Source organism: Acinetobacter sp. 3657 (genome assembly GCF_031456775.1).
Taxonomy (GTDB): domain Bacteria; phylum Pseudomonadota; class Gammaproteobacteria; order Pseudomonadales; family Moraxellaceae; genus Acinetobacter.
Genome location: NZ_JAVDVH010000007.1, coordinates 57,672 through 115,342 on the forward strand (window position 1 = coordinate 57,672; position 57,671 = coordinate 115,342).

Annotated in this window: 51 protein-coding genes and 3 tRNA genes (1 of these 54 only partly in view); 34 read left to right on the forward strand and 20 right to left on the reverse strand. The window is 40.8% G+C overall.

Annotated features, from left to right (window positions below; genetic code table 11):
* On the reverse strand, positions 1–199 hold the 5' portion of the coding sequence (locus J2Y37_RS09660; RefSeq protein ID WP_004670267.1) for an Lrp/AsnC family transcriptional regulator. The gene continues 224 nt to the left of window position 1, outside the view; 199 of the gene's 423 nt are visible here — the first part of the coding sequence; it begins with the start codon at positions 197–199; the stop codon falls past the left edge of the window.
* 226 nt (positions 200–425) lie between these two features.
* Between J2Y37_RS09660 and J2Y37_RS09665 the strand changes: the two genes are divergently transcribed.
* From J2Y37_RS09665 to J2Y37_RS09710, 10 genes are all read left to right on the forward strand, one after another.
* Positions 426–1,700 (forward strand): Glu/Leu/Phe/Val dehydrogenase, encoded by a 1,275-nt coding sequence (locus tag J2Y37_RS09665; protein ID WP_349032664.1) that lies wholly within the window; start codon positions 426–428, stop codon positions 1,698–1,700.
* Between the two features lie 92 nt (positions 1,701–1,792).
* Positions 1,793–2,998, forward strand: a complete 1,206-nt coding sequence (locus J2Y37_RS09670) for an aspartate aminotransferase family protein (protein WP_349032665.1) — start codon at positions 1,793–1,795, stop codon at positions 2,996–2,998.
* Between the two features lie 21 nt (positions 2,999–3,019).
* A complete protein-coding gene (gene astA, locus J2Y37_RS09675; protein ID WP_349032666.1) occupies positions 3,020–4,066 on the forward strand; it encodes an arginine N-succinyltransferase in 1,047 nt (348 codons plus the stop codon).
* Complete coding sequence (astD, locus tag J2Y37_RS09680; protein WP_349032667.1) at positions 4,063–5,532, forward strand: succinylglutamate-semialdehyde dehydrogenase; 1,470 nt, start codon at positions 4,063–4,065, stop codon at positions 5,530–5,532. The genes astA and astD overlap by 4 nt, the downstream gene beginning before the upstream one ends.
* A gap of 33 nt (positions 5,533–5,565) precedes the next feature.
* Entirely contained in the window at positions 5,566–6,906 is a 1,341-nt protein-coding gene (astB, locus tag J2Y37_RS09685; protein ID WP_005197952.1) for an N-succinylarginine dihydrolase, read from the forward strand.
* A 91-nt stretch (positions 6,907–6,997) separates the two neighbouring features.
* Positions 6,998–7,972 carry a succinylglutamate desuccinylase gene (astE, locus tag J2Y37_RS09690; RefSeq protein ID WP_349032668.1) on the forward strand — a complete coding sequence of 325 codons (975 nt, stop codon included), beginning with the start codon at positions 6,998–7,000 and terminating at the stop codon, positions 7,970–7,972.
* Between the two features lie 177 nt (positions 7,973–8,149).
* Positions 8,150–9,634, forward strand: coding sequence for an amino acid permease (locus tag J2Y37_RS09695; protein ID WP_004670281.1), 1,485 nt, complete (start codon positions 8,150–8,152; stop codon positions 9,632–9,634).
* 242 nt (positions 9,635–9,876) lie between these two features.
* Positions 9,877–11,259 (forward strand): outer membrane protein transport protein, encoded by a 1,383-nt coding sequence (locus tag J2Y37_RS09700; protein ID WP_349032669.1) that lies wholly within the window; start codon positions 9,877–9,879, stop codon positions 11,257–11,259.
* A 43-nt stretch (positions 11,260–11,302) separates the two neighbouring features.
* On the forward strand, positions 11,303–12,199 hold the full coding sequence (locus tag J2Y37_RS09705) for a bile acid:sodium symporter family protein (RefSeq protein ID WP_349032670.1): 897 nt from the start codon (positions 11,303–11,305) through the stop codon (positions 12,197–12,199).
* A gap of 27 nt (positions 12,200–12,226) precedes the next feature.
* Positions 12,227–13,600, forward strand: a complete 1,374-nt coding sequence (locus J2Y37_RS09710) for an amidohydrolase (protein WP_349032671.1) — start codon at positions 12,227–12,229, stop codon at positions 13,598–13,600.
* Positions 13,601–13,662: 62 nt separating this feature from the next.
* Here the strand turns inward: J2Y37_RS09710 and J2Y37_RS09715 are convergent, their stop codons facing one another.
* The gene (locus J2Y37_RS09715) at positions 13,663–14,682 is read right to left on the reverse strand and encodes an AraC family transcriptional regulator (RefSeq protein WP_349032672.1); all 1,020 of its coding nucleotides are present in this window, start codon (positions 14,680–14,682) and stop codon (positions 13,663–13,665) included.
* Between the two features lie 188 nt (positions 14,683–14,870).
* Here J2Y37_RS09715 and J2Y37_RS09720 point away from each other — a divergent pair, with 188 nt between their 5' ends.
* Positions 14,871–15,923: a fatty acid desaturase gene (locus J2Y37_RS09720; protein ID WP_349032673.1), complete on the forward strand. Its 1,053-nt coding sequence runs from the start codon at positions 14,871–14,873 to the stop codon at positions 15,921–15,923.
* A 380-nt stretch (positions 15,924–16,303) separates the two neighbouring features.
* Complete coding sequence (locus J2Y37_RS09725; RefSeq protein WP_004670293.1) at positions 16,304–18,004, forward strand: NAD-dependent malic enzyme; 1,701 nt, start codon at positions 16,304–16,306, stop codon at positions 18,002–18,004.
* Positions 18,005–18,076: 72 nt separating this feature from the next.
* Here J2Y37_RS09725 and J2Y37_RS09730 read toward each other — a convergent pair whose 3' ends face one another.
* Complete coding sequence (locus tag J2Y37_RS09730; protein WP_349032674.1) at positions 18,077–18,892, reverse strand: IclR family transcriptional regulator C-terminal domain-containing protein; 816 nt, start codon at positions 18,890–18,892, stop codon at positions 18,077–18,079.
* Between the two features lie 140 nt (positions 18,893–19,032).
* Between J2Y37_RS09730 and pobA the strand changes: the two genes are divergently transcribed.
* Positions 19,033–20,247, forward strand: coding sequence for a 4-hydroxybenzoate 3-monooxygenase (gene pobA / locus J2Y37_RS09735; RefSeq protein ID WP_349032675.1), 1,215 nt, complete (start codon positions 19,033–19,035; stop codon positions 20,245–20,247).
* Positions 20,248–20,310: 63 nt separating this feature from the next.
* Here the strand turns inward: pobA and J2Y37_RS09740 are convergent, their stop codons facing one another.
* From J2Y37_RS09740 to J2Y37_RS09775, 8 genes are all read right to left on the reverse strand, one after another.
* Entirely contained in the window at positions 20,311–22,065 is a 1,755-nt protein-coding gene (locus tag J2Y37_RS09740; protein WP_349032676.1) for a tannase/feruloyl esterase family alpha/beta hydrolase, read from the reverse strand.
* A gap of 33 nt (positions 22,066–22,098) precedes the next feature.
* Positions 22,099–22,488 (reverse strand): PaaI family thioesterase, encoded by a 390-nt coding sequence (locus tag J2Y37_RS09745; RefSeq protein WP_349032677.1) that lies wholly within the window; start codon positions 22,486–22,488, stop codon positions 22,099–22,101.
* A 40-nt stretch (positions 22,489–22,528) separates the two neighbouring features.
* A complete protein-coding gene (locus J2Y37_RS09750; protein ID WP_349032678.1) occupies positions 22,529–23,065 on the reverse strand; it encodes a DUF3237 domain-containing protein in 537 nt (178 codons plus the stop codon).
* Between the two features lie 58 nt (positions 23,066–23,123).
* On the reverse strand, positions 23,124–24,374 hold the full coding sequence (locus J2Y37_RS09755; RefSeq protein WP_349032679.1) for an OprD family porin: 1,251 nt from the start codon (positions 24,372–24,374) through the stop codon (positions 23,124–23,126).
* An 82-nt stretch (positions 24,375–24,456) separates the two neighbouring features.
* Positions 24,457–25,596: an acyl-CoA dehydrogenase family protein gene (locus J2Y37_RS09760; protein ID WP_349032680.1), complete on the reverse strand. Its 1,140-nt coding sequence runs from the start codon at positions 25,594–25,596 to the stop codon at positions 24,457–24,459.
* 73 nt (positions 25,597–25,669) lie between these two features.
* Positions 25,670–27,547: a feruloyl-CoA synthase gene (locus J2Y37_RS09765; RefSeq protein WP_349032681.1), complete on the reverse strand. Its 1,878-nt coding sequence runs from the start codon at positions 27,545–27,547 to the stop codon at positions 25,670–25,672.
* A 90-nt stretch (positions 27,548–27,637) separates the two neighbouring features.
* Positions 27,638–29,089 carry an aldehyde dehydrogenase gene (locus tag J2Y37_RS09770; RefSeq protein ID WP_349032682.1) on the reverse strand — a complete coding sequence of 484 codons (1,452 nt, stop codon included), beginning with the start codon at positions 29,087–29,089 and terminating at the stop codon, positions 27,638–27,640.
* A gap of 38 nt (positions 29,090–29,127) precedes the next feature.
* Positions 29,128–29,961: a p-hydroxycinnamoyl CoA hydratase/lyase gene (locus tag J2Y37_RS09775; protein ID WP_241322794.1), complete on the reverse strand. Its 834-nt coding sequence runs from the start codon at positions 29,959–29,961 to the stop codon at positions 29,128–29,130.
* Between the two features lie 267 nt (positions 29,962–30,228).
* On the opposite strand from J2Y37_RS09775, the gene mhpT reads away from it, so the two are divergent.
* From mhpT to J2Y37_RS09795, 4 genes are all read left to right on the forward strand, one after another.
* Positions 30,229–31,458: a 3-(3-hydroxy-phenyl)propionate transporter MhpT gene (mhpT, locus tag J2Y37_RS09780; protein WP_349032683.1), complete on the forward strand. Its 1,230-nt coding sequence runs from the start codon at positions 30,229–30,231 to the stop codon at positions 31,456–31,458.
* 79 nt (positions 31,459–31,537) lie between these two features.
* Positions 31,538–32,005 (forward strand): MarR family transcriptional regulator, encoded by a 468-nt coding sequence (locus J2Y37_RS09785; protein WP_241322792.1) that lies wholly within the window; start codon positions 31,538–31,540, stop codon positions 32,003–32,005.
* Positions 32,006–32,307: 302 nt separating this feature from the next.
* Entirely contained in the window at positions 32,308–32,931 is a 624-nt protein-coding gene (locus J2Y37_RS09790; protein WP_004670295.1) for a MarC family protein, read from the forward strand.
* 130 nt (positions 32,932–33,061) lie between these two features.
* Positions 33,062–33,577 carry an acyl-CoA thioesterase gene (locus J2Y37_RS09795; RefSeq protein ID WP_004670298.1) on the forward strand — a complete coding sequence of 172 codons (516 nt, stop codon included), beginning with the start codon at positions 33,062–33,064 and terminating at the stop codon, positions 33,575–33,577.
* 125 nt (positions 33,578–33,702) lie between these two features.
* Here J2Y37_RS09795 and J2Y37_RS09800 read toward each other — a convergent pair whose 3' ends face one another.
* The gene (locus J2Y37_RS09800; RefSeq protein ID WP_004670299.1) at positions 33,703–33,891 is read right to left on the reverse strand and encodes a hypothetical protein; all 189 of its coding nucleotides are present in this window, start codon (positions 33,889–33,891) and stop codon (positions 33,703–33,705) included.
* Positions 33,892–34,362: 471 nt separating this feature from the next.
* Here J2Y37_RS09800 and J2Y37_RS09805 point away from each other — a divergent pair, with 471 nt between their 5' ends.
* From J2Y37_RS09805 to J2Y37_RS09820, 4 genes are all read left to right on the forward strand, one after another.
* Positions 34,363–35,367, forward strand: coding sequence for a GTP-binding protein (locus tag J2Y37_RS09805; protein WP_004670301.1), 1,005 nt, complete (start codon positions 34,363–34,365; stop codon positions 35,365–35,367).
* 68 nt (positions 35,368–35,435) lie between these two features.
* Positions 35,436–35,966, forward strand: coding sequence for a YaeQ family protein (locus J2Y37_RS09810; protein WP_004670303.1), 531 nt, complete (start codon positions 35,436–35,438; stop codon positions 35,964–35,966).
* Between the two features lie 43 nt (positions 35,967–36,009).
* Positions 36,010–36,351 carry an FKBP-type peptidyl-prolyl cis-trans isomerase gene (locus J2Y37_RS09815; protein ID WP_004670305.1) on the forward strand — a complete coding sequence of 114 codons (342 nt, stop codon included), beginning with the start codon at positions 36,010–36,012 and terminating at the stop codon, positions 36,349–36,351.
* A 354-nt stretch (positions 36,352–36,705) separates the two neighbouring features.
* Entirely contained in the window at positions 36,706–37,101 is a 396-nt protein-coding gene (locus tag J2Y37_RS09820) for a hypothetical protein (RefSeq protein WP_004670307.1), read from the forward strand.
* A gap of 75 nt (positions 37,102–37,176) precedes the next feature.
* Here J2Y37_RS09820 and J2Y37_RS09825 read toward each other — a convergent pair.
* Positions 37,177–37,262 (reverse strand) — tRNA-Leu (locus tag J2Y37_RS09825).
* A gap of 208 nt (positions 37,263–37,470) precedes the next feature.
* Here J2Y37_RS09825 and J2Y37_RS09830 point away from each other — a divergent pair.
* Complete coding sequence (locus J2Y37_RS09830) at positions 37,471–39,261, forward strand: alkaline phosphatase D family protein (RefSeq protein ID WP_349032684.1); 1,791 nt, start codon at positions 37,471–37,473, stop codon at positions 39,259–39,261.
* Between the two features lie 119 nt (positions 39,262–39,380).
* Here J2Y37_RS09830 and J2Y37_RS09835 read toward each other — a convergent pair.
* Positions 39,381–39,466: transfer RNA gene (locus J2Y37_RS09835), tRNA-Leu, on the reverse strand.
* Positions 39,467–39,474: 8 nt separating this feature from the next.
* A tRNA-Cys gene (locus J2Y37_RS09840) sits at positions 39,475–39,548 on the reverse strand.
* A gap of 152 nt (positions 39,549–39,700) precedes the next feature.
* Here J2Y37_RS09840 and folD point away from each other — a divergent pair.
* Together folD and J2Y37_RS09850 are read left to right on the forward strand one after the other, a co-directional pair.
* Positions 39,701–40,549: a bifunctional methylenetetrahydrofolate dehydrogenase/methenyltetrahydrofolate cyclohydrolase FolD gene (folD, locus tag J2Y37_RS09845; RefSeq protein ID WP_241322787.1), complete on the forward strand. Its 849-nt coding sequence runs from the start codon at positions 39,701–39,703 to the stop codon at positions 40,547–40,549.
* A gap of 59 nt (positions 40,550–40,608) precedes the next feature.
* Complete coding sequence (locus tag J2Y37_RS09850; RefSeq protein WP_349032685.1) at positions 40,609–41,277, forward strand: 50S ribosomal protein L11 methyltransferase; 669 nt, start codon at positions 40,609–40,611, stop codon at positions 41,275–41,277.
* Between the two features lie 37 nt (positions 41,278–41,314).
* Here the strand turns inward: J2Y37_RS09850 and J2Y37_RS09855 are convergent, their stop codons facing one another.
* The 3 genes from J2Y37_RS09855 to J2Y37_RS09865 form a co-directional block, all read right to left on the reverse strand.
* The gene (locus J2Y37_RS09855; protein WP_349032686.1) at positions 41,315–41,722 is read right to left on the reverse strand and encodes a PIN domain-containing protein; all 408 of its coding nucleotides are present in this window, start codon (positions 41,720–41,722) and stop codon (positions 41,315–41,317) included.
* Complete coding sequence (locus tag J2Y37_RS09860) at positions 41,722–41,961, reverse strand: AbrB/MazE/SpoVT family DNA-binding domain-containing protein (RefSeq protein WP_349032687.1); 240 nt, start codon at positions 41,959–41,961, stop codon at positions 41,722–41,724. The genes J2Y37_RS09855 and J2Y37_RS09860 overlap by 1 nt, the downstream gene beginning before the upstream one ends.
* A 120-nt stretch (positions 41,962–42,081) precedes the next feature.
* Positions 42,082–42,504, reverse strand: a complete 423-nt coding sequence (locus J2Y37_RS09865) for a hypothetical protein (protein WP_121929480.1) — start codon at positions 42,502–42,504, stop codon at positions 42,082–42,084.
* 260 nt (positions 42,505–42,764) lie between these two features.
* On the opposite strand from J2Y37_RS09865, the gene glpK reads away from it, so the two are divergent.
* From glpK to glpD, 3 genes are all read left to right on the forward strand, one after another.
* Entirely contained in the window at positions 42,765–44,279 is a 1,515-nt protein-coding gene (glpK, locus tag J2Y37_RS09870; protein WP_349032688.1) for a glycerol kinase GlpK, read from the forward strand.
* A gap of 52 nt (positions 44,280–44,331) precedes the next feature.
* Positions 44,332–45,090, forward strand: coding sequence for a DeoR family transcriptional regulator (locus J2Y37_RS09875; protein ID WP_004670322.1), 759 nt, complete (start codon positions 44,332–44,334; stop codon positions 45,088–45,090).
* Between the two features lie 259 nt (positions 45,091–45,349).
* A complete protein-coding gene (glpD, locus tag J2Y37_RS09880; RefSeq protein WP_349032689.1) occupies positions 45,350–46,870 on the forward strand; it encodes a glycerol-3-phosphate dehydrogenase in 1,521 nt (506 codons plus the stop codon).
* 46 nt (positions 46,871–46,916) lie between these two features.
* Here the strand turns inward: glpD and J2Y37_RS09885 are convergent, their stop codons facing one another.
* A complete protein-coding gene (locus J2Y37_RS09885; protein WP_349032690.1) occupies positions 46,917–49,094 on the reverse strand; it encodes a TonB-dependent siderophore receptor in 2,178 nt (725 codons plus the stop codon).
* 231 nt (positions 49,095–49,325) lie between these two features.
* Here J2Y37_RS09885 and J2Y37_RS09890 point away from each other — a divergent pair, with 231 nt between their 5' ends.
* The 3 genes from J2Y37_RS09890 to J2Y37_RS09900 all read left to right on the forward strand — a co-directional run bounded on the left by J2Y37_RS09890 (position 49,326) and on the right by J2Y37_RS09900 (position 51,100).
* Positions 49,326–49,568: a hypothetical protein gene (locus J2Y37_RS09890; protein ID WP_349032691.1), complete on the forward strand. Its 243-nt coding sequence runs from the start codon at positions 49,326–49,328 to the stop codon at positions 49,566–49,568.
* Between the two features lie 502 nt (positions 49,569–50,070).
* Complete coding sequence (locus J2Y37_RS09895) at positions 50,071–50,238, forward strand: hypothetical protein (protein ID WP_349032692.1); 168 nt, start codon at positions 50,071–50,073, stop codon at positions 50,236–50,238.
* A 10-nt stretch (positions 50,239–50,248) separates the two neighbouring features.
* Positions 50,249–51,100 carry a DUF6882 domain-containing protein gene (locus J2Y37_RS09900; RefSeq protein ID WP_349032693.1) on the forward strand — a complete coding sequence of 284 codons (852 nt, stop codon included), beginning with the start codon at positions 50,249–50,251 and terminating at the stop codon, positions 51,098–51,100.
* A 156-nt stretch (positions 51,101–51,256) separates the two neighbouring features.
* Here the strand turns inward: J2Y37_RS09900 and J2Y37_RS09905 are convergent, their stop codons facing one another.
* Positions 51,257–53,086 carry a phosphoenolpyruvate carboxykinase (GTP) gene (locus tag J2Y37_RS09905; RefSeq protein WP_349032694.1) on the reverse strand — a complete coding sequence of 610 codons (1,830 nt, stop codon included), beginning with the start codon at positions 53,084–53,086 and terminating at the stop codon, positions 51,257–51,259.
* 396 nt (positions 53,087–53,482) lie between these two features.
* On the opposite strand from J2Y37_RS09905, the gene J2Y37_RS09910 reads away from it, so the two are divergent.
* From J2Y37_RS09910 to groL, 4 genes are all read left to right on the forward strand, one after another.
* Positions 53,483–54,421 (forward strand): diacylglycerol kinase family protein, encoded by a 939-nt coding sequence (locus J2Y37_RS09910; RefSeq protein ID WP_349032695.1) that lies wholly within the window; start codon positions 53,483–53,485, stop codon positions 54,419–54,421.
* Positions 54,402–55,196, forward strand: coding sequence for a metallophosphoesterase (locus J2Y37_RS09915; protein ID WP_349032696.1), 795 nt, complete (start codon positions 54,402–54,404; stop codon positions 55,194–55,196). Before J2Y37_RS09910 ends, J2Y37_RS09915 begins: the two co-directional genes overlap by 20 nt.
* Positions 55,197–55,344: 148 nt before the next feature.
* A complete protein-coding gene (locus tag J2Y37_RS09920) occupies positions 55,345–55,635 on the forward strand; it encodes a co-chaperone GroES (protein ID WP_004670340.1) in 291 nt (96 codons plus the stop codon).
* Positions 55,636–55,693: 58 nt separating this feature from the next.
* Positions 55,694–57,328, forward strand: coding sequence for a chaperonin GroEL (gene groL / locus J2Y37_RS09925; RefSeq protein WP_349032697.1), 1,635 nt, complete (start codon positions 55,694–55,696; stop codon positions 57,326–57,328).
* The last annotated feature ends 343 nt before the right edge of the window (positions 57,329–57,671 follow it).

The following is a 57,671-nucleotide window of genomic DNA, read 5'->3' on the forward strand; positions in this document are numbered from 1 at the left end:
TCCATGCTCGAATGATATTTTTTTCTGCATTTGGGCGGAAACGCACCGTATATCCAGTAATAACACCAGTCGATTCCATGTATTCAATACGCTTCTGTACAGTTGCCCTCGATACGCGTGTCTTGGCAGCCAAATCTGTAATCGACATCCGTGCATTGTCTTTCAGTAATCCTAAGAGAATATGATCAATATTGTTCATTTTGATATTTACTATGAGCAGATTGCTAAAAAATAATTCATTTTAGTCATAAAAACAAATTTTATGAATCATTTTGATTCTTAATAATAATGATTATACGAAGCCCCAAACATTTCACTCAATTTTATGAAGCTGAATGTGGATCAGGGAGGATGGGGTGAAAAGGAGACCCTGAATAAAAAGGGAATCTGTAGATAACAGGGATAATTGATTAATTAAGGAACAGATGATGTCTTTATCATATACGGATCAAAATAGCGGTGCTTGGCAAACTTATCTCACTCAAATTGATCGAGTGACACCATATTTAGATGCAGACCTCAGCAATTTTGTGAATACGCTAAAACGCCCAAAACGTACTTTAATCGTGGATGTTCCAATTGTGATGGATGATGGAAGTATCCGTCATTTTGAGGGTTACCGCGTACAGCACAACTTGTCGCGTGGTCCGGGTAAAGGCGGTATCCGCTATCATCATGATGTTGAATTGAATGAAGTCATGGCATTATCTGCTTGGATGACCATCAAAACTGCCGTACTCAATCTGCCATTTGGTGGTGCCAAAGGTGGTATCCGTGTCAATCCTAAAGAACTTTCATCACGTGAATTAGAGCGTTTAACCCGTCGTTTTACCAGCGAAATCAGCCCAATTATCGGTCCTCAAATTGATATTCCTGCACCAGATGTGGGTACAAATGCCGATATTATGGGTTGGATGATGGATACCTACTCAAGTATCAAAGGTCATACTGTAACCGGCGTAGTAACAGGTAAACCTGTACATTTAGGTGGTTCGTTGGGGCGTGTTCGTGCAACAGGTCGTGGAGTATTCGTTACTGGCTTAGAAGTCGCCAAAAAAATCAATCTGGTTGTCGAAGGCAGTAAAGTTGCGGTTCAGGGTTTTGGTAATGTAGGTAACGAAGCCGCATATTTGTTTAGTCATGCAGGTGCAAAAGTGGTTTGTGTACAAGACCATACAGGCACAATTTTTAATGCTGAAGGGCTAAACGTAAAAGCATTGCAAAACCATGTTACAGAACAGGGTGGCGTGATGGGTTATGCCGATGCCACAGTGATTGCAGATGAAGCATTTTGGGATGTCGATATGGATATTCTGATTCCTGCGGCATTAGAAGGTCAGATTACCGTTGAACGTGCGCAAAAATTAAAGGCCAAAATCGTACTTGAAGGCGCCAATGGCCCTACGTATCCAGAGGCAGACGATGTCTTTATTGATCGAAATATCGTTGTTGTCCCAGATGTAATTTGTAACGCTGGTGGTGTGACCGTCAGTTATTTTGAATGGGTTCAAGATATGGCGAGTTACTTCTGGACAGAAGATGAGATCAATGAACGTCTCGACAAATTAATGATTCAAGCGACGGCAGATGTTTGGGAAATTGCCCAGCATAAAGCATGTAGCCTGCGTACTGCTGCGTATATCTTGGCGTGCGAACGTATTTTAAAAGCGCGTAAAGAACGCGGTATTTTCCCTGGATAAATTTGTATATCAGTTTAAAACTGGGCTGTGAAATATTGAAATAGATTGATATTTAAACAGCCCGACGATCAAACAGGAAGTGAGTAAATAAAATGAGCAATGTCGCGATTACACGTAGCAATTTTAATGATTGGATGGTTCCCGTTTTTGCGCCAGCAAATTTCATTTTAGTGCGTGGTGAAGGCTCTCGTCTGTGGGATCAAAATGAAAAAGAATATATTGATTTTGCAGGTGGAATTGCAGTCAATGCGCTAGGTCATGCCCATCCAGTTGCAGTCAATGCGCTGACAGAACAAGCGCAAAAGCTTTGGCATATTGGTAATGGTTATACCAATGAACCTGTATTGGGTCTTGCCAAGCAATTGGTCGATAGTACTTTTGCAGACAAAGTATTTTTCTGTAACTCTGGTGCAGAAGCCAATGAAGCTGCGTTAAAACTGGCGCGTAAAGTCGGTCTATTAAGCGGCAACCCAAAAAAGAATCATATCGTTGCATTTAAAAATGCCTTTCATGGTCGTACTTTATTTACTGTGACTGCTGGTGGCCAACCGAAATATTCTCAAGATTTTGCGCCACTGCCTGAAGGTATTGAACATACCGCATTCAATGATTTAGAGGCTGCAAAAGCTGTCATCACTGATGATACTTGCGCGGTGATTGTTGAACCGATCCAAGGTGAGGGTGGGGTTGTTCCTGCTGATCTTGAGTTCTTAAAAGGTTTACGCGCGCTGTGTGATGAAAAAGGCGCAGTGCTGATTTTTGATGAAGTACAAACAGGTGTGGGGCGTACAGGTTCGCTCTACGCTTATATGAATACAGGTGTTACACCAGATATTTTGACCACAGCAAAAGCACTCGGAGGTGGTTTCCCTATTGGTGCAATGATCACCACGGATAAATACGCCAACATGTTTGCGGTGGGCGATCATGGCACAACTTATGGTGGCAATCCATTGGCATCTGCGGTAGCCGCAGCGGTATTTGGATTTATCAATACGCCTGAAGTTTTAGATGGGGTCAAACAGCGTCATCAGTACTTTGTTGATGCTTTAAATAAAATCAATGCTGAATTTAATCTGTTCAAAGAAATTCGTGGGCAGGGCTTACTGATTGGTTGTGTACTCAAAGATGAATATGCAGGTAAAGCCAAAAATATCGTCACTTTAGCGGGTGAAGAAGGCCTTTTATCCTTGGTTGCAGGTGCTGACGTGGTGCGTTTTACCCCTTCATTGATTATCCCACAACATGATATTGATGAAGGTCTAAATCGTTTTGCTCGTGCTTTAGCACGCCTCTAAATCTTTAGTGAGCATCTAACCATGATGATTGTTAGACATGCAGCGCATCGGGACTTAGATGATATTTATCGTTTAGCGCAACGAGCAGGAGAGTCTGGCATTGGTCTGACCTCCTTGCCGCAAAATAAAGCGATCTTGGCGGAGCGGATTAGCCGCACCACGCATACTTTAGCGGGTTTAGCCGAAAAGGGCGATGCGAGCTATTTGTTTGTGCTTGAAGACACCAGCATTCACAAAATTGTAGGTGTCAGTGCGATTGAAGTTGCAGTAGGTTTAAATGAACCTTTCTATAATTTTCGTGTTGCTAAACAGGTACATGCCTCTAAAACTTTAAATGTGTATAAAACTTTAGAGACTTTATTTTTAAGTAATGATCATACCGGTTGCAGTGAGCTTTGTACCCTGTTCCTTGATCCTGACTATCGTAAAAATCAAAACGGAAAATTTTTATCTAAGGTTCGTTTTCTATTTATTGCGGCGTTTCGGTCGTATTTTGAAGAAAGATTGATTGCCGAGATGCGTGGCTTTTCAGATCAAAATGGCTATTCACCATTTTGGAATGCATTGGGCTATCACTTTTTTAATATGGATTTTGCTGCTGCTGATTATTTAAGTGGCGTTGGGCAAAAGGTTTTCATTGCTGAGTTGATGCCACGATTCCCTGTCTATGTCGATTTACTTCCACAAGAGGCGCAAACAGTGATTGCTGAAATGCATCCACATACGCTTCCTGCTGCAAAAGTATTGATGTCTGAAGGGCTTAAATATCAAGGTTATGTCGATATTTTCGATGCAGGTCCAACGCTAGAAGCCAATATTGCTGATCTACGTGCAGTCAAACATAGCCGTGTATTGACGGTCAAAATTGCCGAACAGATAGAGACGGCAGATATTCACTATTTGGTCGCAAATGACCAATACCAAGATTATTGCGTGTTGCTCATCAACAACCATATATCCGAAGACGATACTTTGCTGATGACCGCAACACAGGCACAGGCACTCAATGTGCAACAACAAGATCAAGTGCGCGTTTTAGCATTAGAAAATATGGAGAATCAAAAATGACACAAGGTGCATTACTCATTGATGGCGCTTGGGTACAAGGACACGGTAGCACTTTGAGCAAAACGGATCCTGTTACCAATCAAACAATCTGGGCAGGGAACGAAGCCAGCACTGCGGATGTTGAGCAAGCATGTAATGCCGCACGCCAAGCATTTCCAGCATGGGCACGTTTGGCCTTAGAACAACGTATTGCTGTTGTTGAACGTTTTGCAGCTTTACTTGAGCAAAATAAAAATCAATTGGCAGAAGTGATTAGCCAAGAAACCAGTAAACCACTTTGGGAAACCTTGACCGAAGTTCAAGCGATGATTGGCAAAGTGGCGATTTCAATTCGCGCCTATCATCAACGAACTGGTTTTAGCGAAACAGAAATGCCTGATGGCGTTGCTTCATTGCGCCATCGTCCGCATGGCGTTTTGGCAGTATTTGGTCCATATAACTTCCCGGGACACTTGCCTAATGGTCATATCGTTCCTGCATTGATTGCTGGGAATACAGTGGTGTTTAAACCAAGTGAACTTACACCTTGGACAGCAGAAGAAACCGCAAAATTATGGCAACAGGCGGGTCTACCAAAAGGTGTACTTAATGTTGTACAAGGCGGACGTCACACTGGCGAAGCCTTAGCTGCTGCTGAGCAAATTGACGGTTTGCTGTTTACAGGCAGTGCCAACACTGGCTATCACCTACATAAACAAATGGCTGGCGCACCTGAGAAAATCCTTGCTTTGGAAATGGGGGGCAACAATGCCCTCATTATCGATGAAGCAAGTGATATTGATGCAGTAGTTAATTTAGCGATTCAGTCTGCATTTGTCTCCGCGGGTCAACGCTGTACTTGTGCTAGACGTATCATTGTCAAGCAAGGTGCCAATGGTGATGCCTTTATTCAGCGTTTTGTCGAAGTGGCGAAAAACTTGGTGGTGGGTGCATGGAATGCTGAACCGCAACCGTTCATGGGCGGTGTGATTTCTGCTCATGCCGCTGAACAGATGTTAGCAGCGCAAAGCAAATTGATGGCTCTAGGTGCAAAACCACTCTTGGAAATGACACGTCCACAAGCCGAGAACTCATTACTGACAGCAGGTATTTTAGAGGTCAGCGATGTCGCTGACATTCCTGATGATGAATACTTTGGTCCGCTCACCACTATCTATCGTTATCACGATTTTGATGAGGCTTTAAACATTGCCAATAACACTCGTTTTGGTTTGGCTGTAGGTTTGGTCTCACCACAACGTCAGTTATTTGAGCGTGTGCTGATTGAAGCGCGTGCAGGTATCGTGAACTGGAATAAACCACTAACCGGCGCATCAAGTGCAGCACCTTTTGGTGGTGTTGGTGCATCTGGAAACCATCGTGCCAGTGCATTCTATGCCGCTGATTATAGCGCGTGGCCAATGGCATCTATGGAAAGTGGCAGCGTCACACTTCCTTCCAAATTATCACCGGGCATTGTGCTCTAAGTTAAATCGTGCCGTGACGATATGGAGAAAAAAATGTCAGGTTATGAAATCAATTTTGATGGTTTAGTTGGGCCAACTCACCATTATGCAGGTTTATCCTTTGGTAATGTTGCGTCGACTAAAAATCGTAATAATGCCTCAAACCCTAAATTAGCCGCCAAGCAAGGCTTGATGAAAATGAAAGCCCTTGCAGATTTAGGGCTTAAGCAAGGAGTGTTTGCGCCACAAGAACGTCCACATGTACCCACCTTACGCCGTCTCGGTTTTACTGGTAGCGATATTGAGGTTATTACACAGGCGATGCGCACTGCACCTGCGTTATTGTCATCCTTAAGTTCTGCATCATCGATGTGGACCGCAAATGCGTGTACGGTTTCTCCATCTGCGGATAGTGCTGATGGGCGTGTACATTTTACCGCCGCTAATTTAAATAATAAGTTCCATCGATCAATTGAGCATCATACGACCACACGTATCCTTCAAGCGATGTTCAATAATGATGTATATTTCACGCATCATGAAGCATTGCCAGAAGCTGCTTTGTTTGGCGATGAGGGTGCGGCCAACCATAATCGTTTGGGTGGTGGGTATGACCAAAAGGGTGTGCAAGTTTTTGTGTATGGGCAGCAACAATTCGGCGGTGTGGTTGCACCACAAAAATTCCCTGCTCGTCAAACTCGTGAAGCTAGTGAAGCAATCGCGCGTTTACATCGTCTAGATGCAAAACGCACGGTATTCATTCAGCAAAATCCTGAGGTGATTGATAAAGGCGTGTTTCATAACGATGTCATTGCCGTAAGTAATCAACAGGTGCTATTTCATCATGAACAGGCTTTTTTAAATCAAGCCGAAGCATTGAATGCAATTCGTCAAAAAATGGCAGGGATTGAGCAAGCGTTCATTTCGATTGAAGTACCCGAAAATCGTGTCACGGTTGAGGATGCTGTCGCGACTTACTTGTTCAATAGTCAAATTTTGACGCGTGCAGATGGTGGCATGAGTATCGTTGTACCAGAGGAGTCGCGTCAGAACAAAGCAGTGTGGAGCTATTTGAATGACATGATTCAGATGGGTACGCCGATTGATGATCTTAAAGTTTTTGATTTGCGTGAAAGTATGCGCAATGGCGGTGGACCTGCATGTTTACGGTTACGTGTTGCAGTCAATGAGGCTGAGTTAGCTGCCGTGAATCCGAACTTATTTATGAATGATGCTTTGTTTAAAACCCTGAATCAGTGGGTCGATCAGCATTATCGTGATGAGTTGACTCAGGATGACTTGGCAGACCCAAGTTTATTGATCGAGAGCCGTACTGCGTTAGATGAATTGACCAAAATATTAGCATTAGGTTCGGTTTATCACTTTCAAAGATAAATAGAAGTATAGGAATAAAAATCTTTCCTTTGAGTTTTCCCCTCTTTACAAAGAGGGGTAAGGGGAGATTTAGATAAGGAAATGAAAGTACATGCTTGATTTATTGACACTGACCTTAGAACAGCGAACACCTGAGCAAACTCAGGGTGAGACAGCAGGCTTTACATGGCAGTGGCTTGCTGAAGGGCTTTTGCAATGCACACCAAAATCAAGCTATAGCAAGACTATGGTGTTGTCTGCTGGGATTCATGGCAATGAAACTGCACCGATCGAGTTGCTCGCAAACATCATCAAAGACCTATTTACCCAACGCCTCACTTTAGAGGCTCGGGTACTGTTTGTATTGGGCAATCCTGAAGCGATTCGCCAAGGTGTTCGTTATCTTGAAAATGATATGAACCGCATGTTTTGTGGGGAATATCAGCATCTTACACAAGATCAAGAAACGCATCGAGCAGCACAACTAGAGCAGATGACAGCGCAGTTTTTTACTCAAAGTCAGCCTGATGCTGCGCGTTATCATTATGATTTACATACTGCAATTCGTAGTTCTTTATTGCCAGTTTTCGCCTTATTCCCCTATCAACTCCAAGCTTACGATGACTTCTTGATTCAAAGTCTCAATGCGGCTGACCTTGATGCCTTGGTCTATCACAATGCAGCAGGTAAAACCTTTACTCACTTCACCGCTGAAACTTTTCAGGCAGCCAGTAGCACTTTGGAGTTAGGTAAGGCCAAACCCTTTGGTCAAAATGAGCTATCGGAATTTGCCGCGATTGATCAGGTATTACGTGCAGTGCTTTCAGGTCAGGCATTGCCTGTGCGGCAGAAGCCAAGCATCCGCCAATTTAAAGTGGTGGATTCGATTTTAAAGCAAAGTGAAGACTTTCAACTCAAGTTAAATGCAGATGCGCCGAATTTTTCTCGGTTTGAGAAAGGCGAATTGATTGCAATTCAACACGCTGGAAATACGGTGATTCATGACCAACAGGTGTGGATTTTATTTCCAAATCCAAAGGTCAAAACTGGATTGAGGGCGGGGCTGATTTTAAAAGAAATTGAATAGGATTGAGTCCTTAGAAATCGCTTGGATGCTGATAAGGAATGGACGTAAATGGAGTTTGAATATGCACGATCAGTGAAAACAAAATGCAGCAAAGAACATATCCGTTGGATATAGCAGTGTAAGAAATTGAAACAGCAAGGACAGGTTGTCATAAGAATATCGTTGGAGTGATCGTGTATGAGTAACAATAATGAAAAGACATTTCTATCGGGAGATGTCTTGGGTGGGCAGTATGTGCCCGAGCAAGACTCATCCAACCCATCAAATATTTCTTCATCAGAAGTCGTGGTCGGTCAGCCCTTAAAACGTGCCATGACTAAGCGTCATATCGTCATGCTTTCATTGGGTGGTGCGATTGGAACAGGGTTATTTTTAGGTTCGGGAGATGTCATTTCTCAGGCAGGTCCAGTAGGCGCAATTTTAGCTTACTTACTTGGTGGGATGATTGCATACATGGTGATGCTGTGCCTCGGTGAGTTAGCAGTACATATGCCTGTCTCTGGTTCTTTTGGTGAATACGCGAGAACCTATATTGGACCCGGTACAGGTTATATGGTGACATGGTTGTATTGGTTGACATGGACGGCAACACTCGGCACAGAGTTTACTGCTGCTGCATTATTGATGCAGGAGTGGTTTCCTTCGGTTTCGATGTGGACATGGACACTTTTATTTGCGGGCTTAGTTTTTACACTGAATATTAGTTCCACACGGCTTTTTGCTGAGTCAGAGTTCTGGTTGTCGTTGGTAAAAGTTATTGCGATTATCTGTTTTATTGCTGTAGGTGTTGTGGCGATCTTTGGATTTATTCCTTATCAAGGACATGAATCAGCGCCATTATTTAGCAAGCTCACTGAGCACGGTTGGTTTCCGCAAGGAATCTTCCCGATTTTTGCCACCATGTTGATTGTGAACTTTGCCTTCTCAGGCACAGAGCTGATCGGGGTTGCGGCGGGTGAAGCAGAGAATCCAGCAAAAACGGTACCTAAAGCCATTAATGCCGCCATTTGGCGCTTATTGATTTTCTTTGTCGGTACCATTGTGGTGATTTGTGCTTTACTTCCTTATGAAATGGCAGGGCTTAACGCAAGTGGCATCAGTAACAGTCCATTTGTCACGGTGTTTAATTATATTGGTATTCCATACGCAGAAGATATTATCCGTTTTGTGATCATTACTGCATTACTTTCAGCGGCTAACTCAGGGTTGTTTGCAGCCTCTCGAATGATGTGGTCGCTTTCAATCAAAAAACAGTTGCCTAAAGTATTCTCTACCTTGACTGCTTCAGGTACACCGATTATTGCAATTGTAGTGACCATGTTTGGCGCAATTCCGGGATTGTTATCAGAACATTTTGCACCTGAAACCATTTTCAAAAATCTGTTAGGTGTCGCCGCATTTACCATGGTGGTGGTGTGGATTACGATTTGTATTAGTCAGTTCAATTTCCGTCGCCAATGGATTAAATCAGGTAAAACAGTAAAAGATCTTAAGTTTGCTGCACCATTGTTTCCATTGACACCAATTTTAGGTGGCGTGTTTTGTACGATCACGTGTATCAGTATGGTGACTGATCCTTCGATGCAAGTGGGTTTTGTCTGCTGTATCTTATTTATTATCGCGTGTTATGCGAGCTACTATCTTTTTTATAAGAATCAATAATTCAAATTTACTCTAAGCCAACCAACGCAATCTGTGCATGGTTGGCTTTTTTAAGCCTGTTCTATATGTACTTTTGTTATTTCTCGAGTTGCTCCTTTGCCTCCATTTTTATCTCTGCGATATATTGGATTGAATTAAAAGGAGATTGGCATCAGCAGACAACTATTTGGCGTTTGGAGTTAAGCGCTTAGATATAAATATAAATAAAGTAATAGATGAAAAGAAAAATCCAGGATGGATCAATGAATCATATGATGAATAAAAAAGCACTGGCGACCGCCATCGCTTTACTGTGTACCAGTTCACTACATGCCGCAGCTTTTGATCGGACAGGACAATCGATTGCCCCATTTCTTCAAGCAGGCAATTATTATGAAGCTGGCTTTACAGTATCCGATACATCACTGCAAGGTCAGGAAGCTGGATTAAATAAAACTCGTGACGCGATGTCTGATATTGCACATACAGATTATCGTCCATCTACCGCATTAAAATTACAGCTTTCGCCAGAATTTTCTTTTGGCCTGCTCTATGACCAGCCCTTTGGTTCTGATACTGAATATTCAGGCAAAAATAGTTTTGTTGCGTCAGCGAATGATAGCGTGATACCGGGGATGACCACCACCAAATTTACTGAAGCAACGGGTGGCAAGATTCCAACGGGCAACTCTAATGCCAGATTTAATATGCAAAATTTAAGTCTTATCTTTGGTTATCAACCAAATAAAAACTGGAATTTTTATGCAGGTCCGACCTACCAAACCTTTAAAAGTCGTGTTGAGTTAAGGGGCGATGTATATAGCCTTTATAACGGTTATGACGCGCATACCGATATCATTGGCGATTGGGGCTGGCTTGCTGGTTTTGCCTATCAAATTCCAGAAAAAGCCATCAAAACCTCTTTAACCTATCGTTCTGCGATTGTTCATAAAGTCAATGCAACTGAGAATGCGCCCATCATTGATATGTTAAATACAACCCAAGGACGGGATTTTGTTGATCAACATTTAGATCATTTGATATCGATGGGAATGATGACGCAAGAGAAAAAAGCACAATTGAATGAAGCTTTTGATGATTTGCCTGAAACTAAAAACTCAGGCACAACCAAGTTTAGATCCCCAGATTCAGTCAATTTTGATTTCCAAACAGGTTTGCGCCCGGGAACTTTGTTATTTGGTAATGTCCGTTGGGTACATTGGCGTGGTTTTAAGTACCAACCTTATCGTTTTGGAGAGATTTCTAAAGCGATTGGTGTGTTGGCCACCCCAAGTAGCCCTGAAGGTTTTGGTCTAGTGCATTATTTTGAAGATCAATGGTCTGGAAGCCTTGGCATTGGACAGCGCTTGTCTCCAAAATTGTTTGGTTCAGCTTCCGTGGGCTGGGACTCTGGGGCTGGAGAGAAAGTCTCAACAGGTGGGCCGTCTAAGGGATATTACAACATCGGGCTGGGTGCGCAATACAGCCCAACCCCACAGTATTTTATTTCTGGTGGTATGAAGTACTTTTGGTTAGGAGATGCCAAAGGTCAGCTCGGTGCACAGGCGGGCAGTGATTACTATGTTTCAGAATTTAAGGACAATCATTCGATTGGGTATGGCCTCAAGATTGGTTATAAATTTTAAATAAAATGCCTTAACTATTATTTTAATGAATGGAATTTCGCTCATGGATTCAGTATTAATTACCGTATTTTTGCCGATGGCACTTGCCATTGTGATGGTTGGTCTTGGCTTAGAACTTACACCGAATGATTTTAAACGTGTTCGCCAGCACCCGAAGGCTGTATTTATTGCTTTATTCTGCCAATTGATTGTTTTGGTGGGTATCGCATTTATGATTTGTAAAATCTTTGTTTTACCACCGATGATTTCTGTGGGGCTCATGTTGCTTGCTGCATCACCGGGTGGCCCTACAGCAAACTTGTATAGCTATTTATTTAAAGGCGATGTGGCACTCAATGTGACGTTGACTGCGGTAAATTCAATCATTGCTGCCTTTACATTGCCGTTGATTGTAAACTTTACATTGCAACATTTTATGACCAGTTCCCAAGAGGTGGGTTTACAATTTTCCAAGATTGTTCAAGTGTTTGCATTGATCTTGGTGCCTGTCATTATTGGGATGTTTATCCGTCATCTTGCGCCAAACCTCTCAGAGAAACTGCATAAACCCGTGCGTATTTTTGCAATCGTATTTTTACTGTTTATTGTCACCTTGGCGATCGCTAAAGACTATCAAAAGCTGATGACTTATATCGGTCAAGTCGGTGGCGCAACCTTTGTTTTCTGTATTTGTAGTTTAGCAGTGGGCTATTTTGTACCACGTTTGTTTGGTATTAACCGCTTTCAAGCCAAGGCTTGTGCCTTTGAAATCGGTATTCACAACGGGACATTAGCATTAACAATTGCACTTACGGTGATGGCAAGTTCAATGGCTGCGATGCCTGCCGCAATCTACTCAATATTCATGTATATCATGGCCGCTTTATTTGGTATGTTGTTGAATAAACTAGAAAAGAGAGAATTACAACAAAGCGTCAACAACGTTGTGAATCGAGCTTAACGGTATATCTAATAAAGGAATAATTTCATGAAGTGTATAGCCAAACATTTATGTCAATTGGTTGGGTTTTCCGCACTTGCCTTGAGCGGCGTGGTGAACGCTCAAAGTACCGCGAACGCACCACATAGTTTACCTGCTGTCTCAGTCAAAGCTGTCTTACTGATTGATGGGCAAACTGATTGGCTCAGTAAAGTCTATAAAGATATTCATCAACATCCTGAATTGGCTTTTATGGAAACGCGGACAGCAGCCATTGTGGCCAAAGAGCTTAAATCACTGGGCTTTGATGTCAAAACAGGTATTGCAGAGACTGGCGTGGTCGGGGTTCTCAAAAATGGAGAAGGTCCAACCATCATGTACCGCGCAGATATGGATGCCAATGCCGTTGAAGAGGCGACGGGTTTGCCATACGCCAGTAAAGTTCGGGTCAAGTTGAAGGATGGTACAGAAACGCCTGTTGCCCATATGTGTGGTCATGATGCGCATGTGACGTGGATGCTCGGTATGGCACGTACCATGGTGGCGCTCAAAAAAGAGTGGCGTGGCACAATTATTTTGGTCGCACAGCCTGCTGAGGAAGAAGTGACTGGCGCTAAAGCGATGGTCACAGAGGGCTTGTGGAGTAAATATAATCTGCCTAAACCAGATTACTTCTTTGCTGTTCATACTGTTCCTGCACCAGTAGGTGTGGTGATCAATGCGCCGGGGCCACGAATGGCGGGGACAGATCAAGTCGATGTTTTATTTAAAGGCGTTCCAGGGCATGGGTCAATGCCTCACCTCAGCAATAACCCAATCTATATGGCCACCAATGCGATTACTCAATATCAAGGGATTGTGGGCAATGTAGTAAGTGCACAACAGCCAGCCGCTTTATCAGTAGGTTCAATTCAGGCTGGTAGCGTGAATAACGTCGTTCCTTCATCTGCTGTGGTCAAAATGAATCTCCGCTGGTTTGATCCAAAAGCACGTGAGGCTATGGTGAATCGTATTCATGCAGTGAGTGAAGGTGTTGCTCAAATGCAAGGAATGCCAAAAGAGCAGCTTCCTCAGATTACATTGAAAGGTTCAACCACACCTGTAGTGAACAATAAAGCGTTTTCAACACGCTTAAATGCACCATTGAAAGCATTGTTAGGGGATAAAAAAGTATTAACAGACTACCCCGCATTTATGGGTTCAGAAGATGTGCATCATTTATTAGGTGAGCACAACGATGTTCCATTTAATTTCATGTTTGTCGGTGTGGCAGATCCTGTTGTGTTCGCCAATGCGATTAAACAAGGTAAACAAATGCCATATGTTCCGCATAGTTCAGAATTTATGGTGGACTTGAAAGCATTGCCAGTAGGGGTGAAAGTGATCACCGTTTCAATGTTGGAATTATTAAATAAGCAATAATTTATTCATTTAAAAACGGATACATCCAATCAGATGTATCCGTTTTTTTATCTATTTTATTTTTAGTGATTGGACAATGGATTGGAAATATTATTATCACGATATTTTACTGGCGAGGAATTGGTCCAACGTCGAAAAGCGCGAGAGAAACTACTCACATCAGTAAACCCGAGAATATAAGCAATTTCAGTAATACTATAAGCGATATTTTTAATATATGACATCGCCAACTCTTGTCGCGTGCTATCCAATAACTCACTAAATGTGGTTTTCTCCTCAGACAGTTTGCGTTGCAGACTGCGTATGCTTAAACCTAGACTCTTGGCAATTTCTTGTTGGTGTATTTCCCCAGTAGATAAGCGTTCAATGAGTTTTAACTTCACTCGAGCAAGGATATTTTCTTTATCAAAACGGGCGAGATAACGCATGATAATTTCATCATATTCTTGTGTCAGCTCAGGATTTGCACCATCTAAAGGCTGTTCGATGCTAGCTGTTTCAAATACGATCAAGTCTTTTGCTGCATTAAAAATGATAGGTGTTTTTAGAATACTTTGATAAGTCTCAAGATCTGCTGGTTCTGAACGACGCAGTTCGATGCATAGTGGTGAGAAATCAGAACCTTGTAACGCCCGTGAAGCTCGAATGAATACAGAAATAAAAGCGTCGATTGCTTCAGGTTGGACTTGTTCAGGCACATGGATTAAGAAATAGTGATTGCTGCCTTTGCTAAAAAATTCAAGCTCTGGAATATTGGTCACCAAACGGAAATAACGAATGATTCGCCCAAACATTTCTTTTAGAGTCACACTGGTATTCAGTGAGTTACCAAGAACATGAAAGGTATGGTGATTGACCTGACTGGCAACTTTAAGACCAAAGCAGGAGTCCTGCGTGGCTTCAACGGATAAACGCCATAAATGTGCAGTCTGCTCTAGTGAATATCTGGCATTGGGATCATTCAAAACTTGAATGTCCAAGCCTGCTTGCTTCAATAACTCTTGACTATCACAGCCTGCTTTTTCAAGGGCTTTTTGAATTGCTTTCACCCAACTGGTCAGTGCTGTTGCTGTCTGTGACATGTTATATCCTATAACGTATAAATCAGATTCCGATGACAAGTATAAAAGGTTTTACTCCAAGATTTTCTGCTTATTTTTGTGAATAACAATAAGTTGGCGTCAACAGCCAATAGTTTGGCATTTTGAGTTAAGTATATTCAAAGCGATACAAATACAGTAGGGGTATTGGAAAAACCAAGGAAAAGTTTATGAGTTACACTTACCAAGATCCATCAGGTTGGACGGACGCAGAAAAAACGGAATATATTAAAAAAGTAGTAAACGCAGAAGGTGTTGCGTTAAGAAAAAAATATTCTATTTTGAAGCATCAAAATACTATAGGTGCCCTGATTTTGGCTTTTGCTTTAGCGGGTATGGGCGTGACAGCTTACTTTTATATCGTACATCAACTCTCTGTCTGGTGGACCATTCCATTGATTGCTTTTTTTGCTTCTTTAACCCATGAGTTAGAACATGATTTGATTCACTGGATGTATTTCCGTAAAAAACCGTGGGCACATCATTTGATGATGGGATTGGTGTGGTTGGCTCGTCCAAGCACCATTAATCCATGGGCGCGCCGAGAGTTACATTTTAATCATCATAAAATGTCTGGTACCGAGCATGATATTGAAGAAAGAGCTTTAGGTAATGGCGATGTCTGGGGGATCCGCCGTTTCTTTGCGACAGGTGATAATGGGCTAGCCGTGTTATTCCGAGTCATTTCTGCGAATAACTGGACGGTACGCAAAATGATTTTGAAGCGTAGTTTCAAAGCCTATTTCCCATTAGGTATCATTCACTGGTCTCTTTGGTATGTGTTTTTGGGCTACCATGCAGTTAACTTGGTCGCAATGTTGGCAGATACTTCAATTTTATGGTCGACTACCACGTTACAAGTGATGCATGTAGTAAATATCTTAACAGTTGTTTGGATTGCACCGAATGTATTGCGTACTTTCTGCTTACATTTTGTGACCAGTAATATGCATTACTACGGCGATGTCGAGTTGGGCAATGTGATTCAGCAAACTCAAGTCCTCAAGCCATGGTGGATGATGCCATTCCAGTTATTTTGTTTTAATTTTGGTTCTACTCATGCGATTCATCACTTTGTGGTTAAAGAACCGTTTTATCTTCGACAAATGACGGCTCCTGTTGCGCACAAAGTCATGCGTGATATGGGCGTGAGATTTAATGATCTAGGCACGTTTAAACGTGCCAATCGTTGGGAAACGAAGGTCCTTTCTGAGCAAAGTTAAAGCAGTTTCGTATTGAAAAACAGATTAGAAGAGTCCTGAGTTTCTCTTTTAATCTGTATCTATTTATTCAGGTCAATTCAAGCTTTCAACAAGGCTAATGATGACTTCAGTACCATATTTTGCCTGCCGTGTTTGCTTTTGTATCCTTTTTCGATCAAAGCACGATGCTATATTCCGTAGATAACAATTTTATCAAGCGATACAAACGATCTTCGCTAAGCAACCATTTAGATTCTAAATATCATATGGCTTTACATATAACCAGATAAATACAGTTTTAGGTCGCTATTGGTGTAAATTATTGACTATGCCAAAGTTCAGTTTTTCTGAACTTGAGCGAAGAAATTTTTATATTTGACGGATAGGTTGAAGAGCGCGGTATGACAGTGAACCAAATTAAAACCAAAAAACCTTTATATATCCCTTATGCTGGAAACGCACTTTTAGAATTACCTTTGTTAAATAAAGGATCTGCTTTTTCTGAAGAAGAACGAGAAAGATTTAATCTTCATGGTCTCATACCCAACAATATCGAAAATATTGAAGAACAAACCCAACGTTCTTATCAGCAATATCTTTCTTTTGGGAGTGACATGAATAAGCATATTTATTTGCGAAATATTCAAGACACCAATGAAACCCTATTCTATAGTTTATTGAGTCAGCATTTAGATGAAATGCTGCCGATTATTTATACCCCAACGGTGGGAGAGGCTTGTCAGCGCTTCTCAGACATTTATCGTCGTCATCGCGGTATCTTTATTTCTTATGGTGAGCGTGAATATATCGACCAAATCATTCACAACGTCAATAAGAAAAACGTCAAAGTGATCGTGATTACAGATGGTGAGCGCATCCTCGGTCTAGGCGATCAAGGCATTGGTGGCATGGGGATTCCAATTGGGAAATTATCCTTATATACCGCTTGTGGTGGGATTAGTCCTGCGTATACATTGCCAATTACCATTGATGTGGGTACCAATAATCAACAGTTACTCAATGACCCGATCTATATGGGCTTGAAACAGCCTCGGATAACAGGTGAAGAATACTATCAATTTGTTGAGCAGATTATTACCGCTATTCGCCAGCGTTGGCCTGATGTATTGATCCAGTTTGAGGATTTTGCTCAACATAATGCTATGCCTTTACTGACTCAATACCGTGACAAAATTTGCTGTTTTAATGATGATATCCAAGGCACGGCAGCGGTCACTGTTGCGACTTTGATCGCGGCATCACGTGCGCAGGGCAAACAACTCAAAGATCAAACCATTACCTTTGTTGGTGCAGGTTCGGCTGGTTGTGGTATCGCTGAGCATATCGTGAGACAGATGATTGATGAAGGCTTGAGTGATCATGAGGCACGTTCACGTATCTTTATGGTGGATCGCTTTGGTTTAATGACAGACCAACAAGAAAACTTGTTGGATTTTCAGCAAAAATTGGCAACGCCAGTTGCTGCGATTCAGTCATGGGAAGGACAGGGTAAAAACATTGCCTTGTTAGATGTGGTGCAAAACGCCAAACCGAGTATTTTGATTGGCGTGTCAGGGCAGGCGGGATTGTTTAGTGAAGAAGTGATTAAAAGCTTAGCCAAATATTATAAACATCCGATTGTTTTACCGTTGTCGAATCCAACTTCTCAAGTCGAAGCACAGCCAAAAGATATTATCGAATGGACACAAGGTGCGGCGATTGTCGCGACTGGTAGCCCTTTTGCCCCTGTATTTTTCCAAGGCAAAGCGTATCCGATTGCGCAGTGTAATAACTCTTATATTTTTCCGGGTATTGGCTTAGGTGTGATAGCTTGTGGCGCGACACATATCAGTGATTCAATGCTGATGGCGGCAAGCACCGCTTTAGCCGATTGTTCACCACGATTGAAAAATGCAACAGCGGACTTATTGCCAAATATCAATGATATTCAACAGGTTTCTAAGTTTATCGCATTTAAGGTGGCAAAAGCAGCAATGGCAGATGGCTTAGCGATGCCAATGAGTAACGATCTGCTTAAAACCGTAATTGACGATAATTTCTGGACACCAGCCTATCGTCAGTATTCGCGGGTAACCTTCTAAGACGTATCTAAAGGATAAAGAACAGGCCTCCGAAAGGAGGTCTTGTACTTTATGAGCTTATATTCTAAGAATTTAAACCATGCTTCTCAACTCGTTTGCTGTATTACGGAGTAAAGGCAAGACTTGTTGAATCAAATAGTTTTCTTGAACACGATTGGTTTGAGACATACAGTTTAAAGCTGCAACAGCTTGGCCTTGAGCATTTAATACAGGCACCGCAATCGCGATGACACCAAGCTCATGCTCTTCTTTGGATAGACAGTAGTCTAATCCTGAGATTTGTTTTAAACGTTCTAAAAAGGCGGTTTCATCAGTTTCAGTAAATGCAGTTAAACGTTTCAATCCATACTTTTGAACCCAAAGCTGTTGCTGTTGTTTTTCCAATGCAGCCAATAGGACTTTGCCTGTAGAAGTTGCATGTGCTGGCAAGCGATTGCCCAAGTGCATGCCATAAGGACTAACACGGAGGTTATCTTGTTGAGGCAAATAACTCCGTGCAATAGGTACAACCTCATTTTCATCTAAGACCACTATTGAAAAAGTCAGCGTGGTCTGGGCACATAAGAGATTTAAAAAAGATTGTGCGATCTTTGGTAAATGCGCGGAACTTAAATAAGAACTTGAGAAGCGTAATACCCGATGTGTGAGCCAAAAATAATGTTCATCTGTTTCTAAATAGCCAAGATATTTTAATGTCTTTAAATATCGTCTTGCTGCTGTTCGACTGATGCCTGTGCGTTCAGCGACTTGAGTGACATTCAAACGTTGTCGATCTACACCAAAAGCTTCTAATAAACTCAGTCCTTTGCCGAGTCCTGCAATGTAGTCTTCCTGCCGAATCTGTTCGTTTAAATGGGGGTGTTGCAAATAATCATCCTGTCTAGACATCTGAACTTCCTTATCCTAGGTGAGTTTTGTCCGTATATCGGACATACTTAATGATATTCGGTTTATTTCGATTTTCGTATATAGATGCCGTACCACGCAAGCAGTAATTTAAAAGATAAGGAATGTGCAAGGATGTGGTTATGGAAATCGTTAAAACGAGGGTTGCAATTATTGGTTCGGGACCAGCAGGTTTATTACTTGGGCAACTACTTTATAAAGCTGGTATTGAACATATCATCATCGAACAGCGCAGTGCCGAGTATGTAGCTTCACGCATTCGTGCTGGAATTTTAGAGCAAGTATCTGTCGATTTATTAGAACAAGCGGGTGTGGATCAAAATCTAAAAGCGAATGGTTTACCGCACTCTGGTATTGAGATATTGACCAATGGAAAAAAACATCGTGTTGACTTGTCTTCATTAACAAAAGGCAAGCAAGTGACGGTCTATGGTCAAACCGAAGTGACCAAAGATTTAATGCAGGCCCGTGAACATGCTGAACTGATTTCATTTTATGAAGCGGAACAAGTACAAATTGATGACTTTTACACGCAGCCTAAAGTCACTTTTCATTATCAAGGAAAAGATTATCAAATTGAGTGTGACTTCATTGCAGGCTGTGATGGTTATCATGGTGTTTGTCGAGCCAGTGTGCCAGAAGATAAAATTAAGACTTTTGAGAAAGTTTATCCATTTGGCTGGTTGGGTGTTCTCGCGGATGTACCGCCCGTTGCAGATGAGTTGATTTATGTGCAGTCTGAACGAGGTTTTGCTTTATGTAGTATGCGTTCAGAAACACGTAGTCGTTATTATTTGCAGGTGCCATTAACTGATCATGTCGAAGATTGGTCAGATGAACGATTTTGGGAAGAGTTGAAACGCCGTCTAGATCCTGAAAGTCGTGAAAAGTTGGTGACTGGCGGATCTATTGAAAAAAGTATTGCACCATTACGTAGTTTTGTAACGGAACCGATGCGTTTTGGTCAGTTGTTTTTAGCCGGTGATGCAGCCCATATTGTGCCTCCGACAGGGGCGAAGGGGCTCAATCTTGCTGCTTCGGATATTGCTTATTTATCCAGTGCATTGATTGAATATTATCTTGATGGTTCGGAACAGGGTATCAATGAATATTCAGAGAAATGCTTGCAGCGGGTATGGAAAGCAGAACGGTTTTCTTGGTGGATGACCCATCTATTGCATCGTTTTGAAACCGAAAGTGAGTTTGACCATAAAATTAAACAGGCTGAATTAAGCTATATATTAAGTTCTCATGCTGGACAGACTACCTTGGCTGAGAATTATGTTGGCTTACCCTATGAAATTAAACCGTTGAGCGAACTTCAACAAGCTGGTTAATGCCGAAGACAAAAAGAGCATGTATATGCTCTTTTTGTCTTATTTAAGGGATGAAAATCAGATTTAGGGTTTACAGCTAAAGTTTTCGGCTTTTTCACTATTGCCTTGACCATTATAGCGAGTAATCAGTGGGTAAGGACAAAGTGGGCGAGTACGATCAGGCGTCCAGTCTTGCGGAAGTTCAGTATTAACTTGACCACTTGGGTTACCTGCACCGCGTGCAGTGGCAATGATTTTGTCAGGTGCTTGCCCATATTCCACCCAGTTAACTAAAGCAGTCAATGCGTCAAATTGGTCGGTGGCAATGCCATCACGGGTATGGTTCATGCCCGGAACTCTAAAGAAACGTGCAAATTCAGGTGCTGTACCTTTTGCATCATTTTTATAGCGTTGCAGCAGTTGATCGTACCAATTCTGCGTGTCATCCACAGAGAAAACGCCGTCTGCTGTGCCTTGTACCACAATCATTTTTCCACCGTGATTACGTAGTTTATCCAGATTAAGTTCATCGGGTGGCATCATGAATGACATCGAACTTTCGGTGTATACATCATTGGTTGCCGATAGTTTTGGATAGTCGGTATCGAAGTTAAAATTAAAGGCAAATTGTCTAGAGTTTTGAGTCACAGTTGGATCTGGTGGAACCTGAAACAGAATTCCGATTGCAACTGGGTCACGTGCTGTTCCCACCGAAGATTCGAATTTCCAGCTTGCCCAGTTGCTTCCCACTAAACCCGGGTCGAAAGGCTGGGTTGCATAAAGTGCTTTTCCAGCAGAGTTCACAGGGCCGCGGTAAATATTGGCTAACACATCAATTTGTTCGGTACTTAAACAGGTGCCATCTCTTGTGCTTGAGCAAATGGGTACATGTTGGTGAATATCAAAAGCTGTACGGCAAGCCTCGACATCTTGAACCAGTCCATCTGCAACACCGTCTAAGGCATCGCATCGATCTAAAATCGCTTTTGCTAATACTTTACGCTCTGCAAGTGTAAGGGCGGTACTTAAGTCATTTTCATCTGTTGCGACACGACGAAGCTGCTGCGCTGTGTAGAGTTGAGCCGCGGCTGCACGAGGTAAATGAAAACCCGGTGTGCTTGCTAAAATTCCATCATATTGGTCGCCTAAACGGGTTGCGGCAATCATAGCGTGACGACCACCATTAGAGGTGCCGCCTGCATAGGAGCGGTCTGGCAATTTACCATATGCTGTTTTAATTAGATTTTTTGCCATAGGTGTGAGCTTGATAATCGCACCATAGCCATAGTTAATTCTGGCTTGAGGATCTAAACCAAACATTGGATTTTGTGAAGCATCATGTCCGGCATCGGAAGAAATAACAGCAAAACCATCATGTAGGGCATTAGTGAGTGGACCACCGCTGCCGACCTGACCCGTTGCAGGCACTAAGTTACCATCGGTTCCACCATTGCCTTGATAGAGAAAACGGCCGTTCCAATCAACAGGTAAGCGCATTTCAAAACCAATTTGATAGGTTTGTCCATCGACAGGGCTTACACGCTGGTCCATATAACCCTTGACCAAACAATGAGTACCAATTGGTTTGTTGGCGACAGTCAATGTGCCTGCCTCTTGAAGAGTGGCCGAGCTAATCACGCTATTGTTATATTGAAATCCGAGTAAGTCTGAACAGCTTCCTGTCATTTTTACGCCCATAGCAGGAGACAACTGAGGTGGTTTGTTTGTAGAAGGAGCCGATGTGTCATCACTATCACTTCCACAGCCTGCCAAAGCGCCAAGTATGGCGAGTACTAAAGCGGAGTGGGTCAAAATTCGTTTATTGTTAGAGTCATTCATTTATTCATATCCTTATTGAATGAATGGTTGCAATTAATCTAGAACCATAAAATTAGCGGTACTTCGTGCAATCATTTTGTTGTTTTGCCAAGCTTCACTTTCGAGATTCAGTACGGTTTTACCTTGTTTAATAAAACGGCATTTTGTAATGACTTCACCTACAACACAGGGTCTTAAAAAATCCATGGTTAAGTTAATGGTGGTGGCGGGTTTACGGTCATTGGCGTGATATGCGAAAAGTCCCATCACATCATCAAGCATGGCGCAGATCATGCCGCCTTCAACGGTGCCGCGTGGATTGGTAAAGCTTTCTAGCGCTGTGTAGTGGATGGTGAGTTCAGTATTTTTGTCATTCCAATGAAGATTATGTCCACCCAAATGGTGATGGATGGGGGGTAAATGTTCTAAAGTTTTCTGATCCATAATGAAGGCTCCATCCTTTTTGTAAGTGTTATAAAAATGATTATTTCAGGGCATAGGCATCATAAATAACCGCTTTGCCCAAGCGCATTGCACTGCCTACTGCAACGGTCTGGTTAAGCCATGCATATTTAGGGGAGCTGGTTTCAAATTGCATGGTAATTTTGAAATAGTAATTTTTTGGGTCGACATCTTTGCCTTGGGCGAGCTGTTTCAGCGTTTCTGCCGAGCCATGTCGGTAACCTTTGGTTTGAAGATAAATAAGTGCACCGTCATCGGTTTCTAATAAATATCGTGTATCAATAATTGCCAGTCCTTTGCTATCAACAATTTGCCAATCTGCGCCATTATTTAAAATGCGGCCCTTAAGTGATTTTCCTTCAAATTTCCCACCTGTAATAGGAATAATTCGGCGTTTACCTGCGTCACTGGTGGTGCCCAATTCCCAAACAGGCGCATTGAGATCAACACTAAATTTTGCTAAAGGCTCAAGCTGAATAGCTGGCGGGCTATATTGGGTTTCGGCATGCGTTAGGGCAATGAGGCTCATTCCGCAGAGTAGTGTGACAACTTTCTTCATGATAAATTTCCTAAAATAAAAAAGAGGTTCTATGCATGACAGACCCTCTGGTTTTGAATTATTTAAATTTCCATGTGTAATCAATGTTGATACGGGTTTCATTTGAAGGTTTGATGTTGGCAGTGGAGAGCATGTTGTTGTCATACATGGCATAACGTGCACGCAACCCTAAATTTTTTAACCAGCCACTTTGTACGGTGTAGCCTAAGTCAAAGTCTGTTTCGCGTTCCTTTAGATTAGTTCCACCTAAGTTGGGTGCATAAATATTATGACCTGTGGTGTAACGGGTCATAAAACGTAAGCCTGGAACATAATTTTTAAAGTCATATTCATAGCGAAAGCTATAGACTTTCTCTTTTGGGTTTAAAAACTCTCCCGGCCATGTATCAATGAGTAGTCCAGTTTCACCGCCAGTCAAATACGGAAAGGCGGTGTCGCCGTGATGTTGAAAACTTCCAACAATAAATTTATGGTTTTGATGTTTGAGTTCGAAATATGCATGATAAAGATCATTATCGACTAAACCTGCTTTTGCCTGTCCATCATCGCGGCTGCGGTAGTAACGTAATTGAGAGCTAAAATTAGTGGTGTCATTAATTTTGTGTTGGTGTAAGGCACCGACCATGGTCTGGTTATAAAGATCATCAACATCCATATAGAACGCTGTGAGCTTGATTGCTGGATCAAGCTGATAGTTCCCACCTAAATAATAGAGCCCATCAGTTTCGGCACCTTTAAAACGTCCATTTACGCCTGAGATTTTAATTTTTTCATGATCGGTGGAATCACGGTGATTGACGCGATTAATATAAGCAGCTTGTAGATCTAAATTTTGGAAGTCTTTGGATTCAAGGGAAATACCTCGATAAGTCTGTGGTAACAAGCGGGCAGGTGAGGCAACTAGAACAGGATTCATTGGTCTTAAGGTGCCGACTTTGAGTTCAGTTTGGCTCATTTTAGCTTTTGCTGTGACACCAATTTGTCCATAAGAGTTAGCAGGTTCATTGGTGACGGCATTTCTAAGTAAATTGCCCGTGCCTGCGTGCTCGGCATCGGCATCGAGTTTGAAGCCTGCTGTTGCAAGAATATCTAATCCAAAACCAATGGTGCCTTCGGTATAGCCTGAATTGGCTTTTAGAATAAACCCTTGTGTCCAATCTTTTGCTGCGGGATATCTCGACTCCTCTTGATAATCTCGATCAAAATAAAAGTTTCGTGTGGTGAGCTCTACTGAACTGTTGTCAATAAAATTGCCTGCATACACTGAACCTGAGAGCATTAAGGTAGAGTAGATCCATAATTTCGACATGGTATTTCTTCCTGAAAATAGCATTGTTGTTTTTCCATAAGGCTTGATTGTTATGTCTGCCTTGCTGGTGGGTTAAATCGAATTATTTTCCTAACATTTCACGGGCGACGATTTCTTTCATGATTTCGTTAGTGCCCCCGTAAATTTTTTGTACCCGCGCATCCACAAAAAAGCGTGAAATCGGGTATTCCTGCATATAACCGTAGCCGCCAAAAAGCTGAAGTAATTGGTCAATCACTTCACACTGGACATCGGTGATAAAGCATTTCAATGCGGCAACTTGAGTGACGCTTAACTGGTGTTGTTGATAAAGCGCTGCACATTGCTCTACAAAAGCTTGGGCGGCTTTGGCTTTGATTTGCGCGTTAGCGAGTACAAAGCGCGTGTTTTGCATTTGACTTAAGGGTTGTCCGAAAGCTTTACGCTCTAGTACATAGTCTTTGGTGATTTCGATAGCACCTAAAATTGAGCCCAAAGCCATCATGGAAATGCTTAAACGTTCGCGAGGTAACTCTTGCATTAAATAGGCAAAGCCTTGTCCTTCTTCACCTAAACGATGGTTGGTAGGAACAAGAACATCATCAAAGAATAGTTCGGCTGTATCTTGGGCATGTAGTCCGATTTTTTGTAAAGAGCGGCCTTTTTTTACGCCGTCTAAAGCGGCATCGACTAGAAGAATCGAAATACCTTTTGCTTTGGCTTGCGGATTGGTTTTTGCCACCAGAACGATCAGGTCAGCGTGCAAACCATTTGAAATAAATGTCTTTGAACCATTAATACGGTAGTGGTCATTTTCTAAAATAGCTTGAGTGCGTATGGCCTGTAAGTCTGAACCGGCATTGGCCTCTGTCATGGCTATTGCAGTGACGACTTCACCTGTCACCATTTTCGGTAACCAATAACGTTTTTGCGCTTCAGTTCCAATATTTTGCAGGTAAGGAGAAATCAGCTCATTTTGCCCACCAATGGCAACAGCTAAAGATGCAAAGCCAGCTTGAGCAGTTTCTTGAACCAGCATGAGGGAGTAATGAACAGGAGCACCGTAACCGCCATATTCCTCGGGTACATCGACACACAAAAAACCATTTTCCCCAAGACGAAGCCATAAGTCGCGAGGGATCAAGCCATCGTGTTCCCATTGTTCATAATACGGAGCAACTTGTTCTTTTAAAAACCTTCGGTAACTATCCCGAAATAGTTCAAATTCTGTGTCGTGTGGCATGCTGAACCTTTTTTAGGCAAAAGTGAGGCTAAGGCCCAAACCGAAGTTTGAGCTTCCTTTTTATTTCAATTGTTTATTGCTTTATGGTGGGCACTCTGATGATGAGTGGATTATCAGTCTGCTTTTGATAAAGCTCATCAATTAAAGCGGCACGACGTTTGGTAATATTGCTTTGATTGAGGTTGCCTTTATCGGTCACTTCACCTGCATCGAGTTGAGGTGGTTCGGTCATTAAATAAAGCATGGAAACGGTATTTGAACTGCCAGTCGCATCTTTATTAAATGTCGTTAAAAATTGACGGAACCATTGCAGGACTTTTGGGTGCTGTAATATCTCTGATGCAGAATGTTCAGCAAGCGGAAGGCCTGCATATTGAGCACAAGCGTCTAATTTTGGAAAAATCAGAAAACCGACAGCATTCAGGTTTGAACCGGTAATACAAACATCTTGAACCAGTAAATTACCTTGAATCAGCACTTTGTTGCGTAGTGTGCCCACATTCACAAAAGTACCTGTATTAAGTTTAAAGTCTTCGGCAATTCGCCCGTCATACATCAAGCCTTTGGTTGGATCATTTGCATCGACTAAACGAACAGCATCACCCGTATGGAAAAAGCCTTCATCATCAAACACAGTACTTTGTTGGTCCGCCTTTAAGCGCCAATAGCCTTTCATGACATGTTTGCCACGAACACAGAACTCAAGTTTGTCGCCACATGGAACCAGCTTAATTTCACATCCAGGAGCAGGGTAACCAATAAAGCCAGCCATCACGCGTGGGCCAGTGGTAAAAGCACATGATGGTGCAGTTTCAGTCATTCCCAATCCGCTCATGATGCGAATTTTCTCTCCGCAATGTTGCTGAGCAATTTTATCGAGTCGGTTCCAGCCTGCTTCTGAAAGCGCTGCACCTGCAAAGAATAAAATTTTAACTTTGGCAAAAAAGCGGTCTCTTAATTCTTCATCTTTTTCTAAAGCTTCGGTGAGTTCTTCCCAACCTTTTGGCACATTTAAATAAACGGTTGGCGAAATTTCTTTGAGATTACGAATGGTTTCGTCGAATTTTCCTGCAACAGGTTTGCCATCATCAATGTAAATCGTGCCACCGTTATAAAGTGCAATTCCGACATTATGACTGCCGCCAAAGGTATGATGCCAAGACAACCAGTCGAGGAGTACAGGTGGTGTTTCTTCAAACTCAGGAAAAGTCTGCAACAGCATTTGCTGATTAACACACAGCATTAAATGCGTGGTTGGTACAGCTTTAGGGAGTTTAGTCGAGCCAGAAGTAAACAAAAATTTAGCAATTTGGTTTTCATCAAAGGTTTGATAAAACTCTTGAACATTTGAAACTGGCGTATCTAATAGCGACTGAAAAGATGTGCAGATCTGATCGCCCACAATCCCTTTATTCGTGACCACTTCAATGTCGGATGTAATACATGCCTGAATGGCTTTGGCAAAGGCTTGTCCATCGCTGGCATAGACCATGCCTGGTGTAAGCACTTCAAACACATGTTTAAGTTTGCCAAAGTCTTGAGAAATCAGAGAGTAGGCAGGGGAAATGGCCGAGAACGGTACACCTGCCAGCATGGCGCCCATCGAGAGTGTCAAATGTTCGAGATCATTGCCACTTAAAATGACCAGCGGTCTTTCTTGGCTTAAGTTACGTTCATGTAAAGCCTGAGCGATGTGCCATGCACGTTGTAAAACTTCTGCATAGCTCAGTTTGACCCATTCTCCTTGAGCATTGCGTTTTGCAGCAAAAATATGCTCAGGTTTGGTTTGGGCAAAATGGATTAACCGATCTGTCAGTTTTTGTGGATATGGTTTTAATTGCTCTTTTGGGCTGATATAGAGCATGTCATCTTTATGGTGATAATGAATATCATGTTGCCCTAATTTTACGAACCGTTCGCGGTCTTGTGATTGAGTGGCATTCATTTGCATTTCTTTCACTCCATGGCAAGCGCATCACTGCGCCTTATTTTTTGCATCATGCAATTTATATTTAATATGTCGTTTTCCGCATTAGTCCGATTAAATCGGGTAATGGCGTGATTGGGTCTGAATGGTGATCCAGCGTAGTTCGGTAAATTCGGCAACAGAGACTTTACTACCAAAACGTCCGTAACCACTCGATTTTGTTCCGCCAAATGGCATTTGAGCTTCGTCATGTACGGTTGCGCCGTTAATATGACAAATACCCGAATCAATCTGTTTAGCAACGTCTAAGGCTTGCGAAATATTTTGGCTAAACACTGCTGAAGACAGACCGAACTCGCTGTCATTTGCCAGTGCTACAGCTTCTTCGATGCTTGAAAAACGTTGAACTGTGCATACAGGTCCAAATGATTCTTCGCGGTAAAGCAGCATGTCAGGTTTAATATTGAGTACCAATGTCGGTTGCATGGAGGTGTCTTCAATATGAATGCCTAAAGGTAAGTCAGCACCTTTGTTTTGAGCATCTTCCAGCAAATGTTGAATACGGCTTGCAGCGCGACGACTTTCCAAGACACCCAATACACTTTCTTGGGTGGTTGGATCACCCGCTTGAATGGAGCGCGTTTTTTCAATCAGTTTTTCAATGAACTGATCAGCAATATCGTCTTGAACCAATACTCGTTCAGTCGACATACAAATTTGCCCCTGATTAAAGAAAGCGCCAAAAGCCACAGCATTTACGGCTTCATTAATGTCTGCATCATTTAAAACCACAACAGGCGCTTTACCACCCAGTTCGAGTAAAACCGGTTTTAAATATTTTGCAGCAGTCTCTGCAATAATTTTTCCGACTTTGGTTGAACCCGTAAAATTAATGCGCTTCACCGCTGGATGAGATACTAAACGTTCCACGATTTGTGGTGCGTCTTCGGCGGCGTGAGTAATCACATTCACCACACCTTCACCTAGACCTGCTTCATGTAAAACTTCACCGATCAGGCGATGGGTGGCAGGACAAGCCTCCGATGCTTTTAATACAACTGTGTTACCACAAGCCAGCGGCATGGCAAGCGCACGGGTTGCCAAAATGACCGGAGCGTTCCAAGGTGCAATGCCAACAATGACACCGCAAGGAACCCGCACACCCATTGCAAGATTGCCTGGCACATCTGACGGAATTAGACTGCCATCAATTTGTGTGGTCATGGCTGCGGCTTCGCGTAGCATATTTGCAGCAAGGTGGACATTGAACCCATACCAAGTTGCAGTTGAACCCGTTTCTTGCATTCCAATTTGGATGAATTGTTCAGTTTTTTTGTCCATCAAATCAGCTGCTTTTAATAAGCGTAAACGGCGTTCGGTGGGCGAGAGTTTCGACCAAACCGTAAAAGCCTGTTGTGCAGAATCGATGGCACGATCAACATCATCCAAGGTCGCAGCAGCAGATTGAGAGGCCACGCTACCGTCAATTGGGCTAATACGTTCAAAGGTAGCTTGATTAGAAGCAGCACAAGCTTGACCGTGAATAAGTAACTGTACATTTTGCATGGGTTGTATCCTTACTTTGCCATTAGAAAAATCAAAAGTTAACCAGTACGCTTATAACTTTGTAAACCTGGTTTAATTGATTTTTCATCTAAAAATTGTTTCAGACCTTCTTGGCGTCCATTTTCAGTATCACGATGAATACATTGATCCAACTTGGCATATAAGTAATCTTCGTTTTGATCCCACGTCAGTTCACGGCAACGTTTGAAACCATTTTTAGCAGTACGTAGCACTACAGGATTTTTTTCAAGCAGATTGTTAGCAAGCTCGGTAACCTCTGCTTTGAGTTGAGCCAGTGGCACACTTTTGTTAATTAGTCCCATTGTTTCAGCTTCTTTGCCACTAAAGGTTTTTCCAGTCATGATGTAATACAACGATGCACGATGACCGACCGTATCAGCCATTGCCTTGCTAACCAAATTACCTGGTGGAATACCCCAGTTAATTTCAGATAGTCCAAAAGTTGCTTCATCTGCTGCGATAGCAAGATCGCATGCGACAAGAGGGGAAAAACCACCACCGAAACACCATCCATTGACCATTGCAATAGTTGGTTTTGAATACATGCGGAGAAGCTGCCACTGCCAGCGACATGAGTCACGACGAATGCGTTCTTGGAAGATCTCAGGCTGTGTATCTACTTCACGGAAATACTCTTTTAAATCCATTCCTGCCGTCCATGAATCACCTGCACCAGTGAGCACCAATACTCGTGCATCTAGATCAAGCTCTAAGGTCTCAAGTACATCGATCATTTCTCGGTTTAGTGTTGGACTCATAGCATTCTTTTTTTCTGGTCGATTCAATGTAACCCATGCGATTCCATTCTCAACGTTTACATCTACAGTTTCCCAGCGGTTTTCATATGTCATGGTTAGACTCCTTGAAGTGACATTTGTTTGTTCTAAGATTTAATTTAATATCAGTTAAACTTACATTCAAGTCTTTTTTGGAATTTATTTAAATAATTTTTTAATTGACTGATTTTTAATAATATTAATAATTTTAAATTTTATTTTTTAAATTTTTATTAAAAATATATTGATTTTTTGATAAGTTTAACTGATATTTTTGGGGTGTTTAATAAACAATACACAAAAAAGGCTGAATGGATAGATTGGTCGAAAAAGGACAAAGTAATGGAAAAAATATTAGGACGGTCTGGCAGTGCAAAAATAACCTTACTGCTCTGTTTCGCAATTGCAATTTTTGAAGGCTTCGACCTTCAATCGATGGGCGTTGCAGCACCACGCATGCGTGCAGAATTTATGTTGGACAATGCGCAAATGGCTTGGGCATTTAGTGCTGCGATTTTGGGTACGCTACCGGGTGCTATACTTGGTGGGCGATTGGCAGATATTATTGGAAGAAAGAAAATTCTGATCTCGAGCATTTTGCTGTTCGGAATAATGTCTTTACTCACGGCGTTTGCTGCTGATTATAATTTACTACTGTTGATTCGCTTCTTGACGGGATTGGGCATGGGCGGTGCATTGCCGATTATGATTACGATGGCTTCAGAAGCTGTATCAGATCAGTATAAGGGCACAGCTGTAAGCATAATGTATAGTGGTATTCCTTTCGGTGGATTACTTACCTCGGTCGTGGCCATGTTGTTGGCGGGTGATAGTGAATGGCGTCATATTTTTTACATTGGTGGTATTGCACCAATTTTATTGATTCCTTTGATTATTAAATATTTGCCTGAATCGAGTGATTATTTACAACGCAGAACACAACATCAAACTGCAATTCCATTTTTTGAGGTTTTATTTGCGAAAGAACGCCGTATGTCGACGATCCAGATCTGGATCAGTTTCTTCTGTACATTGGTGGTTTTGTATTTTTTACTCAATTGGCTGCCGTTGCTCATGGGCGCACAAGGTTTATCCAAGTTTGAGGCCAATTATGTCCAAATGGGCTATAACATTGGTGGTATTTTTGGATCAATCCTTATGGGGGTTATGTTAGATAAATTGCGCATGAGCTTTGTAATTAAGTTGATCTATACGGGGATTCTATTCTCATTATGCTGTCTATCCATTTCGCCAACGGTTGCTTTACTGGTACTTTCGGCAATTGGTTGTGGTTTATTTATTGTCGGTGGGCAGTCTGCATTGTATGGTTTAGCTGCGATGTACTATCCAACAGAGATGCGTGGTACTGGCGTGGGTTCAGCGGTGGCAATTGGTCGCATTGGCTCATTTGCTGGACCGCTCATGGCGGGTTTCCTGCTATCACTTGGTCAAAGTTCCACAATTGTGATTGGTGCAAGTATCCCAATCATTTTAATTGCAGCGATCTCTGCTTTGTTGCTTGTCAAAAAGCCTAAACAGCCTGTACATTTAGTACAAAGCACGACGACTTAGTAAGTTTTAAATCCTAAAGGAAGTATGTGGCTTTTGCTTCATACTTCCTTTACATACCATTTTTGATGAAAGATAAATTATGGCGCGTTCGAGTTTAGTTCCAAAGAAAATACAGGATGAACCGAGACTAAGTTATATGATTGCTCGTGTTGATCGCATTATCAGTAAACATTTAACTGAGCAATTAAAACATCTCAATATCAGTTTACCTCAATTTACGGCATTGTCTGTTCTTGCGTCTAAAAGTAACCTGTCAAATGCTAAGTTGGCTGAGCGTTCATTTATCAAGCCGCAATCTGCCAATAAAATTCTGCAAGATTTATTTAGCAATGGTTGGATAGAAAAAACACCAGATCCTACTCATGGTCGTCGTATCTTGGTCACACTGACCCAAAGCGGTTTAAACAAATTGAATGAGTGCAATATTGTAGTTGAGAAAGTTGAACAAAAAATGCTGCAAGGAATCGATATCAATTTGGCATATTTAATTCGAAATAATTTGGAAGAGATGGTCAATAATCTTAAAGCTGACGAATTTATACCGTAATTTATAGACGGTATTTTACTGGGTAACGCTTTTCCAAGAGATTTACATTTCCAATACTACTCATATACATGCAATACAAATTAAAAGCGCGGGCGTATGTGAAAATGATAACAACTATTTAATTTTTATAGTCTTAGGGGACGTGCTGTGAAAAAAATATTGAAACGAGTACGGCTGTTAATTTAACTAAAGATGACTAACTCAGTGATGTGATTAAAAGTTCTAATAAAACGTTTAATCACTCATCTCGCCGTGTTTAAATTGTTCAGTAAAATATTAATATTGTAAGGCCAAGAGTTTATATGTTTTCTTCTTATGTTCATGCTTTTGCGTTGTTTTTCGCATTGTTAAATCCCTTCCTTATGAGTGTCTATATGGTTGGGATTATCCGAAATACTGATGTAACGGTATTTAATAAAGCCCTTATTCAAGGGAGCTTGATTGCCTTTATTGTGTTTGTTTTATTTGCTTGGGGTGGCGAGAATATTTTCAGTAAATATTTAAATGTCCGTTTTGAGTCTTTTCAAATTTTTGGTGGCTTAATTTTCTTAGTGATTGGCTATCGTTATGTATTTCAGGGGGCTGATACCATCGGTGAAATGCGCGGTGCACCTGAGCACTTAGCTGGAACGATTGCGATGCCATTTATGATTGGGCCAGGAACGATTAGTGCGGCAGTGGTCACGGGAGTGACCTTACCTTTTACAGCTGCGGTTGCTGTGATCGCTGTTACCTTGTTCTTGACCTGTAGTATTTTGATTTTAATGAAATATGGGCATGATCATTTACGCTATAAACATGCAAAATACATTGACCGTTATTTTGATATCGTGGGGCGCTTAGCTGCATTGCTCATCGGGACCATTGCGGTTGATATGATCGTCAATGGGGTATTTGGTCTCATGAATTCCGCAAATTTAAGTTAGAAATACGTTCTCGTGATAGGTAAAACAATCGCTCCTCGAGCAAGCGACAGTGTTTGATTGATTTAGATATATGTTTGCGATCATGAATGAGTGATAATAGTGGTGCTGTTTTCCGCTATGAGTCCCAAACATGGATCAACTAGATCAATTCCATCAGACGCCTGATGATCAATCAGAGCTTACAATGTCGGTTTTGATGACACCAGATATGGCAAACTTTTCTGGTAATGTACATGGTGGCGCTATTTTAAAACTGCTTGACCAAGTCGCTTATGCTTGCGCTAGTCGTTATTCAGGCAGTTACGTGGTGACGCTATCTGTTGATAAAGTCAATTTTAAAGAACCCATTTATGTTGGTGAATTGGTGACATTCTTAGCGAGTGTAAACCATGTTGGCCGTACTTCAATGGAAATAGGGATTCGCGTCGAAGCTCAAAATATTCAAAAACGTAGTATCAGACATACGAACACCTGTTATTTCACCATGGTTGCTGTTGATGAACAGCGCCAACCGAAACAAGTTCCATCTTTAAAATTAGATACTGATTGGAAGCGTTGTCGTTTCGAAGCAGCAGAGCAACGGAAAGAAAGGCGCCTACAAGAAGTTCATCAACCCTCATGCAGTATGTTTAAGTCTTCGCCTTAATTTTTATTTAGCCCATAAAAAAGATCGAACCGCAGCATGGTTCGATCTTTTTTTATTTATTATGAAATAGGATCAAATCATAATAAATCGATTTAAAAAAGCAGAGGTAGCTTTTAAAATCTATATTAGTTTGCTACTGGTTCAGATGCAGGAGCAGCTTCGCTTGTTGCATCAGTCGCTGGTTGTTCTTGAGTTGAAACAACAACACGGTCTTCAGTTTGTGCTTCAGTTTGAACTTCGTTAGCTGACGCAGCAAATGTAGTCGCAGCAGCAAGAGTAAGCGTCGTAGCAAGAAGTGTTTTGATAAGTTTCATTGTTGGCATCCTTTAATTTCAGTTTCATTAAAAACAGCCTGATTTGTAGATAAGCCACAAATCAAGACATGTGCTCATGCTATGTGCCAAATCTATTTACGGCAATAACCTTAACAATCTATTACGCCAAGCTTAACAATTTGAAATATTGAAGGACTTTATGTGGTTACTCTGTAAATGAATAGCCAATTATTGCGTGCTAAAATGTATGGAAATATGTTTTTTTGGATAAAAAATAAACTAACTGTTTACGCAGATTAAACATTGCTAGTGAGTTCATTAGAATTACTTAATTGAATAAACCATTCATATTTGTATTTTGAATAAGGTTATTAGATTAACTATGTGATGGTGGTCTCGTTAATATATTTAAGTGAGCCTTTATTAAGGTTTGGTTGTTTGATCGCTGATTATTTCTTTTCCTGTTTTTTTCGCATTACAATGCAATAAATCTTTGTTCCTGAGTATGTCGTGAAATTCATTTCGCCCAAAGCAGTTCCAACACATATTATTTCTGGCTTTTTAGGTGCAGGGAAGACCACATTATTACAGCATTTATTAGCACAAAAACCTGAGCATGAAGTTTGGGCGATTTTGATGAACGAGTTCGGGCAGATAGGGGTCGATCAACAACTAATCAGCCAACAGGATGGTTATACCGTCAAAGAATTGTTGGGCGGTTGTTTGTGTTGTAGCAGTCAATTGCCGATGCAAATTGCGTTGGCGCGGTTATTAAGTGAAAGCAAACCCGATCGGTTATTCATTGAACCAACGGGCTTGGGGCATCCAGCACAATTACTCGATCAGCTAACAGAGCCACATTGGCAGAGTAGTCTAGAAATGCGTGCACTGGTGATCGTGATTGATGGCAGTCGTTTGCATGACCATGATTGGGTACAGCAGAATCTGTATACCGACCAGCTCAAAGCGGCACAAATTGTTGTATTGTCCCATATTGATTGTATGACCGAAGCCGACCAACAAGCATATTTAGCTCTAAAACAAGAATATCAGACTTATGTTCAGCATTGGATCGAAGCGGAGCATGGACGGGTAGAGCTGGGGCAGCTTGATCTTGTTCAGCAACCTTTGCAACGAAAAATCCAACCTTTACTCCGATTGCAAAAAATACAGCTCGGTGATGCTGCGGAACAAGAAATCAAACAGTTGCCCTACCATTATATTGAAACTGCGCAAGGATTTACGGTCGCTGGTTGGAAGTTTTCCAAACGTTGGCAATTCAACTTTTATGATTTATTGGATCTATTGTGCGCACAGCAGGATTGGGTTCGGATCAAAGGAATATTTAATACCGATCAAGGCTGGAAAAGTTTTAATTTCAATCCGCAACAGTTTAACTATAAGTCGGTAGAAGCAAGTATTGATAATCGAATAGAAATCATTTGTCAGGTGCAACAGGACTGGTTTGAGTTTGAAAAACAACTCTTGGCGTGTCGCCTAGATGAGTCGAGTTGATTCACAAATCGCATCATTTTCTAGCAAAAATAGAGTATGCTTAGCGCCAAATTTGAGGACATGAAGCAATGGCGTTAAAAGCAACGATATATAAGGCAGACCTAAATATTGCCAATATGGATCAGCATATTTATGCAGATTATCAACTGACCCTTGCTCAACACCCATCAGAAACGATTGAGCGATTAATGGTGCGTATCCTTGCTTATGCGCGTTATGCAGATGAGCATTTGGATTTCACCAAAGATCTATTTGAAACAGATGAGCCTGCTTTATGGCAAAAAGATCTGACGGGCTTGTTAGAAAAATGGATTGAAGTGGGTTGTCCATCTGAAGATAAAGTGAAAAAAGCCAGTGCGCGATGTAAAAGTGTTGCCGTGGTGACCTACGGTGCACAAGCGAATGATTGGTGGCAGAAAAGTACCAAAATCAAAACACTGAGTAATGTTGAAGTTTGGCAGCTTTCTCCTCAAACCACCCAAGCACTTGAGCAATTATGTGAGCGTACCATGCAGTTGCAGTTAAACATCATGGATGGTGAATGGACATTGTTGAGTGACAAAGGTCAAGTCGACATTCAGTGGCAACAATTGCAATAATAGTGAATACACCCTGAATTGAGCTGAGTTTGGAGAGACAAAAATGAGCGCAGAGTTACAGATTATTGATTTAAAAGTAGGTGAAGGTAAAGAAGCGGTAAAAGGTGCTTTAATCACCACACATTATACGGGTTGGTTAGAAGACGGAACCCAGTTCGATTCTTCACTTGATCGTGGAAATTACTTTGAAACTGTGATTGGCACAGGACGTGTAATTAAAGGATGGGATCAAGGCATTATGGGCATGCGTGTAGGCGGAAAGCGTAAACTGATCGTACCTGCACATTTGGCTTATGGTGAACGTAAGATGGGGAAAATTATTCCTGCAAACTCAAATCTAACTTTTGAAATTGAACTTTTTGATGTAAAAACACGCGACCAATAGCAATCGTTGTCTGTATCATAAATAAAGTGATTTAGCCCAGTCTTAGCTAAATCACTTTAAAATCATGTGGATATATTTGTTTTTTAATTATAATTAAGTTTGTATAAACACCTGATTTGGCATAAATTTCTTTTTATCTGATTTTCATGACAGCCTAAGAAAAAAATATTGATTCTCTAAATCGCCCTATATATCTTTGAGATAAAAGAGCAATTTTCTTTAAATGACAATAACTTGAATAAAATAATCATTTTTTGATCTTTTAAAAACTTGCTCATGACGTTGCTATCTGGCTGGGATGAACCACGAAAATAGTGACATTAATTATAAAAATTTAAATGAGTAGAGGTCGATATGAATGATTATTTGGATATCACTGCATCTGAGTTATTAAAAGAGTTACATCATTTTTTCTTGATTGATACATATGATGGCGCGGAAACGGGATTTTGGGTCAATGAAAAGGCATTGGTTGATAAACAATATTGGCTTGATGGTGAGCATAAAGTTGAAATCGTCAGAGAACTTAGTGCCTCTCATTTACATGCACCACATAGTTATCGAATTACGCTATTGAACCAAGAGGGTGGCGATATTGTTTTATTGAGCTACGATGGTGTCAATAAAAAAGTACTCACTTTTCGACGTGGTGAGTGGGTCAATCGAATGTACAAATATTTTTATCAAAAAGAACGTTATTATTTACAGCAACTGGCAGATCATCCAAATTTTCAGTTGATCCAGTATTAAGCTGGCCGAATTTCAGGCATAAAAAAACCAGCTTAGGCTGGATTTTTTTATGCACCAAATTTCATTGTTGAAAAATGGTGCCCGAGGCCAGACTCGAACTGGCACGCTTTGTGGGCGGGGGATTTTAAATCCCCTGTGTCTACCGATTTCACCACTCGGGCATGTGCGCAATAATAGAGGACACTTTAAAACTTGGCAAGAGTGAAACGAATTATTTGCTTTCTTTTCAGTCAATTCATGTGCTTATCTCATAAAAAATAAGCTAAATCCGCTATTTTTCATAAATTTTTCATTAAATTGAGATCAAACCTTCATCAACGCACCTTAGTTTTATTTGTTTAAAGTAATAAAAACCAAGGTAGCCATCAAATGACAGCAAAAATTTCACGACGGGAACTGATTCAAAAGAGTTTATTTGGTTTTGGGGCTTTGTCTTTATCCACAGGTTTTACAGGGTGTAATAATAGTTCAGATAAAGAAAGCAATGCGCTAAAAGTCAGTTTTGATCATGGTGTGGCGAGCGGTGATCCATTGCAGGATCGTGTGATTCTTTGGACACGTCTTAGCCCAAACGATTCAAGTGCACGTTTGCAAGTCACTTGGGAAATTGCATTGGATGATCAATTTAAGCAAATCGTTAAGACGGATAAGGTGACAACGGCAGCAGCACAAGATTTTACGGTTAAGGTCGATGCAACAGGTTTGACACCGAATCAAAACTATTACTATCGCTTTATTTTTGGTGATAAAAAGTCTCCCGTTGGACAAACCAAAACATTGCCGACCAGTACTTCGAAAGTCAGTTTCGCAGTCTGTTCTTGTTCGAATTATCCCGCTGGCTATTTCTATGTATATCGTGAAATGGCAAAGCAAAATGTCGATGTGGTGATTCATTTAGGCGACTATATTTATGAATATGGTGCGGATGGTTATGCCTCAGAAGATGCAGACAAACTCGGAAGAAGCTTGGCAGCTGATAATAGCCAAGAAATTATTAAATTAGATGATTATCGCAAGCGTTATGCGCTGTATCGTAGTGATAAAGATCTACAGGCACTGCATCAACGTCATCCTTTTATTGTCATTTGGGATGATCATGAGTTGGCGAATGATACTTGGAAAGAGGGTGCGGAGAATCATCAGGAAAACGAAGGTAGTTTCCTTGAGCGTAAATTGGCAGCCTTACAAGCCTATTTTGAATGGATGCCGATTCGTCCTGTGGATAATCAACATATTAAGATTTATAGACAGTTTAACTTCGGTGGTCTGGTTAATTTGATGATGTTGGATACTCGCATAATTGCGCGTGATGAGCAGTTGAACTACGTAAAATTTATAAATCCAGTGACAGGACAATTAGATACGGTTGCATTTCAGGCAGCTATGTTTAATTCTACTCGAACAATCATGGGGGAAACTCAGCGCGAATGGTTATTGGGAAATAAAGAGAAGAGTATAGTCGGGGTATTACAAAACTCAACCGCAACATGGAATGTATTAGGTCAGCAGATTCTTATGACCAAAATGCTAATTCCAGCTGAATTATTATTGTCGCTTGCAGAAATTACTTCAGGCAATCCTAGCACAGACACATTAAATCAAATGACGACTCAGATTACTGAGTTAGTGACTCTGAAAATGCGTCTTAAACAAGGTGATCCAAGCCTTACTGAGCAAGAAAAAGCGCGTGTGCTGACGGTTGCTCCTTATAACCTAGATGCGTGGGATGGCTATTTTGCTGAACGTGAGATTCTATATGGCACTTTGGCGCAGTTAAAGAAGAAAGTCGTGGTCCTTGCAGGGGATACGCATAATGCGTGGTCGTCTAATTTATATAGCAAAGATGGTGCTTTTGTCGGCGTTGAGCTGGCAACCAGTTCTGTATCTTCGCCGGGGATGGAAAAATACCTTAATATTCCTACGGCACAGCTTCAACAATTCGAGTTCGCATTTACCGCGCTGATTGATGAATTAAATTACTGCAATTTGAATCAACGAGGTTATTTGATGGTTCAACTTGATGAAGCTCAAGTTGAATCTCAATGGGTATTCGTTGATTCGATTAAAACAGCAGAATATACGGTGGATGCAAGCCGACAGCATCAATTGGTCTTAGATGTGAATTTATTACCGATGCAGACTGCACAGCAAGTCGCATAAGTCTAAGAACAAAAAAGCCAAGTCAGTGTACTTGGCTTTTTTTATACTTCGCTAAATTTCAGGCATAAAAAAACCAGCTTACGCTGGAATTTTTTGCACCATATTTCATTAGCTGAAAATGGTGCCCGAGGCCAGACTCGAACTGGCACGCTTTGTGGGCGGGGGATTTTAAATCCCCTGTGTCTACCGATTTCACCACTCGGGCTTTACCAATGGAGGCGGAGGTCGGAATCGAACCGGCGTACACGGAGTTGCAGTCCGCTGCATGACCACTCTGCCACCCCGCCATCTCTTGGTGATGCACATATTAGCAATCTTTAGAAAAAAAACAATAGTGTTTGTCGCGAATATGCACATAAAAACAACATCTAAAAGAATATTGCTCAAATTATCATGTATTATTTACGCAATTGATTCATACCCATTTTGGAGATGCGCTGTGGCATTGGTTTTAGACGGTCGTGCATTGGCAACACAAATCGAAGCAGATTTGTTGGTACGTGTAGAAGCATTAAAAGCAAAATCGGGGCGTACCCCAATTTTGGCAACAATCTTAGTTGGTGATGATGGTGCATCGGCAACTTATGTGCGTATGAAAGGTAATGCTTGCCGTCGTGTAGGAATGGATTCGCTTAAAGTTGAGCTTCCGAAAGAGACGACAACTGAACAATTGCTTGCAGAAATTGAAAAATTGAATGCAAATCCTGATGTGCACGGGATTTTGTTGCAACACCCTGTGCCAGAACAAATTGATGAAAGAGCTTGTTTTGATGCAATTTCATTGGCAAAAGATGTCGATGGTGTGACCTGCTTAGGTTTTGGTCGTATGGCGATGGGTGAGTCTGCTTACGGTTCAGCGACTCCAGCAGGCATCATGACCATTTTGCAAGAAAACAAGATTGAGATTGCAGGTAAACATGCCGTTGTGGTTGGTCGCTCTGCGATTTTAGGTAAACCAATGGCAATGATGCTATTGCAAGCCAATGCAACCGTTACGATCTGTCATTCACGCACAAAAAATCTTGCAGAGTTGGTTAAGCAAGCTGACATTATCGTGGGTGCAGTTGGTAAAGCCGAATTGATTCAAAAAGATTGGATCAAGCAAGGTGCGGTTGTGGTTGATGCTGGTTTCCATCCACGTGATGGCGGTGGTGTAGGTGATATCCAATTGGTTGGTATTGAAGAGGTTGCTTCTGCTTATACGCCTGTTCCAGGTGGAGTAGGTCCTATGACGATTACCACTTTGATTCGTCAAACAGTTGAAGCTGCTGAAAAAGCATTAGGCTAAATCTCCCCCTAACCCCCTCTTTATAAAAGAGGGGGACTTAAAAGAATTAAAGAAACGATATGAGCTGTACTTTTCAATTTGCTAAAGCGCCTGAACAGTTACTTAAAGCATTGCATGATGTGATTCCAAATACTGACTTATTGGCACAACAACTACCTGAAACGCCGATTTCTTTATGGCTGATACCACCAGTATTTCCTACAGATCGTTTGGATGATGAAGTCATTCGACGTATTTGGAATGAAACGCCGTATTGGATTTTTTGTTGGGCATCTGGCTTAGCGATGGCACAATGGTTATTGGCAGAACCCCATCATGTTAAAGATAAAGTTGTTCTAGATTTTGGTGCTGGTTCAGGTGTAGTTGCAATTGCTGCAAAAATGGCAGGTGCGAAACGCGTTATTTGTTGTGATATTGACCCCATTAGTCTTGAATCATGCCGTGAAAATGCCCTCTTAAATGAAGTAGAGCTTGAATATCTCGATGATCTCTATAAATCAGAACAAGTGGATGTCTTGCTCGCTGCTGATGTACTTTATGATCAGTGCAATCGCTTCTTTTTAGATGAATTTTTGAAATTCGCACCTGAGGTTTGGGTTGCTGACAGTCGAGTTAAAAATTTTAGCCACCCAAAATATATAAAGATTGATGAGCGAAGTGCAACAACTTGGCCTGATTTAGATGAAGCGAAAGAGTTTAAAAATGTGAGTTTTTATAAAACGCTGTGACCGTAAAATTTTAGTATTACTGGCAATGTTTGAAGAACTAACTTTGCCAGTTTTCAACCATTAAATTGAATTGTTTGAAATGTTCAAAGATGTGATCATTGCTTATTAACGTTAAGTTGTGGGCTAGCGCATGAGAACCGATCAATAAATCCATTGATTGTACCGCAATGCCTTGTAATCGTAATTCATTACGGATTTTTGCATAGGTTGGAACGCATCGCTCATCCCAATCCAAAATATTAAGTGTTTCTAGTAGTGAGTTAACGCGTTCGATATGTTGTGGAATATTCCCTCCTTTTTCCAAGCCATAAATGATTTCTGCATGTGTGATCTGCGAAATAAAAACAGAATCAGGATGGGTTAACATCAGCTTGTTTTTTAGTTTGTTACTTGCCGCTCCTTGCAAGAGGTAGCTCACAATATTTGTATCAAGCAAGTATTCCATTAAAATATATCTCGCTCTACTGGGGTATCTTGCTCACGATCAATCATTAAATTTTCAAACCCGAGTGAACTACTATTTTCATTAAAGTAATCTGCCCATGTACGAGGCTGCTCAGACAGAATCACTTCTCCTTTTGCATTCTTTCGTACATAAACGATATCACTTTTGAAGCGATATTCTTTAGGAAGCCTTACTGCTTGGCTTTGCCCATTCATAAAGATTTTAGCGGTATGGTTCATTGTGCTGCCTATAAAGTATATATTAATTAGTATATACTCGTGAAGAGGCATGTCAATAATAAAGTTATCGTTTAACAGTCATCATGATTATTGAACAGATCTTTAAAATGGCTGACTTATTTAAGAACAGGTATAACGAACGACAGTAAGTGTGGTTGGTCGAGTCTCAAGTGCTTGACGAGTGGCATAACCTTCGCTGTTATTTAAATCAGGGGAGTTGGATAGACCAAAAGTTGTGCGACTGGTGCCAAGCTGAACACCGTATTTTTCTTGTGTAGCAGGGTTCATGATTTCATTGGTGCTTAGAATTGAAATTTTATAATTTTTTTCTGCACCGAGCACTTGTTTACATGCATGCTGCAATTTTTTCTCATCCACATTTGCATTGCCACGTGCAGAAAGTGTATAGGCAATCGTCGCCGAAGTTGCTGTTTTATCTTCAATTTGATAACCCTTTGCACCATTATATTGATGTGAGCTTGTCTGACATGCAGCAATCAAAAGTGTACCGCTTACAATAAAGAATAAATTGGTTTTTTTCATATCAATGATCCTGTTATTTATGTTTTTAGTATCGCATAAAATGATTTTTGAATTGTGAGTAATCTTTAAAAACTGGTCTTTTCGTCACTTTTGTATTCAAAAATAAAGAAAGAATTTTCGTTTGCGAACAATTTTGCATATAATCGCCCCAGTTTTTAATTTAATACAGAAGTCGTTGCTTTATTGCAGTATTACTCTCCGTTTTTTCGGACGTTTAATTCATTGCTCTAATACATCAGGCCAGTCTGGATAGGTATGTCATGATCTCTACAGATAGTCAAAAAAAATATGTGGTTGCATTTGATCAAGGTACAACGAGTTCACGTGCGATCGTATTGGATCACGATGCGAATGTCATCACCATAGCTCAACGCGAATTTACCCAAATTTACCCACAACCAGGTTGGGTTGAGCATGATCCGATGGAAATCTGGGCGACCCAAAGCGCAGTCTGGGTTGAAGCGTTAGCGCAAGCGAGTATTTCAAGTGATCAAATTGCCGCGATTGGGATTACCAACCAACGTGAAACGACGGTGATTTGGGACAAAAAAACGGGCAAACCTATTTACAATGCCATTGTTTGGCAAAGTCGCCAAAGCAATGAAATTTGTAATCAGCTTCGTCAAGATGGCTGGCAAGACTATGTGCGTAAAGTTACGGGTTTGGTGATTGACCCATACTTCTCTGCGACAAAAATTAAATGGATTCTCGATCGGGTCGAAGGCAGTCGTGAGCGCGCTGAACGTGGCGAGCTTCTATTCGGTACAATTGATACATGGCTTATTTGGAAACTCACCAACGGTCAAGCTCATGTGACGGATTATACCAATGCCTCTCGGACCATGTTATTTAACATTGAAACATTGGAATGGGACGATAAGCTACTTGAAGCTTTAAACATCCCTAAAGCAATGTTGCCTGAAGTGCGTAGTTCTTCCGAAGTTTATGGATACACGCATACTATCAGTGGACAAGAAATAGGCATCCCGATCGCTGGTATCGCAGGGGATCAACAAGCCGCATTATTTGGTCAAATGTGTGTTGAAGTCGGGCAAGCAAAGAATACCTACGGCACAGGCTGTTTCTTGTTAATGAATACAGGAAAGCGTATTGTTCAGTCGGACCATGGCTTATTGACCACCATCGCATGTGGGGCAAAAGGCGAAGTGAACTATGCACTTGAGGGTGCTGTGTTTAATGGTGGCTCGTGTGTGCAATGGTTACGAGATGAAATGAAAGCGATTAATGATTCGCATGATTCTGAATATTACGCAACCAAAGTCAAAGATAGTAATGGCGTCTATGTCGTTCCAGCCTTTACTGGACTTGGTGCTCCTTATTGGGATCCGACCGCACGTGGTGCAATCTTGGGGATTACAAGAGGGATTAGTATCGAGCATATTATTCGTGCGACGCTGGAATCGATTGCGTATCAAACGCGTGATGTTTTAGACGCGATGCAGCAAGATTCAGGTGAGAAGCTGCGTACACTCCGTGTTGATGGTGGTGTCACCGCCAATAATTTTCTGATGCAGTTCCAAGCTGATATCTTAGGTACTTCAGTTGAACGTCCTGCAATGAAAGAAACCACAGGTATGGGTGCAGCATTTCTCGCAGGTTTGGCTGTCGGTTTTTGGTCGGATCTGAATGAATTGAAGAGTAGAATGACGATCGAGCGCACTTTTACACCTGAGAGTAGTCGTGATAGAACTGAGAAACTCTACAAAGGTTGGTTAAAAGCGGTTGGTCGCACCCGAGATTGGGATGAGGATTAAGCTCAACTGAGAGTATCGGATGAGTTGAAATAACAACATAGGATGGATGAGCATGAGTTTGATATTACGCCAACAAAAAACCCTCGAATTAGTACGCGAGCGTGGCTATATCAGTATTGAAGAGCTTGCTCAATATTTTGATGTTACACCTCAGACGATTCGACGTGATATTAATCAGTTGGCAGATGAAGGCTTGTTGCGTCGCTACCATGGTGGCGCGGCACATGATTCGAGTGTTGAAAACACTGAGTACACCATGCGTGTCGGGCACATGCTTGAACAAAAGCGTTCTATTGCGGAAGCTGTTGCCGCTGCTGTGCCTGATCATGCTTCATTGTTCATCAATATCGGTACTTCAACTGAAGCAATCGCGCATGCCTTGTTAAATCATACGGGGCTGAAAATTATTACCAATAATTTAAATGTTGCTAAAATTTTGAGTACCAAAGAAGATTTTGAAGTACTGATCGCCAGTGGACGCGTCCGCCCTGATGGTGGGGTGATCGGGCAGGCAACGGCTGATTTCTTTAAGCAATTTAAAGCAGATTATGCGTTGGTTGGGATTAGTGGTATCGACGAGGATGGCACTTTATTGGATTTCGATTTTCAAGAAGTCTGTGTTTCGCAAGAAATCATTTCAAGTGCACGTCAGGTTTTTTTAGCGGCGGATAGCAGTAAGTTTGGGCGTAATGCGATGATTCGTTTAGGTTCGCTTAAACAAGTGGATTGTATTTTTACTGACCAACAACCCAATGATCAATATATGAAAACTATTAGAGATTTGGATATTGGATTGATTGTTGCAAAATAAATATTCATTTTCGAAAAAATGTTACTTTTTTTGAATGAGCTGTTTTTTGCTTCATTCACTTTATATAAAATTATTTTTTATTCCTTATAAATATTATATTTAATAAGCTTATCATCATTTTTACATTTCTTTCAATTTTTTACCATCAGTCTAAAAATGTCGGTAAATTGACATTTTTGTCGCGTGTTTTTATTGTCTATTTTCATTTTATATGTTTAAATTTTCATTATTGAACAATATCGAAAATTTGCGGTGATTTATGCAAAACGCTCCCCAGTTAACAGATAAAATTTATGATCTTGCGATCATTGGTGGTGGTATCAACGGTGTGGGTATCGCAGTCGATGCGGCTGGTCGCGGATTATCGGTATTTTTATGTGAAAAGGATGATTTAGCGAGTCATACGTCTTCCGCAAGCAGTAAGCTCATTCATGGTGGTTTGCGCTATTTAGAACACAAAGAGTTTCGCTTAGTGCGAGAGGCGTTGGCTGAACGTGAAGTGTTATTGAATAAAGCGCCACATATTATTCGTCCGATGCGCTTCATCATGCCACATCGTCCACATTTACGCCCAGCTTGGCTGATTCGTACAGGTCTATTCTTCTATGATCACCTTGGAAAGCGCGAGAAATTACTGGGTTCGAATAACGTTTATTTTAAAGAAGATAGCCCATTAAATTCGGCGATTACCCGTGGTTTTGAGTATTCTGATTGTGCGGTAGATGACTCACGTTTAGTGGTGCTCAATGCGATGCATGCGCGTGAAAAAGGTGCTGATATTGTGACACGTACCCGTTGCTTATCCGCCAAGCGTGACGGGGAGTACTGGATTGTTGATTTGGAAAATGCACAGGGGGCATTTCAAATCAAAGCGAAGGCTTTGGTCAATGCCGCAGGTCCATGGGTTGCTCAGTTTATCAAACAAGATTTACAACTTAAATCGCCGTATGGGATCCGTTTAATTCAAGGCAGCCATATTATTGTGCCGAAGCTTTATGAAGGTGATAAGGCCTTTATTATGCAAAATGATGACCGTCGTATCGTGTTTGCGATTCCTTATTTGGATCAATACACCATGATTGGGACAACGGATCATGAATACAAAGGTGATCCAGCTCAGGTGAAAATTACTCAAGCGGAAATTGACTATTTGGTTAAGGTCAGTAATGAGCATTTTAAAAAGCAATTAACCCAAGAGCAAATTATTTCGACTTTTGCTGGGGTACGTCCTTTGTGTGATGACGAGTCGGATAATCCTTCTGCGGTGACACGTGATTATACCTTGGCATTGTCAAAGCAAGCAGTAGGACAAGCACCATTGCTTTCTGTATTTGGTGGAAAATTAACAACTTACCGTAAGTTGGCTGAATCTGCGATGCAGCAGCTTAAGGCGTTCTTCCCTGAAATGCAGGGTCGCTGGACCGCAAAAGAGGTTTTACCGGGTGGGGAGAAGATGGATTCTGTTGAGCAATTAGTTCAAGAAATTCTTCTACAAGTGACCGATGCACCTCAGTCTTTAGCAAAACGCTGGGCTTCCGCTTATGGTACACGCGTTTGGAATATTCTGGGTGAGGCAACTTCAGTCGCAGAGCTTGGACAGTATTTTGGTCAGGGCTTATATGTGAGAGAGGTCGACTATTTGTGGCGTTTCGAATGGGTAACGACCAGTGAAGATCTTCTTTGGAGACGTTCTAAGCTCGGTTTAAGCATGAGCAATGATGAGGTTGCATTATTGGATACTTACTTAGACTCAAAAAGACAGACACCTAACGCCGCATAAAAGTCATAACCCCTTATCCTTATATTTGGATAAGGGGTTAAATTTATTAATATTTAAATTTAAGCGCAACGCTATAGTTCGCAGGTTCGCCATAGAACGCTTGACTATATGTGAAGCTATTTAAGTATTTTTTATCGGTCACATTATTTGCATTGGCTTGAACAGTGAAGTGTTGGTTTACTTCATAGCTTGCCATTAGATTAAGCAAAGCATAATCACTTTGTTTCAAATAAGCTGATTGTACGCTGTCAAAAATCGAGGTTTTCCCTTGCCATTGCAGTCCTGCGCCAACTTTGAGTTTTGGTAGTTGAGCAGGTGTATAGGTGGTCAGTAGATTAAAGGTCTGGGTCGGGTTATAAGTTCTCGCAGCACCACCATTTTTTAGGTCTTGTAAACTAAACTGAGCATAACCAAGAGAGACATTGACCTGATCAGTGAGTTGTCCTGCCAAACCAACTTCTACACCTTGTGAACGTAAATCACTAATGCCGACTTTACGATTTAAAGGATGTCCGTCACTTGAGCGCAGCGGATAATTGTTTTGTTCAGTTCTAAAGATTGCCAAAGTGCCCGTTAGTTTGTCATCTAACCAAGCACTTTTAACCCCAACTTCGTAGCTTTTCCCTTCGATTGGATCGGCAACTTTTCCTGTGGCTTCATTCACAGAAGTTTGAGGGCGAAAGATCGAGGTATAACTCATATAACTTATATATTCAGGTGTAAAATTATAGGTAATCCCAGCATAAGGTGAAACTTTACTTTCATCGTAATTCATCGGTGAGCCATAGCTCGAACCTTCACTTTTAGCTTGGATGTAGTTTGCACCGAGAGTCAGCTTGAGATCATCATTCAGATGCAGGCGAGTAGCAGCATAAATAGACTGATTACGTTGAGTATATTCCGCTTGTTCGGCGAAATCCGACCATGTTACATGCTTTGGTGTCCAGCTTGCCCAATTGGTTGTATAAGGTGTAACTGAGATTTGTCCGTTGTATTCAGAGCTTACATGATTGATATTGCTGTCATGTAGCGTACCTTGCTTTTGGTGGTCAACTTGATCACTTTTAGAAAAGGTATAACCAATGATTGCTTCATGCTCTCGATTAAATAGGTCAAATTTGCCTTGAAGATTAAAATCAGCAGTGTGTAGTTTATTATTCTCTAAATAACCATTTGGTGTTAATGAAACTCCTGAACCGTCTGCGTTTGGATAGCCGTAATAGTATAAAAGCTGGCTTTCACGATCTTTTTCATTGTAGTTATAGCTTAGATTAGCAGACCATGTATCTAGAAATTTTTGTTTTAGTTCGATAAATGCATTTCTAGAAGTGTTGTCCCAATATGCCCAATCTGGATTGGGGTTAAATGAGCGATCATAACTGAGTTGTTTGCCAGAACCATCCATCAGTGGAATTGCACCCCAGTTGTTGGCATTTGGTTTATGCTTTTCTTGACTTGCACCAATGGTCAGAAGGGTAGAATCCGTAATATCAGCCTCAATAACACCTGCAATTCCATTTTTTTCTGAAGAATAACGATCACGATATGAGTCGCCTGTTTGTTGAAAGCCAGACAGTCGTCCACGTATACGATCATTTAAACTACCAGAGGCATCTGCTTCATAGCGTTGAGTATCCCATGAGCCATAGCTTAGACCAGTATTGGCTTGAAATTCTTTGGTCGGGCGTTTGCGAATGTAGCTAATGGTTGCACTAGGATCACCAAAAGCATTGGTTAATGCATTTGCCCCTTTAACGACTTCGATACGATCATAAAAGTAACTATCGGGATTGGTGTCATTATAGTTCCAGCCCGTTGAGGGAAAACCTACGCCATCAACTAAAATATTTGAAATCTCGAATCCGCGAGCCATATATACGGCGCGTTCCGTTTCAAGCGCATTGACTGTCACGCCAGGGGTATTATTTAAAATGACTCGTGTTGAGGTCAAACCAAAGTCTTCGATCTGTTGGCGAGTGATGACATTGATGGTTTGAGGGGTTTCTTTGGCTTCGATATTGAGCTTAGTCGCACTTGAGCTATTTTTAATCGTATAGGCTTTGGTGCTTTCAGAATCTGAAATTTCATTCTGAGTTGCTTTGACTTGAATCGTTGGGAGTTGCTGCGATACTTCATCTGCTGCAAAGCTATAGGGGCTAATGCTGACTAAGCTTGATAGTGCAAGAAAAAGTGAGTTTCGTTTGAAGGAGAGGGTCGAGCTCATATTTACAACCATGTAAATGAGAAATATTATTATTACAATTATTGTTAATATTAGTGAATTTTGCAATTCATTTCGTTTAATTTTTGATGGGAATCAAAGAAGAGATTTAGATAGTTGATTGGGATTTCTGGGGACTAAGCACTTTTCATAAGAAAGCATTAAACTTTGGATAGCAATGTGATAAATCCTGTGTTACATCACTATGAGCTCAGTGAGATAAAGGAGGGGGTGATGAGTGAACAGCATGTGATTGATGTCCGACAAGAGCTATTACTGCTTGGGCAGCAAGAATGTAATCATAACTTCGATGAATTAAATACTGAAAATAAAGTAAAAGTTCTACAGTATGCATTGAGTGAAAGCATCAGTGCATATTGGCCGAATTTAGCGCTTAATTGGATTGAAAAGAATCCAGAGAGTCTTACTACTATATTAAAGGGTATTTTAATCGAATCAAATGAATCATCAGTTTAAGAAAAACCAAGAAGCTATAACTAAAGCCATTAAAGTATATAATGAAGTTTTTAAATAATGAATTCTTATGCTGTTGTTTTGAAGTATAGCGTCGACTTTGATTATATAAGAAGGTTGACTTCATTTATATTTGATGTCGCGGAAAATAATGTTTTTTTATTTAACATTGAAGAAGGGAGTGATTGTGACTATAATTCATTATTCTGTATGGTTTCTATTTTAAATGGGGGATGTTTTTTGTTAATTATTTTTTATAAATATCCCTAATATAAGTTACTTTAATTTCTATGAGAAGTTAATTCAATGTAGTATGAGTGATAAAATGATATTTTATGTTAGTGATTTCAACTCAACGTATGATGATGGTGCATATCATTAAATATCAAAAGGGGGGGATACATGAGCATTGATGATAAAGATAATATATGCTTTGTGTCTAATTAATATAAGTTTATTTAAAGTAAAATTAATATATTTTATCTGAAAACTAGAGAAGAAAGGTTTGACAGTTTTCAATTGGAAAGTGAGCATTTCAAATGCCGTGAAAGCAGGTAAAAATGTTGAAATGAAAGTAGAGGTTGGCTATGCAAATGGTACGAATCGCCCGAATCGCTTTTTAGTAACAGCAAAAATTAATGGTTCTACAAAAACTTTTCCTTTTACTCAGTGAGTTAATTTAAGTGAAAATTGATGAGAATATAGTTTGTAAAATTATTTCACAAATTTTGAGAGAAGTAGCTGGGTGTGATTGGGTAGAATTGAATTTAAAATGCCCAGTTTTATCTAATCAGCTTGGTGGAATAGAAGCCTCAAAAACATTGTCAAATAAAGAAAAAGTTGATTTGCCAATCGGATGGAAAGCGTTTGATCTAATAGAACCTTGCTTATATCTTAGAAAGCTAGTTTTTAATGAAGTTGGTAAGAGGGTGTGGGGCTTAGAGTTTGTCTTATATTCGGATAATAGTTATATGATGGAATATAATTATAATCAACCTGAAGATTATGAGGATGAAATATACTTTGATTTTAGTAAGGAGGTAGAAAGGGATTTTATTTTATCTAATATTACCTTAGAGAATTCATCTCAATTAGATACAATATGTGATAAATATTCTATTTATAGGGGACAATTGGAATTAAAAAATAAAACTATATTTAATACTTTTAAAAATAAAATGATTCAAGAATGTGATATAGACTTGGTAATGGGGGTTATTAATTTTAAAGTTGGGGATGGATGGGAAACTTTTGAGATGAATGTCATTGGTATACTCAATATTCCACTAGAAAAATTTACTTGGAGTTGGGAGGTTGCCTTAATTCCTGAAGACTTACAAGAAGTAGCGTTATTAGTCAAAGATTATGGTAAGGATAAAAATATTAAGGACTTACAGGGTTTTATATCTCTTTGTCATGAGAACTACGCTTGGGATATTACATCACTAGCAGTTCATCTCTCTGATGCCGATGGGGCACATCGTGTTAGAATGGATGATAATTGGGTTTATGTAGTTTTCCTAAAAGATAATTAGGCTCAATGAGTCTGTAAATTTTTTTTTGTAAGTTCTATTTCTTATAAATGATCGTTTATTCGATTATCGAACTGAATCGTAAATAAATTCAAAACCGAGCCAATTGCTTAACTCGGTTTGAAATGAAATACTTTCAATCAATTTCAGGAATTACTATTAAGCAGATTTAACCGCATTTAATAATTCATTTTGACGATCTTTAAGTGCTTGAGGTAAACGATCACCAAGTTTAGTAAATAACTCAGTGTGGCTCTCAAGCTCTTTGATCCATTGATCTTTATCTTGAGCGGTAACAGTATTGAATTGTTCTTTAGAGAAATCGATACCTTCCCAGTTCAATTGCTCATAAGTTGGAACTAGACCGATTGGTGTTTGAGTCGCTTCAGCACGACCTTCACAACGATCAATGATCCACTCAAGAACACGCATGTTTTGACCGAAACCAGGCCATACGAAGTTGCCTTCAGCATCACGACGGAACCAGTTTACATTGAAGATTTTTGGTAATTTATTACCAGCAGCTTCTGCTTTAGCGCCAACTTCTTGACCAAGTTGTAACCAGTGACCGAAGTAATCAGCCATGTTATAACCAGCGAAAGGAAGCATCGCAAATGGATCACGACGAACGATACCTTGTTGACCAACAGCCGCAGCAGTTGTTTCAGAACCCATCGTTGCAGCTTTATACACGCCATCAACCCAATCAAAAGCTTCTGATACTAAAGGCACTGTGTCCGCACGGCGACCACCGAAGATGAATGCTGAGATTGGAACACCTGCTGGATTTTCCCAGTCAGCGTCAATCGAAGGGCATTGACCAGCAGAAACTGTGAAACGTGCATTTGGATGAGCAGCTTTATCTTCGCCAGTATGCGGTTGACCTTTCCAGTTGGTAAGGTTCGCTGGAACTTCTTTAGAAAGACCTTCCCACCATACTTCACCATTATCTGTAACAGCAACGTTGGTATAAATGACATCTTTATGCATAGTTGCCATGCAGTTCGGGTTGGTTTTGGTATTTGTACCAGGTGCAACACCGAAGAAACCAGCTTCTGGGTTGATTGCATATAAACGACCATCTTCACCTGGTTTGATCCAAGCGATATCGTCACCTACAGTTTCAATCTTCCAACCTTCATAGCCTGCTGGTGGAATCAACATTGCAAAGTTAGTTTTACCACATGCAGAAGGGAATGCCGCTGCGATGTAATGTTTTTCACCTTGTGGATTGGTCACGCCTAAAATCAGCATGTGTTCAGCTAACCAACCTTGTTCACGACCCATTGCAGAAGCAATACGTAATGCTAAGCATTTTTTACCCAGTAACGCGTTACCACCGTAACCAGAACCGTAAGACCAGATTTCACGAGTTTCTGGATAATGCACGATATATTTTTCATTGTTGCATGGCCATGCAACATCTTTTGCACCAGCGGCAAGAGGAGCTGCAACAGTGTGTACGCAAGGTACATATTCGCCGTCTGTACCAAGTACGTCATAAACCGCTTTGCCCATACGCGCCATTTTCTTCATCGAAACAGCAACGTAAGGTGAATCTGTAAGTTCAATACCAATGTGTGCAATGTGGCTACCTAACGGACCCATTGAGAAAGGAACCACATACATGGTACGGCCTTCCATTGCACCATCAAACAATCCATTTAATTTTGTGCGCATTTCCGCAGGTGCAACCCAGTTATTCGTCGCGCCAGCATCTTCTTGGTTTGCAGAGCAAATATAAGTGCGGTCTTCAACACGAGCAACATCAGAAGGATCAGAATTTGCAAGATATGAACCAGGATGCTTTTCTTGGTTAAGTTTTTGCATGGTGCCGTTAGCGATCATCAAGTCGATCAGACGTTGATATTCTTCTTCGCTTCCGTCACACCATTCAATTTTTGCTGGTTTGGTTAATTTTGCAATCTCTTCCACCCATGCAATAAGCTTAGGGTGACGAACGAATTCTGGTGCGTTCACTTGGGTCATGGTGATGCCTTTTTAAAGTGTGTACGACGTACAGTTCTATTCATTGGGATACAATGAAAATAGATGAAGTAAAAAAAGTGGCTGTATTAAAGCATAAAATCGAAAAAAAAATAAGAGCCAAGAATGTTATCTACTGTTAATGAAACGCTGTTTATATCTACCTAAGTGGTTGTTTTTGATCGTTTGAATGTTTTTTTAATACAGTATATGATATATTTATAGGTGTTATTTTTATTAAAAATACCAATAAATAACAACATCTTAATGTTTGTGCATTTCTTGAGAATTATTATTGATAAAATGAATTATGCTCATTCAAAATTTACATAAACAAGCTTTCATTTGTTGCTTTTGTACACAAAAATACAGCTATTAACAGCCTTAAGTTTGATCTTTATGCATCCAAATTTACGTCCACTCTCTATTATATATAATCAAAAATCTGGATTTCATGCCGCACAACAAGACGAGGAATATGAGCGGCTCATGACATTTTGGACACAATATGGTTTTGAAATTCAGGTCTTTGAGCTAAATCAAACAGTTGATTTTGATGAAATGATGTCAGCTATTTTAGTGAGACATCAACAGGCTGATGAGTGCGGAGTGGTGATTGCTGCAGGCGGAGACGGGACTTTAAACGCGGTTGCAAAGCGCTTGATGCATACCGATATCCCAATGGGAATCATACCGCTAGGTACGTTTAACTACGTTGCTCGAGCGTTAAATATTCCGATTGATGTTCAACAAGCAGCGGAAGTGATTGCGACAGGAAAGGTACATGATGTGCATGTTGCGACTATAAATGATCAAATTTACTTGAATAATGCCAGTCTAGGTTTATATCCGTTATTTATTAAGAAACGTGAGTTGTACAACAAACGCTTTGGGAGATTTCCTTTGCACGCCTATACATCGGGCTTAGATGTGCTGCTCCGAGAGCATAAATCTTTAAAATTGGCTGTGACCGTCGATGGACAAAAACATCCAGTGAGTACGCCGCTAATTTTCTTTGGAAATAATCAGCTACAACTCAGTGATTTGAAACTCAGAATTGCGGAATGTGCTGCTAATGGCAAACTTGCTGGGGTCGTGGTGGCGAAAAGTGATCGATTTAGTTTGTTAAAAATGTTGTTGAAGTTAATTCAAGGAAAAATTGATCAAGCCTCTGATGTATATACCTTTTGCGCTGAGCAGATACAGGTGGGTTGTAAAAAGACCACAATAACGGTAGCAGTAGATGGAGAGTTAATGGAAATGCAAACACCATTAAACTTCGCTGTTAAAAAATCGGCTTTAAAAGTGATGGTTCCAAATGTTGTTACATCTGTCTGATCTGCATTTTGGTACTGAGCGCGAAGCGTGTATGAGCGCGATTAAACTGTTTTGTCAGCAACATCACCCTGAAGCAATTGTGGTGAGTGGTGATTTGACTCAACGTGCTCGTCTTAAACAGTTTTATGCGTGTCGTCAGTTTCTAGACAGTCTATCAATTCCTTATTTGGTGGTGCCGGGCAATCATGATATTCCGCTGTATCATGTTTGGAATCGCTTCTTTTCGCCTTTTCTACGCTATCAAATGTTTTTTGGTGATCTGGAAACGACTTTAGAAACGGAGCATTTCTATATTGTTGGAATAAATAGCATTCGCAGGCGTTATCATACGCGCGGTCATATTTCATTTGATCAGATCAATGAGACCTATGAAAAATTAAAAAATGCAGCATCAGATAAAATCAAGCTTGGTGTTTTTCATCAACCTTTTTATACATTTCCAGATGATCATGGTGGCAAAGATTGTCCTGTGTTTGGAAAAGTAGCACTACAAAAGTGGGGCGAAACGGGATTGTTTGGTTTATTGCATGGACATTTACATAAGGTCGCAGTGCATGATTTAAATCAAATTTTCCATTTGGGATTTGATCATCCTATTTTGGATATTCATGCAGGAACAGCAATATCGAATCGGGTACGTTTTGGTTTGCCGAATAGTTTTAATGTAATTTTAGCGGATGGTGTGATTGAACATTATTGGTTTGATGAACAAAAAAAGCAGTTCGAAAAGCATGAAAAAGCGACGATTTTAAACAGCAATGATGATGATGTCTGAAAAAGCATCAAAAAGTAGAATATTTTTTGTTTTTCCCCTTGAAGCCTTTTTTTTTAACCCCACAAAAGTGACATATCAAAATTTTGTTTATTGCTACTGGAGTAGCAGTACAAATTAATCAAAAAGACTAAGTCTGATGGAGTTAATTATGAGCAACATTCGTCCATTACATGATCGCGTTGTGATTCGTCGCGTAGAAGAAGAAACCAAAACTGCTGGTGGTATTTTACTGCCAGGTTCTGCTGCTGAAAAACCATTACAAGGTGAAGTAATTGCAGTTGGTAACGGTCAAATCACAGATAGCGGTGTACGTGCTTTGGATGTCAAAGTTGGTGACAAAGTATTGTTTGGTGCATATGCAGGTACAACCGTTAAAGTGAGTGGTGAAGAACTCTTGATTATGAAAGAGTCAGATATCTTAGCTGTGCTAGAAGGCTAATCGACACATAACTCATTTTATTATCAGATTAAGTATTTAAAAAGATTCGGAGTTTAATATGTCAGCTAAAGACGTAAAATTTGGTGATTCAGCTCGCTCAAAAATGATCGCAGGCGTAAATATCCTTGCAGATGCTGTAAAAGTAACTTTAGGTCCTAAAGGCCGTAACGTTGTGATCGACCGTTCTTTCGGTGCGCCACACATCACTAAAGATGGTGTGACTGTTGCGAAAGAAATTTCACTTAAAGACAAGTTTGAAAACATGGGTGCTCAACTTGTTCGTGAAGTTTCAAGCAAAACAAACGACATCGCTGGTGACGGTACTACGACTGCAACTGTACTTGCTCAAGCAATCTTAAATGAAGGGATCAAATCTGTAACTGCAGGTATGAACCCAATGGATTTGAAACGTGGTATCGACATCGCAGTGAAAACTGTAGTTGAAAATATCCGTGCAAATGCAAAACCTGCTGATGATTTCAAAGCGATTGAACAAGTGGGTTCAATCTCTGCAAACTCTGACACGACTGTTGGTAAGTTGATTGCGCAAGCAATGGAAAAAGTAGGTAAAGAAGGCGTTATCACTGTAGAAGAAGGTTCTGGCTTCGAAGACTCTTTAGACGTTGTAGAGGGTATGCAGTTTGATCGTGGTTATATCTCTCCATATTTTGCGAACAAACAAGAAACTTTAACGGCTGAACTTGAAAATCCGTTCATTCTTCTTGTTGATAAAAAAATCAGCAACATCCGTGAATTGATTACGGTATTAGAAGCGGTTGCTAAAACAGGTAAGCCACTTTTAATCATCGCTGAAGATGTTGAAGGCGAAGCGCTTGCTACACTTGTTGTAAACAACATGCGCGGTATTATCAAAGTATGTGCGGTTAAAGCACCTGGTTTTGGTGATCGTCGTAAAGCAATGCTTCAAGACATCGCGATCTTAACGGGCGCGACTGTGATTTCTGAAGAAGTGGGTATGTCTTTAGAACAAGCTTCTCTTCAAGACTTAGGTACTGCGCATAAAATCACTGTATCTAAAGAAAATACTGTGATCGTTGATGGTGCTGGTAATGCAGCTCAAATCTCTGAACGTGTGCAACAAATCCGTGGTCAAATCGAAGAATCTAGTTCTGAATATGACAAAGAAAAACTTCAAGAACGCGTTGCTAAATTAGCAGGCGGTGTTGCCGTAATTAAAATCGGTGCTGCGACTGAAGTTGCAATGAAAGAGAAAAAAGACCGCGTAGATGACGCACTTCATGCAACACGTGCTGCTGTTGAAGAGGGTGTTGTTGCGGGTGGTGGTGTTGCGCTAGTACGTGCAGTCAATGTGCTTGAAAATCTGAAAGGTGCAAATGACGATCAAACAGCGGGGATTAATATCTTACGTCGTGCGATTGAAGCGCCACTTCGTCAAATCGTTGCCAACTCAGGTGATGAGCCATCGGTTGTCATCAATGCAGTAAAAGCAGGTGAAGGTAACTTTGGTTATAACGCTGCAACTGGCGAATATGGCGACATGTTAGAAATGGGTATTCTTGACCCTGCGAAAGTAACGCGTTCTGCTCTTGAGCACGCAGCTTCTGTTGCTGGTTTGATGTTAACAACAGAATGTATGATTACTGATCTTCCTGAAGATAAACCATCTGCTCCTGATATGGGCGGTATGGGTGGTATGGGCGGCATGATGTAAACCGCTCAAATCAATACTAATTAATTGATATTTAATTTTATTTAGTATGATTGCTCACAGTATTACTAACATATGGTTTTGCTGTAAGTATAAAGGCCGCATTCAGCGGCCTTTTTTAAATTGTGTTTATACTACTTAATTATTTAATTTTTTTATATTCATAAGGAACATAAGTTTTTAATTAAATTTTCGGTATTATATGTTTAAGGTTGGTGTATTTTTTAGTGTTAAAGCATATCATTAAAATAATTGAAAGGAATTGAGGAGATAACTATTGCTAGTGTATATATATTAAATGAAGTGTTAAATAATATTGAAGGTTTTAGGTTTATTTGCTAGTTAT

Excerpts from the sequence above, each read along its gene's own strand:
- J2Y37_RS09740 (WP_349032676.1), bottom strand. The coding sequence starts at position 22,065 with ATGAATGACTCTAACAATAAACGAATTTTGACCCACTCCGCTTTAGTA.
- groL (WP_349032697.1), top strand. The coding sequence starts at position 55,694 with ATGTCAGCTAAAGACGTAAAATTTGGTGATTCAGCTCGCTCAAAAATG.
- astD (WP_349032667.1), top strand. The coding sequence starts at position 4,063 with ATGACACAAGGTGCATTACTCATTGATGGCGCTTGGGTACAAGGACAC.
- J2Y37_RS09830 (WP_349032684.1), top strand. The coding sequence starts at position 37,471 with ATGACAGCAAAAATTTCACGACGGGAACTGATTCAAAAGAGTTTATTT.
- J2Y37_RS09800 (WP_004670299.1), bottom strand. The coding sequence starts at position 33,891 with ATGAAACTTATCAAAACACTTCTTGCTACGACGCTTACTCTTGCTGCT.
- J2Y37_RS09865 (WP_121929480.1), bottom strand. The coding sequence starts at position 42,504 with ATGAAAAAAACCAATTTATTCTTTATTGTAAGCGGTACACTTTTGATT.
- J2Y37_RS09775 (WP_241322794.1), bottom strand. The coding sequence starts at position 29,961 with ATGACATATGAAAACCGCTGGGAAACTGTAGATGTAAACGTTGAGAAT.
- astB (WP_005197952.1), top strand. The coding sequence starts at position 5,566 with ATGTCAGGTTATGAAATCAATTTTGATGGTTTAGTTGGGCCAACTCAC.
- mhpT (WP_349032683.1), top strand. The coding sequence starts at position 30,229 with ATGGAAAAAATATTAGGACGGTCTGGCAGTGCAAAAATAACCTTACTG.
- astA (WP_349032666.1), top strand. The coding sequence starts at position 3,020 with ATGATGATTGTTAGACATGCAGCGCATCGGGACTTAGATGATATTTAT.
- J2Y37_RS09760 (WP_349032680.1), bottom strand. The coding sequence starts at position 25,596 with ATGCCACACGACACAGAATTTGAACTATTTCGGGATAGTTACCGAAGG.
- J2Y37_RS09905 (WP_349032694.1), bottom strand. The coding sequence starts at position 53,086 with ATGACCCAAGTGAACGCACCAGAATTCGTTCGTCACCCTAAGCTTATT.
- J2Y37_RS09770 (WP_349032682.1), bottom strand. The coding sequence starts at position 29,089 with ATGCAAAATGTACAGTTACTTATTCACGGTCAAGCTTGTGCTGCTTCT.
- J2Y37_RS09885 (WP_349032690.1), bottom strand. The coding sequence starts at position 49,094 with ATGAGCTCGACCCTCTCCTTCAAACGAAACTCACTTTTTCTTGCACTA.
- J2Y37_RS09730 (WP_349032674.1), bottom strand. The coding sequence starts at position 18,892 with ATGTCTAGACAGGATGATTATTTGCAACACCCCCATTTAAACGAACAG.
- J2Y37_RS09700 (WP_349032669.1), top strand. The coding sequence starts at position 9,877 with ATGAATCATATGATGAATAAAAAAGCACTGGCGACCGCCATCGCTTTA.
- J2Y37_RS09920 (WP_004670340.1), top strand. The coding sequence starts at position 55,345 with ATGAGCAACATTCGTCCATTACATGATCGCGTTGTGATTCGTCGCGTA.
- J2Y37_RS09745 (WP_349032677.1), bottom strand. The coding sequence starts at position 22,488 with ATGGATCAGAAAACTTTAGAACATTTACCCCCCATCCATCACCATTTG.
- J2Y37_RS09765 (WP_349032681.1), bottom strand. The coding sequence starts at position 27,547 with ATGCAAATGAATGCCACTCAATCACAAGACCGCGAACGGTTCGTAAAA.
- pobA (WP_349032675.1), top strand. The coding sequence starts at position 19,033 with ATGGAAATCGTTAAAACGAGGGTTGCAATTATTGGTTCGGGACCAGCA.
- J2Y37_RS09750 (WP_349032678.1), bottom strand. The coding sequence starts at position 23,065 with ATGAAGAAAGTTGTCACACTACTCTGCGGAATGAGCCTCATTGCCCTA.
- J2Y37_RS09820 (WP_004670307.1), top strand. The coding sequence starts at position 36,706 with ATGAATGATTATTTGGATATCACTGCATCTGAGTTATTAAAAGAGTTA.
- J2Y37_RS09710 (WP_349032671.1), top strand. The coding sequence starts at position 12,227 with ATGAAGTGTATAGCCAAACATTTATGTCAATTGGTTGGGTTTTCCGCA.
- J2Y37_RS09810 (WP_004670303.1), top strand. The coding sequence starts at position 35,436 with ATGGCGTTAAAAGCAACGATATATAAGGCAGACCTAAATATTGCCAAT.
- J2Y37_RS09720 (WP_349032673.1), top strand. The coding sequence starts at position 14,871 with ATGAGTTACACTTACCAAGATCCATCAGGTTGGACGGACGCAGAAAAA.
- J2Y37_RS09665 (WP_349032664.1), top strand. The coding sequence starts at position 426 with ATGATGTCTTTATCATATACGGATCAAAATAGCGGTGCTTGGCAAACT.
- J2Y37_RS09875 (WP_004670322.1), top strand. The coding sequence starts at position 44,332 with ATGAGTTTGATATTACGCCAACAAAAAACCCTCGAATTAGTACGCGAG.
- J2Y37_RS09815 (WP_004670305.1), top strand. The coding sequence starts at position 36,010 with ATGAGCGCAGAGTTACAGATTATTGATTTAAAAGTAGGTGAAGGTAAA.
- glpD (WP_349032689.1), top strand. The coding sequence starts at position 45,350 with ATGCAAAACGCTCCCCAGTTAACAGATAAAATTTATGATCTTGCGATC.
- glpK (WP_349032688.1), top strand. The coding sequence starts at position 42,765 with ATGATCTCTACAGATAGTCAAAAAAAATATGTGGTTGCATTTGATCAA.
- J2Y37_RS09915 (WP_349032696.1), top strand. The coding sequence starts at position 54,402 with ATGTTGTTACATCTGTCTGATCTGCATTTTGGTACTGAGCGCGAAGCG.
- J2Y37_RS09795 (WP_004670298.1), top strand. The coding sequence starts at position 33,062 with ATGGATCAACTAGATCAATTCCATCAGACGCCTGATGATCAATCAGAG.
- J2Y37_RS09910 (WP_349032695.1), top strand. The coding sequence starts at position 53,483 with ATGCATCCAAATTTACGTCCACTCTCTATTATATATAATCAAAAATCT.
- J2Y37_RS09850 (WP_349032685.1), top strand. The coding sequence starts at position 40,609 with ATGAGCTGTACTTTTCAATTTGCTAAAGCGCCTGAACAGTTACTTAAA.
- J2Y37_RS09785 (WP_241322792.1), top strand. The coding sequence starts at position 31,538 with ATGGCGCGTTCGAGTTTAGTTCCAAAGAAAATACAGGATGAACCGAGA.
- J2Y37_RS09860 (WP_349032687.1), bottom strand. The coding sequence starts at position 41,961 with ATGAACCATACCGCTAAAATCTTTATGAATGGGCAAAGCCAAGCAGTA.
- J2Y37_RS09705 (WP_349032670.1), top strand. The coding sequence starts at position 11,303 with ATGGATTCAGTATTAATTACCGTATTTTTGCCGATGGCACTTGCCATT.
- J2Y37_RS09695 (WP_004670281.1), top strand. The coding sequence starts at position 8,150 with ATGAGTAACAATAATGAAAAGACATTTCTATCGGGAGATGTCTTGGGT.
- J2Y37_RS09670 (WP_349032665.1), top strand. The coding sequence starts at position 1,793 with ATGAGCAATGTCGCGATTACACGTAGCAATTTTAATGATTGGATGGTT.
- J2Y37_RS09855 (WP_349032686.1), bottom strand. The coding sequence starts at position 41,722 with ATGGAATACTTGCTTGATACAAATATTGTGAGCTACCTCTTGCAAGGA.
- J2Y37_RS09755 (WP_349032679.1), bottom strand. The coding sequence starts at position 24,374 with ATGTCGAAATTATGGATCTACTCTACCTTAATGCTCTCAGGTTCAGTG.
- J2Y37_RS09890 (WP_349032691.1), top strand. The coding sequence starts at position 49,326 with ATGAGTGAACAGCATGTGATTGATGTCCGACAAGAGCTATTACTGCTT.
- J2Y37_RS09725 (WP_004670293.1), top strand. The coding sequence starts at position 16,304 with ATGACAGTGAACCAAATTAAAACCAAAAAACCTTTATATATCCCTTAT.
- J2Y37_RS09715 (WP_349032672.1), bottom strand. The coding sequence starts at position 14,682 with ATGTCACAGACAGCAACAGCACTGACCAGTTGGGTGAAAGCAATTCAA.
- J2Y37_RS09790 (WP_004670295.1), top strand. The coding sequence starts at position 32,308 with ATGTTTTCTTCTTATGTTCATGCTTTTGCGTTGTTTTTCGCATTGTTA.
- astE (WP_349032668.1), top strand. The coding sequence starts at position 6,998 with ATGCTTGATTTATTGACACTGACCTTAGAACAGCGAACACCTGAGCAA.